This is a genomic window from Xanthomonas sp. fls2-241-TYG-148, assembly GCF_030208815.1.
GTDB classification, from domain to species: domain Bacteria; phylum Pseudomonadota; class Gammaproteobacteria; order Xanthomonadales; family Xanthomonadaceae; genus Xanthomonas; species Xanthomonas campestris.
Map to the genome: position 1 here is coordinate 114921 of NZ_JARVTE010000001.1, position 57671 is coordinate 172591.

A 57671-nucleotide genomic window follows, 5' to 3' on the forward strand; every position below is an offset into this window, starting at 1 on the left:
CGGGTCTTGCCGTTGCGGCTGTTGTATCTATTGCTCTCGCTCTCGTTGAGGACGGACTCAACGTTGAGGTTGTTGCCTGCTGCGGCGATCAGGTCGCCACCGGCTTTGACCTCGGCTTGGCGAATGGTTAGGTCGTTGCCCGCCGTCAGCTGCAGGCTGTCACCGGTGCTGATGTTGGTGCGGGTGGCGACCTTGCCGTCCAGGCCGGTAGTCGGGGTCAGCGAGAGGTTGTTGCCCGCCTGCAGCGCAGCGCTGCCGCCAGCCTTGATGGTGACGCCGTGCAGTTGCAGGTCGTTGCCTGCCGAGACGACCAGATCCTTGCCGGTGGTGACGGACACCGCATCGCCACCGCGCAGCAGCCCGCTGTCGTCGCGCAGCGCACTGGGCGTGAGGCTGAGGTTGTTGCCGGCGATCAACGCAGCACTGCCATCGGCCTGCACACGGGTGCCGGTCAAGGTCATGTCGTTGCCGGCGACCATCTGCAGCGTATTGCTGGCACTGATGCCGGACAAAATGCCAACGCCGTTGATGGCCTTGGCTGCTTCACTGATCAGGTTGTTGCCTGCCAGCAGCCCGACATCGCGGCCCTGGATCTGGCCCTGGTTGAGTAAGTCGTTGCGCGCTTCCAGCGAGACAGCGCCGGTGCCGCTGATGCGGCCCTGGTTGAGCAAATTGCCGGCGGTGATGCTGACATCGGCACCGGCAATCACGCCCTGGTTGCTCATGGAATTGGTGGCATTGAGCTCGACGTTGCCGCCGGCAATCAAGGCGCCATTGCCGCGCAACTGCAGCGAGTTGGAGGCCAGATACACCACCGGCACCAGCACCTTCTGGCCCTGGTAGTCCTGCTCGACCATCCACACGATGTCCTGCGTGAGTGCGGCAGCCTGTGCGGCGGTCAGGCCGACACCCATGCTCAGCTGCAACTGGCCGGCAGCGGACGCCCCCGATTCCAGCAACGCGCGGTACTGCGCAACGCCATCTCCGTAGTTGCCCAGATAGCGGCGGCCGGTGAGCTGGGTGATCTGATCCAGCACCAGACGCTGTTCGTAGAAGCCATCGCCCAAGCGGGTCTGGGTCCACTCCGGATCCACGCCCAGCTTGTCCAGCAGGAAATCGCTGCTGATGAAGTTGTTGTAGTTGACGAAGCGCGGGTCGGTCTCGATCAGGTAACGACGGCCAGGGCCGTTGCTGCGCCAGGCGTTGATGCCGCCTAAGCCATTGGCGGCGCGCCCCATGGCGGCCAGGTCGGTGCCGTTGCCATTGGACAGCCGATACAGGCCACCGATCGGCAGATCAATCTGGCTCAGCGAGGTCTGCCCGCCGCCCGCCACAGTGGCGACCGGGATGCTGGCCAGATCCACACGTGTCCGCCCTTCACTGCTGCCCGCTGCAACGCCAGGTGTGGCGCCCCCAGCCTGGACGTTGGCCTGGTCAACCGTACTGCGCACCAGCCCACTGTCATTGGACATGACCGGCCCGATGGACATGGCGACGATGCTGCCGGATGTGGCCAACGTGGCGTCTTGCGTATTGGCGCCAACCTGAGCGCCCGCGTTGCCGGCGGTACCGGTTGCCACGCCGATGCTGGCCGCGCCTCCGTTGGCGCGGCCGATGACGGCTTGCGTTGCGACGGCCGATGCGGCCTGGGTGTTACGGCGACTCAAGCCCGTTTGCTGACCGCCGGCTGCAAGCGAGGCGCCGCTGACACTACGCCCATCACTGCCCACTGCGCCGTTACTGATGTTGGCACCATTGATACTGACGCCTTGGCCACCGGTCATGCTGGCGCCGAGGGCGGTGTAGCTATTATCTAATGTGCCACGTCCAACAACGGTCTCTTCTTCTTCCCAGTAGCAGACGATTCTCTGCCCTGGACGCTGCATACAGTCATTGTAAATTGGGGTTGCCCTGTACTCCGTATCCGTATAGTCGACAACTTGCTTTAGCGCTAGAGATTGATTTAAGACATCATCGGTGCCGGAAAGCATCGCATCTGATAAACCACCTACTCCACGCTGATTGACCAGTAATGCTCCACCGGCAGCAATCGACGACACGTTGTTCGTTACGTAACCAGAGAGAGCGACGTTCCTACTAGCAATAATTCGACCTTCAGCACTTGCTGAATTCAGACTTTCGCGCTCACGAACGTTATAAGAGCGGTAGATACCTGGATCATGTCCTGCATAGCGAATACCTGTTCCAGACGCTCCGGGCCTTGGATCTCGCCGAATTACATCCTCTGGCATCGCTCTATTTGCAGCAAAACGTTCTTCGTCGGTTAGAGGGCCGGTTGTTGCATTGATCACCCGCCGCCGATTATTAATCTGACCAGCCGCAATCAAGATGCTCCCGTCCGCCTCGATGCTGCCCGACAAGTTGTTCACCACACCCGTGCGCGACACCAGCGTGCCCCCGGCATCCTGCGCACCACCGATGGCGATATTGCCCAGGCTGAAGATGCGTGCGTCGCGATTGAGCAGCTGGTCGCGCACGATAAGGCTCATGTTGCCGGTGGAGCCGAGCAACGCGGAGCCGTAGGCGGCGTTGTCGGTGGCGCCACCAAGATCCGCGCCATTGACCAGCGTGCCGGTGTTCACAGAGACATTGCCACCGACAATGCTGCCGGTGTTATTGATGCTGTTCGCCACCAGCGACAGTGCGCCATTGCCGGAGATGCTGCCCGCGTTATCGATGACGCCGCCCCCATTGAGGCGGGTGTCATTGGACGCGATGTTGGCACCGGCGCGATTGGCAATGCTGCCGGCAGTAATGTCCAGCCGGCGCGTCGCCTTGAGGGTGGCTTCGTTGACCAGGTTGCCACCCACGCGCAGATTGAAATCGCCATTGCTGGTGAGGTCGGCCCCGGCGCGGTGGGTGTAGTCGCTGCGCAGGGTCATGTCGAGCAGGTTCTGCGCGAGGATGCTGCCGCCACCGTCGAAGCCGACAGTATCGATCACGACATCGCCAGCGCCACCGGTCGTGCTGCCGGCGCCGATCTGCCCGCCCGCATTGCTCAGGTTCTGCACATTGAGGCGGACCGACTGCTCGGCCTTGATCTTGCCGTTGCGGTTATCCAAGGTGGCGCCGCTGCGCTCCAGGCGGAAGTTGGCGCCGGCGTAAACGTTGCCGCCCTGGTTGTTCAACGCACTGGTGTTGGCAATCAAATCGCCACCAGCGACCAGCTGGCCGCTGTTGTTGGCAACGCTGGCCGCATCGATGACCACGCTGCCACGCCCACCGAGATTGCCGCTGGTGTTGGTCAGCGCACCGCCGGTAGTGATGCGGGTCAGCCCGCCTCCGTTGTTGACGATGCTGCCCTGGGTGTTGTCGATCCGGCCCGCCGATGCAGTCAGTGCATTGCCGGCATCCAGTTGGCCACCGCTATTGAGTAGCGCACCGGTCGCCGCAACGATGAGGTCGCGCCCGGCGCTGAGTTTGCCACCCTGATGATTGTCCAGCTGACCGCGCGCAGTGACGTTGAGGTCACGCCCGGCTTGCAGGCTGCCACCGCTGCTGCTGATGTTTTCCGCCGTAATCACTGCATCGTTGCTGGCACCGATCACGCCATTGCCATTATCCAGGCTACGCGTCAGTTCGACGCGCAAGCCTCCGCCTACGCCTGCATTGGCCAGTGCGTGCACGGTACCCCCGGTATTGCTGAGGCTGTCTGCACGCAGGGTCAGTGCACCGCCGTTGGCCTGCAGCAGGCCACTACGATTATCGGCCGCGCCGGTGGTTTGCACAGTCAATCCACGCGCTGCCACCGAGCCGCCAACGTTGTTAAGGCTGGCGGCCGTAACCACTGCATCGCCCGCCGCGGCAATCACGCCGCTCTGGTTATTCAACGCGGCACTTACGCCGACAGATAGCTGACCCTGGCTGACCAGGCGTCCACCGCTGTTACCCAAGGCGCCGCGGCTGGTGACCGACAAACTGCCGGCACCGGCATGTTCAATGCGGCCTTGCGCGTTCTCCACACTGCCGGCACTGATGGTCAGATCCTGGCCATTGCTGGCCAGCGTGCCGCCGGTGTTGTCGAATGCACCGCCGATCACGACGCGGGTCGCTCCGCTGCCGCTTTGCACCAGCTGGCCGCCGGCATTGTTCAAGCTGCCGCCATCGATGCTGATCTGGTTGGCCTGCAGCTTTCCGCCAACCGATCCAAGCAGACCGTTATCGATACGGCCGCCCGCCTGCAGGCTGAGCGTACCGCCCGCAAGTAGATCGCCACCGCGATGATCCAGATCACCGCCTGTGGTCAAGCTGGCGTTGCCAGTGGCGCGCGTGCTGGCACCGGCCAACTGCAACTGGCTTCCCTGTGCGATGAGATTGCCGCCGGCTAGCAACTTGCCGGACGCAGTGAGCTGGCGGTCTGCGATCACGCTGAGCGTGCTGCCGTTGCCCAAGCTGCCATCGCCTGCAATACCGGCGCCTACGGTGCCACCAATGCTGATCTCGCCGGCGCGCAAGGTGAGATTGCCGGAGGCTGTGGTCTGGCCGGCATTTTCGATACGCGCGCCCTGCAAACCGACAGTGGTGCCGCTGACCACGCCTTGCTGGCGCAGGACCGCATCGCTGTTCAAGGTGATCTGCTGGCCGCCAAGCTGGCCAGCAACATTCAGGTCACCCTTCGCATGCAGCTCCACATTGGAGCCGGCACTCACGCTGCCGCTCTGCGCCAACGCGCCATCCGCCTGGGCCGAAAACGCCCCTGCCGCTGCGAGCGTGCCGCCAAGTTGCAGGTTGCCGCGACTGATCAGTGCGACGTCGCCGCGCTCGCTGCCCAGCTGGCCGCTGCTGCTCAGCTGCGCCGCTTCCACGCGCAACGCGTTACCGCCGATCAGATCACCACGGTTATCCACCGCGCCGCCGGCGATCAACCCCAGGCCCTGCAGACCGTAGGCCTGACCGGTCTGGCGCAGGCTGCCGACGTTCATGCTCAGCTGGTTGCCCGCACGCACGGCGCCGGCGTTATCGAACAGGCCGCCGATCGCCAGCGTGGTGCTCCCCTGGGCGAGTAGTACACCGGTCGCGGCATTGCTCGCGCCGTTTGCGGTGACGCCAAGCGCCTGGCCGGCAACGACTTGCGCCGCATTGCTAAGCGCGCCTGTGGCAGACAAGGTGACATTGCGGTCTGCCTGCGCGATGCCGGCCAGCGCAAGGTCGCCGGTGCTGCGCAACGTCAGGTCGGTCGCTGCATCCAGCGCACCGCGGCTATCGATCGCCGCACCGTCCACGGTGATGGCCCCACCGCTCTGCAGCACTGCCGCCTGACCGGTGACCACCTGCGCACCACGCAAGCTGGCATTGCCGGCGGCACTCGCCTGCCCTGTCATGCTCAGCGTGCGCTGCGCCTGCAGGTCGAGTAACGATGCCGATTGCAGCGTACCGGAGATACCCAGGTCGCGGCCGGCCTGCAGCGCAACGGACTGCGCCTTGAGCGAGCCGGCCTGTTGCAGATCGCCCACCGCAGTGGCCTGCAAGGTGGTCGCCGCGGCCACAACGCCCTGCAACTGTAGATCGCTCCGGCTGTGCAGCGTGACGCCAGCTGTCTCACTACCCAGCTGCCCGCTGCTGCGCAAGCCACCGCTGTCCAGCTGCAATGCATTTTTGGCGGTGAGACTGCCGCGGTTGTCCAGCGTACCGGTGATGTTTGCAACCAGCGTATTGCCGGCGAACGCGCTACCGCTCTGATCGAGGCTTGCTGCGGTCATGCGCAGCTCGCCGCCACTCTGCAGGGCGCCGTCGTTCTGCAACGCGCCAGCGCTGACCACGGTAAGTGCTCCACCCGCACCAAGCGCGCCGGCAGCAGTGTTGTCGACACGCCCTGCCTGCACCGACATGTCGCGACCGGCCACCACCTGGCCGCCGTTCTGCACGGTTCCCGCGGCGCTCAGCACCACGTCGCGACCTGCCTGCGCGATGCCGGCAACAGACAGGTCACCGGTGCTGCGCAATGTCAGATCGCTACCGGCATCCAACGTACCGCGGCTATCGATGGCAGCGCCGTCCAGCGTGATCGCACCGACACTCTTGACGACGGCACCAGTCCCGGTGGCCACGCTGCCGCCCTGCAAGGCGATGCTGTTTGCCTGGGCTTGGCCGCTTATGCGCAGTGCGCGCTGCGCCTGCATGTCCAAGGTGGAGGCAGACTGCAAGGTACCGGAAGCGCTGAGGTCGCGCCCGGCATTCAGCGTCACAGACTGCGCAGAGAGCGTGCCCGCCTGTAGCAGGTCCCCGCCGGCCGTGACCTGCAGGGTGGTGGCGGCAGATACCACGCCCTTCAGGTCGACATCGCCCTGGCTGGTCAGCGCCACCGCGCCATTCACCGATCCCAACTGACCATTGCTGCTGACGCGGCTTGCGGTAATGCTCAGACCATTGCCGGACACCAACTGGCCGCTATTGTCGAATGCGCCTTGCGAAGTGATCGACAGCGCATCACCGCTGTACAAACGCCCACGCTGCAGCAGCGCGCCCGTGCTCAGCGCCAGGCTGCGTTCGCCATGCAGGCTGCCGGCGTTGTCGAACACGCCAGCCGTCTCCACGTGCAGATCGCGCAATGCCCCCAATGTTCCGCCAGCTGCATTGCTGGCAGTGGCCGCCTGCAGGCGCAGATCGCGCGCCGCAACAACCTGTGCTGCGTTGTCGAAGGCGCCACCGGCGGTCAGCACCACGTCCTGCCCGGCCTGGGCCACACCGGCCAGCGCCAGTGCGCCAGTGCTGCGAATCTGCAGGTCACTGGCGGCATCGAGCGCCCCCCGGCTGTCGATGGACTGCCCGTCCAGGGTGATGCCGCTGCCGCTCTGCACGACGGCATCGACGCCGGTGGCAATCGTCCCGGCGGTGAGAGAAGTCGCTGCGCTGCTGGATGCCTGACCAGTGATGGTCAAGGCACGTTGCGCGCGCAGATCGAGCGTGGATGTGGACTGCAGGGTGCCGGCGGCAGCGAGATCGCGTCCAGCCTGGAGTGCGATCGACTGGGCCTTGAGCGCGCCGGCCTGTTGCAGGTCGGTTGCTGCAATAGCCTGCAAGGTGGTTGCCGCAGCGACCACGCCCGCCAGTTGCATTTCGCCCAGGCTGTTCAAGCTGACAGCGGCACGCTCACTACCCAACTGGCCGCTGCTGCGCAACGTGCCGGCATCAATGCGTAGCGCATCTTTGGCAATCAGGTTGCCGCTGTTTTCCAGGGCGCCTGCAATCGTTGCGGTCAGTGCAGCGCCTGCAGAGGCGCTGCCCGTCTGTTCGAAGCCGGCAGTGGTGATCTGAAGATCCCGACCGGCCTGCACGCGGCCGGCATTGACCAGCTGCGTAGTACCCTCCACTGCAACATCCCGCTCGGCGGCCAACACACCGGCGCTGGCATTTTCAATGCGCTGCGCCTGTGCGACCAAATCGCCGCCGGCAAACACTTGCGCAGCATTCTCGAGGTTTCCGCCAGCGCTCAGCGTGACATCGCGCCCGCCTTGCGCAACACCGGCAAGCCGCAGATCCGCCTGGCTGCTGGCACGCAGGTCGCCCGCAGCATCGAGCTTGCCGCGGCTGTCGATGGCCGTAGCGTCCAGGCCAATCGCACCGGCGCTCTGGAGCACCGCAGCGTTGGTGGTGGCGAGCGTCTCTGCACGCAGACGCGCATCGCCGCCGACCGCACCCTGCGCAGCAAAGGTCAGCGTACGCTGCGCCTGCAGGTCCAGCGCGTTGGTGGAGTGCAAGCTACCTGCAGTGGTGAGGTCTCGCCCGGCCTGCAGCGTCACCGATCGCCCACGCAAGGCGCCGTCTTGCTGCAGATCTCCGGCAGCCGTTGCCTGGAGTTCGGTTGCCGCAGCTACCACGCCGCCCAAGCGCATATCGCCTTGCGAATTCAATCGCACATCGGCCGACTCGCTGCCAAGCTGCCCATTGCTGCGCAACGTGCCGGCATCGATCTGCACGGCTTGCTTGGCGACCAGGCTGCCGGTGTTGTCGAGCGTTTCGCTGACCGAAGCGGTCAGTGCGTTGCCCGCAGTCGCGCTGCCCTGTTGCACCACGTTCGCTGCAGTGAGCTGCAGGTTGCCGCCGGCAGACAGGCTGCCCGCGTTATCCAGCAGGCCGACGGTACGCAAGGTGGCATCACCCTGCGACGACAACGCCGCACCTTGCGCATTCCGCAGCGCTGCGGCATCCAGGCCCAACGTGCCCACCGCAACGACTGCACCGCCGTTGTCCACCCGGCCACCAGCCTGTAGCGCAGTTGCACCTGCGCTTTGAAGGGTGCCAGCTAGCTGAATGTCGCCCTGGCTGGCAAGACGAAGGTTGCCACCACTCTCCACGGTGCCGTTGCTATCGATGGCCGCACCTGCGAGCAGCAGATTGCCGTCGCTGCGCAGCTGCCCGCGCTGCAGCAGGGACCCGTTGGCCTGCAACGCCAGCTCGCCCGTGGACCGCAGGATGCCGCTGCTGGTCAGCGTTCCAGCAGAGGCCACAGTCAGCGCACCGCTGCTGGTCTGTACCGCGCCCGCCAGCGTGGCGTTGCCGCCACTGCGCAGATCCAACTGGCCTGTACTGAGCGTGCCGGAGACATCGGCGGTGGTCGCGGCATCCAGCGTCATCGCAGCGCCTGCCACGGTATTGCCGCGCAGACTCAGGCTGCCGCGGCTCCGCACCACAGTGTCGCCCGTCTGGCTGCCCACATCGCCGCGGCTGTCCAGCTGCGCCGCATCCACACGCAAGCTCGCGCCAGCGACCAGCGTGCCGCTGTTGTCCACCGCCTGATCCACCGCCACTTGCGCAGCGCGCACAGCAGACAGGCGCCCGGCGTTGTTCAGCGCACCCGCCTGGACCTGAAGGTCGCGGCCTGCATAGGCGCTACCGGCCGTCTCCAACAACCCGACGCTACGCATGGCCAGATCGCCACCCGCCGATACCGCCGCGCCTTGCGCGATACGCACTTTGCCTGCACCCAACGAAAGCGCATTGCCAGCAACCAGCTGGCCCTGCAGCTCCAGGGGGCCGCCGGCCTGCACATCGGCATCCTGCCCCGCCTGGGCCAGCCCCGCCAGGCGCAAGCCGCCTGTGCTGTTCACCCGCAACGCGGTCGCTGCGTCCAACGTTCCCAGTGCATCGATGTCGTTCGCCTGCATGCTAATCGCAGCACCGCTCTGCAGTGTCCCCGACACGCCAAGGCGCAAGGCGCGCAGGGTCGCACCCGCACCTGCATAAGCAACCCCGCCGGTGCGCAACAGCCCATCGGCGCCAAGGTCCAGCACACCTTGCGTATGCAAGCTGCCGTCCGCGTTCAATTGAGAACCGAACAGACGGATCGAGCCCGCGCTGCTACGCCCACTGTGTGTCAGCGTGCCACTGGCCTGCGCATCCAGTGCACCTGCCGCGACCAGATCGCCCCCCAGACGCAGCTCTGCGCCGCGCAGGCTGACCGTGCCCTGTTGCGATCCAAGCACGCCGCTCTGCTCCAGATCGCCAGCCGCACGCGCGCTCAGGCCGTCACGCGCGACCGTGGTGCCACGCAAGCTCACCTGCCCTGCACCATCGATCTGCAGATCGCCACTTTGCGCGGCCAAGGTGCCGCGACTTACCACGCCGACACCGGCCTCTGTGGCGATCAGGCGAATCCGGTCCGCATACATGCCGCCCAGCTGTGCAACGTCGATACCGATCGCCGGTGCGCCACCATCGGTGCCCGGCAACACATCCAGCAGCATGCCGTCGTAGTTGATACGGCCGGTACCGGCCGTGGCCACCAGTTCCTTGGTCCAGATGGAACCGCCCACGCTCAACTGGCGCGACAGCAGGTCCAGACGGTCCACATTGAACGCATCCAGGCCATTGCTACCGATGCTCAACGCACCGCCAGTCACCGTGAAGCCGTTCAACGCGCCATCGCTGCCCAGGTTGGGCGTACCGGTCGTCAAGGTGACACGCGAGGTGTTGAGGAACCCGCAGCCATCGCACGAAATGCCATTGGGGTTGGCGATGACCAATTGCGCCTTGGCGCCGGCAATTTCGGTATAGCCCTGCAGGCGGCTGCTGGCCGAGGTCACTTCGTTGAGGATCAACGAGGCCGCGCCGCTGCGTTGCAGATTGTTGTTACCGGCCACGTAGCCGCCAAGTTCGGTCTTGGAAATCTGCGCGCTGTTATTGAGGATCAATCCATTGGGGCCAACATTGAAGTTGCTGTAGCGGTTGTGCGAGATGCCACGCGCATTCGGCGCGACGATGTCCACCACCGGCACGCCGTTGGCCGCGACCTGCTGGCCGGGCTGTTGACCGCCGGGATTGGGCGTTGGCGCAACCTGCGCCCACGCCGGAAACGATGTCCAGGTCACCGTGCAGCACAGCAGCAGCGCCAGTCCGCGCTTGCACTGTTCGGCCACGTAACCCCGCATGCCCATCGTTTGCTTGTCCATGTGTCTCTCTCGCCCGCCAATGGCGGCATCAATCCAAAAACACGCTGCCGGCCGGCAGCGTGGTCAATGTCAAAACTGGTAGATCAACCGTGCGCCGTACGCAGGCTGGGCACTGCCGAAACCATCCGGGCGATGGATCGCCCAACCGGCAAAGGCATCGATGCTGGCGCCGAACCAGCCGCCACGCAGGCCCACGGCACCGCCGACCAGGCTGCGCCCGCGCAGGCCGCTGGCACTGCTGCCATCAATGCGGCCTGCATCCAAGCCGAGGTAAGGCGTTATGCCGAGTTGCTGCACAGGCAGGCTGAGCGTGTTGCGCCAATAGGCGCCTTTCTCGGCACCCAGCGTGGCTTCGCCGTCGAACCCGCGCACGCTGTAACGGCCGCCAATGGTGACGAATTCCGACCCGAGCAAGAGCTCGCCCGCCGTCTGTGCGCGCAGGCTGCTTTCCCATGCAAATGGCAGCGCACCCAGCTTGAACGGCAGCGCGGTGCTGACGTCCAGCGTGGTGACGCCATAGCGGAACGAGGGGAAACCGATCTGCGGGTCATAGCCGGTCCATTGGCTGTCGAACCACGGCGTGCCACGCCGGTGCGCAAGCCGCACGTCGAGTTGCAGCGCCCCCAGATAGCGCCGATGGGTGAAATAGAATTCCGCACTGCTGGTATCGCGACGCTGGATGCCGATTTCCACGCCATCCAGATAACTGCGTGCGCGCCGGCGCCCCACCGTGACGCCGGCAGAGGTCTTGCTGGTGCCGTTGCGATGCAGGACACGCTGGAGATCCAGCTGTGCGTTGCTGGATTCGCCGCTGGACTGGAAAGTCTGCAGAAACCCATCCACCCGCTGGTGATAACGATACGAGGACGCAGACAGCGCCAGCGTCCACCATCCCCACGGCAGGTTGTAACTCAGGCTGTTGCCGCGCGTGCCGCGCTCTTCGTCGCGGGTGGCCAGATCGTGGCTGTAGCCGACGCTGAGCACATCGTTGAGGCCAAATGGATTGTCGAAAGACACGTCCAGACCGCCCTGCATCCGCCCCGTCGCCTCAACCCCCGAATCGTCGGCGTTGAGTACGCCGCGCCAGCGACGGCCGTGCTGCAGGGTGATGACCAGATCCGATTCGCCTGGCGCATCACCGGGTGCGATATCGATCTTGGCGTCCTGCGATGGCAGCCGTTTGAACTGCTCCACGGCCTGTTCGATCGCGCGCAGATCCAGCAAGTCGCCACGGCGCAGTGGCAACGCATTCTTCCAATAGGCGCTGCCCTGATCGGACACGATGCGCACGTCGCGCAAGCGGCCAGGCATCAATTCAAAGCGGAGTTCGCCGCGTGAGAGATCCTGCTCGGGCACGCCGATGCGCGTGGTTACCAGGCCCCGTGCAACCAGCTGGTCCAACGCGCGGCGGCGAATGACATCGATCCCTGCGCGCCCGATGCAACGGCCTTCATACCGGCGCAGGGATTTCCAAAGCCACGCAAAACGCGCCCCATCCGCCCCAGCACCGGACACACGTACACGGGTGATCGCAAAGCACAGCTCCTCCTTGGGCAGCAAAGTGCTGCGCGCATCAACCCGCTCGGCATCCTCGCGCGGGCCGGCGAACGGCGCCTGGCGCTCCTGCTCCTGCCGGCGCTGGATCTCTTCGGCCTGACGCAACTGCTCCTGCCGGTCCAGCGTGGTGGGTGCTGCCTGTTGTGCAGCCACCTGCCCGGCAACCGCCCATAGGCAAGCCGCCAGCGCAAAAGGCGCCGATCGCTTCCACATCGTGTCTTGCCCCTGTTGACAGCGTTACCGCGCTGCTGCGCGACCCCGCTGGCATCGGCGTACCTGGCCGCCAAAATGGCGATCCAACCCGTCAGCACGCAAATCCGGCGCAACTTTGCTGGAACGTGAACAGGGGGTCAACGCTGCGTGTAGGGAGCTCCCTGTAAGAAAAGTCCCACCCTTTTCGATTTGTGACGCAAATCTCATAAATAAATCTGAGTTGCGACGCAAAGAACGTGGATAACTGGGTGGCAAGTTGAGACTTGGCGCCTAACGTCCTCCAAATTCCCTTAATTACCTTTATCTAAGGGATGTTCACAAGGGCATAGAAGCCAGGTCGACGTTATCAGCAGGCAGTTTGGAATCAAGGAAAAGAAAAGTTGCCAGGCACGTTGCCGCTGCTTGAACAGAAGCCAGCGGCTGGTTAGCTGCTAGTGCCTGAGGGACGTCTCGGGCGTGTTCACCTAACAGGCGCATCTAAATAGAACTCGCCGGCCTATGCCCCATTGTTGCGAGGGCTTAAGCGATGAAGAAGTCAGGTGCTAGCGAGGGGCAGCTTGTCCAAGGGCATGTCAGGCGATGACAACCCACTGAACCTGACCATGGAAATCAGATAAAGATCAGGTTGCGAGATACATAGCGGATTCCACTTACCGCGAGCGCACTGATGAAAATTGGGACGAGCTTGAACCCATTTTTCGACTCAACGAGCTTTTCAGAATGGCCTCGGCAAGCACGCAGCACCGGGTAAGGGCAACGTGATCCCACGAGCGCCCGGATACGGGCGAATTAGTCGCTGGTGCGGAGCACTGGATGACGAACTGACCGACAGTGAAGACGCAATTGCGGCTTTGTGCCCCAAGCCAGTCAGAGCGTCAAAACCCCTGATTCCTGGTGACCCCGGCCCGATTCGAACGGGCGACCTTCCCCTTAGGAGGGGGACGCTCTATCCAGCTGAGCTACGGGGCCAAGGGCGGCATTGTCGCATGTTCGTCCGGCTTGCCAAGCCGGCGGGCGGTGCGGGGAGCCTGCTAAAATCGGCGGCTACTTGCGTTGCGTCTTGCCTGGTGCGGGGCGCGGCCGTCCCGACTTTCTTGGAGATTCCATGTCCGCTGACCTGCTCAAGGCGCTCGACCTCGCCCCGTCCAATGCCGGCACCTATCTTGGCGAGGGAACCTGGTCGCAGGCCACCGGTGCCGGGGTGCTGCAGCCGCTCAATCCGACCACCAATGCGGTGATCGCCGATGTGCAGGCCACCACGCCGGAGGACTACGAGCTGATCGTGGCGCGCGCGCAGGCCGCCTTCAAGGTATGGCGCACCACCCCGGCGCCGCGTCGTGGCGAGGCCGTGCGCTTGTGCGGCGAGGCACTGCGTGCGCACAAGGACGCGCTCGGTTCGCTGGTGGCGCTGGAAATGGGCAAGAGCAAGCCCGAAGGCGATGGCGAGGTGCAGGAGATGATCGACATCGCCGACTTCGCCGTGGGCCAGAGCCGCATGCTGTACGGCTACACCATGCATTCGGAGCGCCCGGGCCACCGCATGTACGAGCAGTACCAGCCGCTGGGCCTGGTCGGCATCATCAGTGCGTTCAACTTCCCGGTGGCCGTGTGGGCGTGGAATGGGTTCCTGGCGGCCATTTGCGGCGATATCTGCATCTGGAAACCGTCCAACAAGACCCCGCTGACCGCGATCGCAACGATGAAGATCTGTAATGCCGCGCTCAAGGAAGCCGGCTTCCCGGACATCTTCTTCCTGATCAACGATGCCAGCACCTCCTTGTCGGAGAAGCTGGTCGAAGACACCCGCATCCCGCTGATCAGCTTCACCGGCTCGACCCAGATTGGCCGCATGGTCGCCGAGAAGGTCGCCCGCCGCCTGGGCCGCTGCCTGCTGGAGCTGGGCGGCAACAATGCCATCATCCTGGACGAAACCGCCGACCTGAAGCTGGCGGTGCCAGGCATCGTGTTCGGCGCGGTGGGCACCGCCGGGCAGCGCTGCACCACCACGCGCCGGCTGATCGTGCACGAGTCGATCTACGACAACGTGCTGGCCACGCTGGTCAAGGCGTACAAGCAGCTCGACAGCAAGATCGGCGACCCCACCGACCCGGCCAACCTGATGGGCCCGCTCAACAGCCGCGGTGCGGTGGAACAGTTCCTGGAGTCCATCGCCAAGGCCAAGGCCGCCGGCGGCACGGTCGAAGTGGGCGGCACCGCCATCGATCGCCCCGGCAACTTCGTGCTGCCGGCGATCGTGACCGGGCTGAAGAACAGCGACGCGGTGGTGCAGCACGAGACCTTCGCGCCGATCCTGTACGTGATGAAGTACAGCACGCTGGATGAGGCGATCGATCTGCAGAACGGCGTGCCGCAAGGCCTGTCGTCGTCGATCTTCACCCAGAACCTGAAGGCGGCTGAGAAGTTCCTGTCGGCGGCCGGCAGCGACTGCGGCATTGCCAACGTCAATATCGGCACTTCGGGTGCGGAGATCGGCGGTGCGTTCGGTGGCGAGAAGGAAACCGGCGGCGGTCGCGAATCCGGCTCGGATGCGTGGAAGGTCTATATGCGTCGCCAGACCAACACCATCAACTACTCCGATTCGCTGCCGCTGGCGCAAGGCATCAAGTTCGACCTCTGATCACTCTGTGATCGCAGCGCCCCGGGCTCCGGGGCGCTGTCCGGTGCTGGCACCTGGCGCTCGCTGCGCCTGTTGGTACCACTGCCTGCAGCGACGCACGCGCTGCTTTCTGCGCGCTGCCCCGCCGGGGCCAACGCGAGCACATGCAACGCCAGCGCTTGCCCAACCAGTGCGCAAAAGACCGCCTCACGCCTCGGCCCCGACCCGATGCACCGCTGCAGGCCATACTGCACAACCGCCATTCCGCCGCAGACCGCACGCCATTTGCGTGCCCGCTCTGGGATAATTGTGCGGCGCCCTGCCCTCCGGCCGTGGCCACCCAAGGAGTTGTGATGAATCATGTCGTCCGACAGACCAGCACGCTGGCCATCGTCAGCCTGGTCTCAGGCATTCTCGGCTGGACCCTGCTGCCGTTCCTGGGCAGCGTCTGCGCCATCATCACCGGCCACCTGGCGCGCGGCGAGATCCGGCGAAATCCGCAAGGCCTGGAAGGCGATGGGCTGGCCGTTGGCGGCCTGCTCCTGGGCTGGATCTCGGTGGCGATGTGGATTGCGGGCGTGGCGATCTTCGTCCTGTTCTTCGGCGGCCTGGCCTGGTTTGCGGCGGCAAACGCGTGAGCATGGCCGCGCCCTCCTCCGCGCAACGGTTCAACGACCGGGTGGCCGCGTACGTGCGCTACCGGCCCAGCTACCCACCGCAGGTCTTGCGCTGGCTGCATGAGCAGCTCGGCGTGACGCCCGCCAACCACGTGGCCGACATCGGTGCCGGCACCGGGATTTCCAGTCGGTTGTTCCTGGAGGCCGGCTACCCGGTCACGGCGGTGGAACCCAATCCGGCCATGCGCGAAGCAGCGCAGCAGTGGCTGGCCAGCTATGCCAAATTCCGGGCGGTCGACGGCACTGCCGAGGCCACCGGGCTGGCCGATGCCAGCGTGGATGTGGTTTCTGCGGCGCAGGCCTTCCATTGGTTCGACATGCTCGCGGTGCGTGCCGAATGGGCGCGCATCCTCAAACCCGGCGGCCTGGCGGTGGTGTACTGGAACAGCCGCGAGCTGGACAGCACGGCGTTCCTGCGCGGCTATGAGCAGCTGTTGCTGGACTACGGCACCGACTACACCGCCGTGGCCGAGCGTTACCAGGACGATGCCACCATGCAGGCGTGGTTCGGCGAGGGTTTCGTTGCGATGGCCAAGTTTCCCAACGTGCAGCAGCTGGACTTCGAGGCCTTGCGCGGCCGCCTGCTATCGTCGTCGTACGCGCCCTTGGCGCACGATCCGCGGCATGCACCGATGCTTGCCGCGCTGCGCACCCTGTTCGATGCACATGCCCAGGATGGGCACATCGATTTCCATTACCAGACCCGCGTGTTTGCCGGGAGATTGAACTGACCCGCATGTATTCGCTCGCCCGCCCCTTCCTGTTCGCCGTCGACGCCGAGCGCGCCCACGCGCTGGCCCTGCGCGCCATCGACACCGCCTACCGCACCGGCACCACGGCGCTGGTGGCCACCCGGCCGGTGCCCCTGCCCACGCCTGCCTTCGGGCTGATGTTCCCCAACCCGGTGGGACTGGGCGCCGGGCTGGACAAGAACGGCGAGCATATCGATGCGCTGCTGGCACTGGGCTTCGGGTTTGTCGAGATCGGCACGGTGACGCCGAAGCCGCAGGAGGGTAACCCCAAGCCGCGCATGTTCCGGTTGCCCGAATACCAGGCGGTGATCAACCGCATGGGCTTCAACAACCTGGGTGTGGATGTGCTGGTGAACAACGTGCAGCGTGCGCGCCGGCGCGGTGGCCTGCTCGGCATCAACATCGGCAAGAACAAGGACACGCCCAACGAGGAAGCGACCAGCGATTACCGCTATTGCATGGAGCGCGTGTATCCGCTGGCCGACTACATCACCGTCAACATTTCCTCGCCCAATACCGCCGGTTTGCGCGAGCTGCAGGAAGAACAGGCGCTGCGCCGGCTGATCGCCGATCTGCGCGAAACCCAGGAAGCCCTGGCCGCCCAACACGGCAAGCGCGTGCCGATGCTGGTGAAGGTGGCACCGGACCTCAACGACCGCGACATCGATGCGGCCGCACGCGTGTTGGCTGACCTGGCGGTGGATGGCGTGATCGCCACCAACACCACGGTGACGCGCACCCTGGTGGCCACCCATCCGATGGCCGAGCAGGCCGGCGGCCTGTCGGGCGCACCGCTGCTGGGGCAATCCACCCTGGTGCTGCGTCGCCTGCGTGCACGCCTGCCCGAGTCTATTCCGTTGATCGGCGTGGGCGGCATCACGTCCGGCGCCGATGCGGTGGCCAAGATGGCCGCCGGTGCCAGCCTGGTGCAGTGCTACAGCGGCCTGGTCTACCGCGGGCCGCGCTTGATCGGCGAGTGCGTGGATGCAATCCGGCGCCGCCGTGAGTCGCCCAGTGGCGGCGCGGTGGGGCCGCTATGAGCGCGGCATCGCCGCTGCGCTGGCAACTCACCGAACACGCCCCGCTCCGCGCACTCAATACCTTTCATGTGGATGCCACGGCGCGCTGGCTGTTGAACATCCATGCGCCCGAGGCGCTGCCAGACGCACTGGCTGCGCCGCAGATCGCCGGGCAACCACTGCTGGTGCTGGGCAGCGGCAGCAATGTGTTGCTGGCCGGCGACCCGCCCGGCTGTGTGCTGTGTTTCGACAACCGCGAGATCACCATCATCGCCCACCATGCCGACCACGCCATCGTGCGCGCCGGCGCCGGGGTCAATTGGCACGGGCTGGTGATGTATTCGCTGCAGCAGGGGCTTTCCGGCCTGGAAAACCTGGCGCTGATTCCCGGCACCGTGGGTGCCTGCCCGATCCAGAACATCGGCGCCTACGGCGCGCAGGTCAGCGACTTCATCCATGTGGTGGAAGCCTACGACCGCGGCAGCCAGCAGTTCGTGCGGATGACGCCGGCCGAGTGCGCCTTCGGCTACCGCGACAGCGTGTTCAAACAGCAGCCGGACCGGTATTTGATCGTGGCGGTGGAATTCAATCTGCCACTGCTGCACGAATTACGGCTGGACTATGCCGGCATCCGCGAAGAACTCGCGCACATGGGCGCCGAACTCGCGGGCGCGGCCGATGTGGCGCAGGCGGTGATCAACATCCGCCAGCGCAAGCTGCCTGACCCAGAGGTGTTGGGTAACGCCGGCAGCTTCTTCAAGAACCCGCTGCTGCCGAGCGAGCAGATTGCCGCTTTGCAGGCGAGCTTTGCCGACATGCCGGTGTTCCCCGGCGAGCAGCCCGGCCAGGGGAAACTCTCGGCGGCGTGGCTGATCGAACAATGCGGCTGGAAAGGCAGGCGCGAGGGCGACGCCGGCATTTCCCAAGCGCATGCCTTGGTGCTGGTCAATCACGGTAATGCCACCGGCGCGCAGCTGCTGGCGTTCGCACGCCAGGTGGCCGAATCGGTGCGGGAGCGGTATTCGGTGATCCTGGAACCGGAGCCGCGCGTGATCGGAGCGCATTGGTGACAGCGCAGCCCGCGTCGGCGCGCGCTGCGCTGTGGATGTTAGTCAGCACATTTGCGTTCGGCCTGATGGCCATCACCATCCGGCTGGCGTCCAAGGACATCGCCACGACCGAGATTGCGTTTTTCCGTAACGCATTCGGCTTGTTGGCGCTGCTGCCGTTGATCGTGCGCCCTGGCAAACCGCTGCCGCGCACGCGCCAGTTGCCGCAATACCTGGCGCGCACGCTGATTGGCCTGGCCTCGATGCTGTGCGGCTTCTGGGCGATCGGGCATCTGCCGCTGTCGCAGGCTATTTCGTTGTCGTACTCCACGCCGTTGTTTGTCACCGTGCTGGCGGTGATCTGGCTGCACGAACAGGTGCGCCTGCGCCGCTGGCTGGCGGTGGCGGCGGGGTTTGTGGGCGTGCTGGTGATCCTGCGGCCGGGCTCGTCCACGTTTACGCCCGGGCTGCTGATTGCACTGTTGGCCGCGGTGATCAGCGCGGTGGTCGCCATCCAGATCAAGCAGCTCTCGCGTAGCGATGATTCGGACACGGTGGTGTTCTACACCTACGTGTTCTGGGTGCCGATGTCATTGATCCCCGCGTTGTTCCAATGGACCTGGCCACACGGGATCGACTGGCTGTGGCTGGTCGCCACCGGCATCTTCGGCACCGCCGGGCAACTGTTCTGGACGCGTGCGCTCAAGCTGGGCGAAGTCTCTGCGTTGCAGCCGATCAGCTTCATGCAATTGCCACTGGTGGCCTTGCTGGGCTGGTGGCTGTTCGGCGAAGCGATCGCGCGCCACACGGTGATCGGCGCGGCGATCATCATCTCTGCCAACGTGTACATCGCGCATCGCGAAACCGTGCTGGCGCGCCGCGCGGCGACGCATGCGCCGGTGGAAGGCGCCAAACCGGGCGAGTGAGCGGGTCCACGCAGCAGCTGGATGGGCTCGCTGGCCATGCATCTCCTCGGCAATGCCAACGTACACTTCCGTCGCCGCGTGCGGCGTGCCACATGCGCCGTCATTCTTCCGATTTACCATCCGCCGCACTGACGTGGAGTTCGCATGCCGGTCCCAACAAAAACCATTGGTTTGATCGGCGGAATGAGCTGGGAATCCACCCTGCCCTACTACCGCATCATCAACCAGCACGTGCGCCCTGCGTGCGGTGGCCTGCACTCGGCGAAGCTGCTGCTTTACAGCGTCAATTTTCATGACATCGAGCGGTTGCAGCATGCCGGCGATTGGGAGGGGGCCGCCCAGGCGATGGCAGCAGCAGCGCGTGCACTGCAAGCCGGAGGCGCCGACTTCATCGTGCTGTGCACCAACACGATGCACTGCGTTGCTGACGCGATCACCGCCGCCACACCCCTACCGTTGCTGCACATCGCCGATGCCACCGCCGATGCATTGGTCGCTGCGGGTACCCTCCGTGTCGGGCTGCTTGGCACGCGCTTCACCATGGAGCAGCCGTTCTATCGCGAGCGCCTGGAAGCGCGGGGCTTGGACGTGCTGGTGCCGCCGGCCGAGGCACGCGCACAGCTGCATCGGGTGATCTACGACGAGTTGTGTCAGGGCGTGATCAAACCGAGATCGCGCGACTATTTCCGTCATGTCATGGCCGACCTCGGCCAGCACGGTGCGCAAGCGATCATCCTGGGGTGCACCGAGATTTCGCTGCTGGTAGATAGCACCGATGCGCAGCTACCGTTGTTCGACACCACCGCGTTGCACGCCGAGGCGGCCGCGTTGGCAAGCGTGTCCGGCTGATTCGCGACGAAGGCGCAGCAATGGCGCCCTGACCGAAGCAACAGCATATTTGCGTGAAGTCTGATAGGTGCTATCGGCATTTCATTGCCCAAACGCCGTAGCGACGGCACTGCATGGCAGCTAGCATTAGATGCTCGGCGCGTTACCAAGCTTCAATGGCAGTGCGTCGCCACCCGCGACAGGATGCAATTGCATGACCACCGACGCCCTACCAACGCAGCTCACCCGCCGCGATTACAGAACGCTGGGCTTGTCCGCGCTGGGCGGCGCGCTGGAATTCTATGACTTCATCATCTTCATCTTTTTCGCGAAGGTGCTGGGCGAGTTGTTCTTCCCGCCCGGCATTCCGGAATGGACGCGGCAGTTGCAGACATTCGGTATTTTTGCCGCCGGCTATTTGATCCGCCCGCTGGGCGGCATTGTGATGGCCCATTTCGGCGACCTGCTCGGGCGCAAGCGCATGTTTGCGCTGAGCATCGGGTTGATGGCGCTGCCCACGCTCGCTATCGGCGTGCTGCCGACCTACGCGCAGATCGGCGTGGCGGCACCGCTGTTGCTGCTGACGATGCGTCTGCTGCAGGGAGCGGCCATTGGCGGCGAGGTTCCCAGCGCATGGGTGTTCGTCGCAGAACACGTGCCCGCGCGACGCAGAGGGCTGGCTTGCGGCACATTGACTGCTGGCCTGGCTGCCGGCGTGCTGCTTGGTTCGCTGAGCGCTGGCGCACTCAATCGCGCCTTCACCCCGCAGGAAATCGCCGAATATGCCTGGCGACTGCCATTCCTGGCCGGCGGCATCTTCGGCCTGCTGTCGGTGTATTTGCGGCGTTGGCTGCATGAAACGCCCGTGTTCGCTGAGTTGGTGGCCATGCGTGCGCTGGCACGCGAGACGCCGCTGAAAGTGGTGCTGCGCGATCACCCGCGCAGTCTCGCGTTGTCGCTGTGGCTGACCTGGGTGGTGGCCGCCGCAGTGCTGGTGGTATCGCTGATGACGCCCACGCTGCTGCAGACCGCGTATGGCTATCCGGCACCGGTCGCGCTGCAGGCCAACCTGCTGGCAGTGCTCATGCAGGCCATCGGCTCGGTGGTGGCCGGCGCGCTCTCGGACCGCTGGGGCAACGGGCGTGTTCTGCTGGCCGGCAGCGTATTCCTGGGCATCAGCGCATGGCTGTTCTATCGCCTGGCAGGCGACCCGCAACTGCTGTTCCCGCTGTATGCCCTGCTCGGTACTGCGCTGGGCGTGCTGGGTGCGATTCCCCGCGTGATGGTCGAGGCGTTTCCACCTGTGGTGCGTCTGTCCGGCGTGTCGTTCGCCTACAACCTGGGCTATGCCGTGTTCGGCGGCCTGACCCCGTTGCTCGTGGTGCTGCTGCTCAAGCAACACCCGATGGGGCCGGCGTATTACGTGATTCTGCTGGCATCCATCGGAGCCATCGTTGGCGCCCGCCTGTGGCAACGTGAGTAGGTACACCCCTCTTAGAACCGCTGCCAACACCTAGCGAGCGGTGGTCGGTGGGCGTGCACGGCGCGCAGGAGCCGCAGAGTACAAAGTTGGTATCGGCTCTGATGCTGAGCGCCGGCCGCGCCCGCCTTGCGGCTGCGCAGTCGGTTCGTGAGTCGCCTTAATCAGCGAACGGCACGCGCCCGGGCTGCTCCACCACCGCCCCGCTCGGCGTGCGCCAATGCGGGCGCCGCATACCGCGAAACATCACCAGATACAGGCCCACCACCCACACCAATGCAGCCGACCAGCCGCCGAGGATGTCGGAGGGATAATGCACGCCCAGGTAGATGCGCGAGACACCGACCAACAGCGCGAACAGGCCGGCAACAATGGTCACCGGCCAGCGCCAACGCGTACGCCACGCCAATGCAATCACCACGGCCGCCAGGGTCATCGAGCCCATCGCGTGGCCACTGGGAAAGCTGAAAGTGCTTTCCGGTGCGATCGATTCCCACAAGCTGGGCCGGTGCCGCTGAAAGAACTGCTTGGCGCCCAGGTTGAGCAACGCCGAGCCCACAAACCCCAGCGCGGCGAAGGTGCCTTCGCGCCAGCGCCGCAGCACCAGCAACACCAGCACGATCGCGATATCCAGCGGGATCACGCCGTACTGGTAACCAACTTTAGAGACGATGCTGAAGAACGCATCCAGCCCCGGCGAGGCAATGCTGCGCAGGCTCCACAGCAACGGTTCGTCGAAATAGAAGTTTTCAAGCTCATGCACTTCGTCAGCGAGATCGACGAACAGTCCCAGCGGCAGCAGCACGCCCGCAAACAGCAAGCCGAACCGCCACGCATTGCGCTGCAGCCAGGTCTTGAATCCAGCCGGCGACTCAGCCGGCCCGACGGACATAGGTGCGTTCGACGTACTGATCGATCAGGTCGATAAATTCGTAAGCGATGTTTTCGCCGCGCAGGGTGACGGTCTTTTCGCCATCCACGAACACCGGTGCCGACGGCGCTTCGCCAGTGCCCGGCAGCGAGATGCCGATGTTGGCGTGTCGCGACTCGCCCGGCCCGTTGACCACGCAGCCCATCACCGCCAGCGTCATGTTCTCCGCGCCGGGGTTGCTGATCTTCCATTCCGGCATCTTGGCGCGCACATGGTTCTGCACCACGCCGGCCAGCTCCTGGAAAAACTCCGAGGTGGTCCGGCCGCAGCCGGGGCATGCGGTGACCAGCGGCGTGAACGCGCGCTGCCCGGTGGTTTGCAGCAGCTCCTGCGCGACGATCACTTCCTGTGTGCGCGACTGCCCCGGTTCGGGCGTCAGCGAAATGCGGATGGTGTCGCCGATGCCTTCCTGCAGCAGCACGCTCAGCGCCGCAGCCGAGGCCACGATGCCCTTGCTGCCGATACCGGCCTCGGTCAGGCCCAGGTGCAGCGCGAAATCGCAGCGCGCGGCCATGTCGCGGTACACCGCGATCAATTCCTGCACGCCGGACACCTTGGCCGACAGGATGATGCGCTCGCGCGGCAAGCCCAGTTCCACGGCGCGTTCTGCCGAATCCACCGCCGAGCGGATCAGCGCTTCGCGCAGCACCCGGCCCGCATCCCACGGTGTCTCGCGCTTGGAATTCTCGTCCATCAGCTGCGCGGCCAACGCCTGGTCCAGCGAGCCCCAGTTGGCGCCGATGCGCACCGGCTTGTCGTACTGGATGGCGAATTCGATCAACTGCGCGAACTGCAGGTCCTTCTTCTTGCCGAAGCCCACGTTGCCCGGATTGATGCGGTACTTGGCCAGCGCCTCGGCGCAGGCCGGTTCGGCCGTGAGCAGCTGGTGGCCGTTGTAGTGGAAGTCGCCGATCAACGGCACTTCGATGCCCATCATGCGCAGCTTGTCGACGATGCGCGGGATGGCCGCTGCCGACTCGGCATTGTTCACGGTCAGGCGCACCATTTCCGAGCCGGCCCGCCACAACTCGGCGACCTGCTTGACGCTGCCGGCGATGTCGGCAGTGTCGGTATTGGTCATCGACTGGACGACCACCGGATAGCCTCCGCCCACAACGACGTTACCGACCTTGACGGCCTGGGTGATGCGGCGCGGCCAGGCGCTGGCATCGGCGGGGGGACTTGGGCGGGTGACGGCGTCGTACATCGCGCTATTTTAGCCTGTCCGCCGTCCGCTCACAGCTGAAGCGCTGCACGCGGCCCCTCCCCGCCCGGATGCGACGGTTTGTCGCAGGCCACCACCCCGACGAGCGCATAGCATTGCCGAGATGAATACCTCCGACGCCTCCTTCCTGCGGACCCTGTGCAGCCTGCGCTGGCTGGCCACCGCCGGCCAGGCCGCCACCATCCTGGTCGCCAGCGGGCTCATGGGCCTGACCCTGCCGCAGGAGCCGCTCTGGGCCGGGGTGGCCGCGCTGGCGGTGTTCAACCTGTATGCGCAGCTGCGGGTGGCGCACCGCGGCGCGGTGGGCCCAGCCACCGAGTTCGGCCACATCCTGGTCGATGTGACGGTGCTGACCTGGATGGTGGGCTGGAGCGGCGGCATCGCCAACCCGTTCGGTTCGCTGTTCCTGGTGCTGATCGCGCTGGCCGCACTCGCCCTTCCGCTGAGCTGGGCGATGGCGGTGGCGGCGGCCTGCGTGGCCGGCTACGTCATCAGCGCCGCATTCGGCCTGCCACTGCCGTACGGCGGCTTCGACCCGTTGACCCTGCACATGTGGGGCATGGCGGCCAACTTCCTGCTCTCCACCGTGGTGGTGCTGGTGTTCGCCACCCGGCTGGCGTTGTCGCTGCGCGAGCGCGAACGCGAGATCTCCACGCTGCGCGAGCGCTTTGCACGCAACGAAGGCATCGTGGCGCTGGCCACGCATGCCGCCTCGGTGGCGCATGAGCTCAACACCCCGCTGGCGACGATGACCCTGCTGGCCGACGACATCGCCGACCAGTGCGATCAGGTCGAGCTGCGCGAAGACCTGGAAACCCTGCGGGAACTGCTGGTGCAATGCCACGAGCGCGTGCTGGCGCTGGCCGCACCCGCCGACAACGGCCATCTCAGCCGCGAGGTAGCGGTGCGCGATGTGCTGGAACAGTGGCGCCTGGTGCGCCCGACCATCGAGCTGCGCCGCAATGAAGACGCGCCGCTGCGGCTGATGCTGCAACCCGGCGTGAGCCACCTGTTGATGGTGCTGCTCAACAACGCCGCCGATGCCGGCGAACGCGCCGGCCGGCCGCTGATCGACCTCACCCTGCGCGTCGAAGACGACCAACTGGTCGGCGAAGTGCGCGACTACGGACTGGGCTTCGACACCTCGCAGGCAATGTTGCCGGGCACCTTGTTCAACAGCGGCAAGCCCGACGGCATGGGCGTGGGACTGGCCTTGTCGCATGCCACCGTCGAGCGGCTGCAGGGTGAACTGTGGATGCTTCCCGCCGAAGGCAGCGGCGCCCGCGTCGGTTTCCGCCTGCCGCTCTCCGAACACGAGGCCCTTGCATGAGCACTCCCATCCGCACCGGCCTGCTGGTCGACGACGACACCCTGTATCTGCGCACCTTGCAACGCAGCCTCGCCCGTCGCGGCGTGGAAACGCTCACCGCCACCGATGCGGCCAGCGCCTTGTCCACCGCACGCAGCGCGCTGCCGGACTTCGCCCTGATCGATCTGAAGCTGGGCCACGACTCGGGATTGAACCTGATCCAGCCGCTGCGTGAGATCCGCCCGGACATGCGCATCCTGCTGGTTACCGGGTACGCGAGCATCGCCACCGCGGTGGAGGCGATCAAGCTCGGCGCCGACGACTACCTGCCCAAGCCGGCCAACATCCCCACCATCATGCGTGCGCTGGGCGAAGAGGACGACGACCTGCCCGAGCCGGACGAAGAAGAAACCGCGCAGGAAATGATGACCCCGCTCAGCCGCCTGCAGTGGGAGCACATCCAGCAGGCGCTGCACGAAACCGGCGGCAACGTGTCCGCCGCCGCACGCCTGCTGGGCATGCACCGCCGCTCGCTGCAGCGCAAGCTCACCAAGCGCCCGAGCCCGGGACCGCAGCGCGAGCCCGGGCGCTAAGCGCCTGGTGTGCCTGCTGCGGTTTCGGCCGGCTTTCGCAAACACGTTGAGCGGCTGCCTCTGCATGGGTGATCGTTCGCCGTGCATCATGGATGACCGCGCACCAGTCATCGTCGTTGCGCTGAAGCACAGCCGACGTTGCGTACACAGCGCAGTCGGCGAAAGCACGAACCAGGCTGCCAGCCGATCGCTTACGCGCTCTGCAACCGCCTAGAGCGCTGTAACCACGCTACAAGCGCCTCACAGAACACACTGCACAACGCACAACAGACGCAATGATCCTTGCAGGCACATCGCGCCCTGCCGCAAAACCACCGATGCATCACTCCATCGCCCGCACGCGCGCACCGAACACCCGCGCCCGGCGCGAGGTCGCTGCAATGCCGTCCGGGCCCTGGATCAGGCTGCGTCCCCAGCTACTGAGACGCGCAGGATCCCAACCGAGCACGATATCCAGCGACTGCGTGCTGCTGTCGTTGCCCGACCACGACCAGCCGAGATAGCCCACGCCGTACGCGCGCGCGCGGCGCATGATCGCCGCCTCGTCCACGGGCGCGCCGCGATGATCGGCGCCGAACTCGCCCACCACCAGCGCAAGATTGTTGCTGCGGAAGGTGCGCAGGTAGCTGTCCACCACCGCGTCGCTGCCGAACACCTCGTACATGTGCACGCTGAAAATCAGGTTGCGGCGGCTGTCGCGCGCCAGCAACGCCGCCGCGTTGTCGCGCATGTAGAACTGCCAGTCCTGGCCCCAGTTGGGCGCATCCACCATCAGCGCATGCGTGAGCCCGGCGCCACGCAGCGTGGCGATCGCATTGGCGTGGCCGGTGACCCACTCGCTGGCACTGAGCTGGTTGCCGAACGGCTCGTTGCCGATGTTGATGATCACGTAGTCTTCCTGGCCCACCAGCGCAGTGCGCACGCTGGTCCAGTAACTGGCGGCATGGGCCAGGCTGCCGGCGGCGCCGTCTTCGCCATAGCCGGTGGTGTCGTGCACCTCCAGCACCGCGATCAACCCCAGGGCCTTGCAGCGCGCGATGATGCGCGCCACCTCGGCCTCGGGCGTGCGGTTCCAGCGGTGGCCGGAACTGAGCACCACCCGCACGCTGTTGGCACCGGTGGCCGCGATCTGCGCCAGCGCGGCATCGGTGCGATCGGCAAACCAGGCATGCGGCAGGTTGATGCCGCGCAGGATCAAGGTATTGCCATTGGATTCCTTCAGCTGTGTGCCCGACACGGACAAGCCGGCGTGCGCGGACGACGCCAGCAGCAGGCCAGCAAGGATCAGGACCAGGCGTTGCGCCAGGCGAGGAATGGTGTTCATGCTCGGCTCCAGACAAGGTGGACGCCGCAGACCGGCGTCCGCGGACAGCGCGCATCAGGCGTGCGCCCAGACCGTGCCAACCCACGACGCAGGCGATCGCAGCGCGGGTCACAGAACAGACAACAGGTACAGATCAGGACAGAGCGCGCAGATCCGCATCCTGCGTGCTGGTAACGTTATCTTGTGCGTGTCCTTGCACCACGCGCTCGTTGCAAACGGCGAGCAAACCCTCGGCCCTGTAGGCACAGCGCACCCGAACCCGTCTGCGCCCTGCCGTGGTGCAGCGCAGTGATTCGGCCGCCAGTGCTGCGCGGAGCGTCGAATGCAGCGTGCCGATTGCCGCGCTGCGGCACTCGCACGCGCGGACAACTGAACGGCGCCACTCGCGCGTGATCAAGTCGCCGCGCTCGAGGCCGATACGGGCACATGCATTCCACGCCCGCTCCTGTCGCCTCCCCCCTCCCGTCTGCGCTCGATGAAGCGGCACGGCTGGCGGTCCTGCACGGTCTTTGCCTGCTGGACTCGCCGCCGGACCCGGTCTTCGACACCATCGCCGCCATGGCCGCACGCATGCTGGGGACCGAGATCGCCCTGGTCTCGCTGGTGGACGAGCACCGCCAGTGGTTCAAAGCCCGTGTCGGCCTGGAAGCGCCTGAGACCCCGCGCGAACAGGCCTTCTGTGCGCACGCGCTGCGCTCCGATGACGTTCTGGTGATTCCCGATGCCTTGCTGGACCCGCGCTTCTGCGACAACCCGCTGGTGCTGGGCGCGCCGCATATCCGCTTTTACGCTGGCGCACCGCTCAAGCTGCGCGATGGCCACACCATCGGCACGCTGTGCGTGATCGGCACCAGCCCGCGTGCCGGGCTGGATGCGGAACAACGCATCCAACTGGAAGGCCTGCGCGACCTGGCCGTGCTGCGGGTCGAGAACCTGCGCAGCAGCACCTACCGCGATGGCCCCACCGGCCTGCCCAACCGCGCGCGCTTCAGCGAAGACCTGGACGCGGTATTGCTGCAACGCACGGCTGATTCCGCCGCCACCGCGATCGCGGTGGACCTGTGCGGCAGCGATTACTTTCGCGACATGGTCAAGGCGCTGGGCTGGGATTACGCAGACGGCTATGTAGCGCTGGCCTACAAGCGTTTGATCAGCAAATTGCCGGCCGGCACCGCCTTGTACCGGCTGGATCCGACCACCTTCGCCTTCATGGTCACCACCGCCGACCCGCTACGCCTGAGCGCGCTGTGCAGCAAGATTTCCAAGGGGTTCGTGGCGCCGCTGGAGCACCAGGGCATTCCGCACACTGCGGTTGCCTCGATTGGCGCGGTGCTGCTGGAAACCAGCTACGGCGCCGCCGATACGCTGCGCTCGCTCACCACCTCGGTGGATGTCGCCCGCGAACATTGCCTGACCTGGAGCCTGTACGAGCGCAAGCACGACGTGGTCCAGCGCAATACCTTCCGCCTGCTGGCCGCCCTGCCCGCCGCACTGGCCAGCTCCAACCAGCTGCGCCTGCACTACCAGCCGCGCGTGGATCTGCACGACCACCGCTGCGTGGCGGTGGAAGCGCTGCTGCGCTGGCAGCACCCGATGATCGGCCCGGTGATGCCGTCGGACTTCATTCCGATGGCCGAAAAGACCGCGCTGATCAACCGCATCACCGCCTGGGTGATCGACCAGGGCATCGCCCAGGCCGCACGCTGGCAACAGCAGGGCCTGGACTTCAACCTGGCCTTGAACGTGTCGGCTGCCGATCTGGATCAACCCGGTTTCGTCGGGCTGCTGCGCCGCGGCCTGGACCGCCACAAGCTCGACCCGCGTCGGCTGGAGATCGAATTCACTGAAAGCGCGATGATCCGCCACCCCGAGCATCTGTCCGAGCAACTGGCGGCCGTTGCCGCGCTGGGCGTGCATATCGCCATCGACGACTTCGGCACCGGCTACAGCAATTTCAGCTACCTCAAACAACTGCCGGCCAGCTCGCTGAAGATTGATCAATCCTTCGTCCGCTCGCTGCCGGACAGCCACACCGACCGCACTTTGGTGCCGGCGATGATCCAGCTCGGCCACAGCCTGGGCCAGCGCGTGGTGGCCGAAGGAATCGAGTCGGCGCAGGCCTACGCACAGCTGCGCAGCTGGGGCTGCGACGAAGGCCAGGGCTACTGGATCGCCAAACCGATGCCTGCCGCCGCGCTGGAAGCCTGGCTGGAGACACCGTGGTACGAACGCGCCACCGACGCTGCCCCGCCAGCACCCCAACTGGAAGCCGTGCGCCTCTGAGTGACGGCGCCCAAACGCAACGCGGCGCAGAGAATGCTCTCCGCGCCGCGTTACTTACTGCCTGCGATGTGCGCTGGCGCTTACCAGAACACCGCGTACAGCGCGATCAGAATCGCAACCACGCCCACCGCACCGATCTTGAAGCCCAGCGTGGTGCCGTAGGCCACGTCCTTGGTGCGGATCAGATCGCGCGCCTGCGTGGCCGGTGTCAGGAGCGACACCACCACCGCCAGCACCAGCGCGGCGACGAACACCACGCCGATGCGGTCCATGAAGGGCAGTTCCGGCCACAGGATCTTGAGCGCGAACGACAGCACCACCGAGCCGATCGCCGCAGTCAATGCGCCAGCTTCGTTGGCACGCTTCCAGAACAGCCCCAGCATGAAGATCACCACCACACCGGGGGTAAAGAAGCCGGTGAATTCCTGGATGAACTGGAAGCCCTGGTCGAAGTTGCCCAGCAACGGCCGTGCGGTGAGGATGCCGATCAGCACCGAGACGGCGGCAACGATGCGACCCACGCGCACCAGCTGTTTCTGCTCGGTCTGCGGGCGGAACTTGGCGTAGAAATCCAGGGTAAAGATCGTCGCCACCGAATTGATCTTCGACGCCAGCGAGGCCACGATCGCGGCGACCAACGCGGCGAACACCAGGCCCAGGATGCCGGTCGGCAACAGCTGCATCATGGTGGGGTACGCCTGATCAGGCTTGGCCAGATCCGGGGCCAACACCACTGCGGCAATGCCCGGCACCACGATCACCACCGGCATCAGCAGCTTCAGGAAGGCAGCGAACACCATGCCCTTCTGCGCTTCGCCGATGTTCTTGGCGGCCAGTGCGCGCTGGATGATGTACTGGTTGAAGCCCCAGTAGCTGATGTTCATCACCCATAGCCCGCCCAGCAGCACGCTCAGGCCAGGCAGATCCTTGTAGAACGGGTTGTCCTTGCTGAGGATCATGTGGAAATGCTCCGGGTGCGCACTCCACAGCTGCTTGAAGCCGGCCAGCACGCCGGCGCCATCGCCGATGCGCGACAACGTCAGGCCGGTCACCAACAGGCCGCCCAGCACCAGCAAAGTGACCTGCACGATGTCGGTCAGGGCCACGGCCTTCAAACCGCCGTACAGCTGATACACCAGCGCGAATACGCCGATCAGGGTCAGCGCCAGGGTCTGGTCCATGCCGGTGACCTGGCTGACCGCGATCGAGCCCAGCCACAGGATCGAGGTGAGGTTGACGAACACGTACAGCAGCAGCCAGAACACCGCCATCAGCGTGCGGATCCACTTGCCGTAACGCTGCTCCAGGAACTGCGGCATGGTGTAGATGCCGTTGCGCAGGAAGATCGGCAGGAAGAACTTGCCCACGATCAGCAGCGTCAACGCCGCCATCCACTCATAGGAGGCGATGGCCAGGCCGATCGCATAGCCGGAACCGGCCATGCCGATGATCTGCTCGGCAGAAATATTCGCTGCGATCAGCGAAGCGCCGATCGCCCACCACGGCAGCGACTTGCTGGCCAGGAAGTAGTCTTCGGCACTCTTGCTGTGCCCGGCCTTCTCGCGTGACACCCACTGCGCGAGCACGAAGATGCCGGCCAGATATACCAGCACGATCACGATATCCAACGTCGCCAAACCCACTGCACTCTCCTGTCTGGCTCTGGGGTGTGCGCCGCCGATCGGGCAAGCCTGCAGCGTGCCGCCGCCACGCACTTAGGTACGTAGCGTCAGCGCGGCGAACCGCGGCTGCAGGCCATCCCGACCATTCGACGACACCGCTCCCCGCGGCGGCTGTTGACACCACCTGCAACGGTGGCCGCTGTCGTGCACCGCCACGGTGGCGGTGCACGTGTTGCTTCAGCGCAGCAGTGGGTGGCCCTGCGGCCAGCCACTGCGGCTGGACTTACTTGACCGGGCAGTCGACCGTGACTTCGGCTTCGTTGAGTGCGCCCAGCGCAATCTTGGACACCGCGATGTCCAGCGCCGCGGCGCTTTCAATGCTGGCGACCTGGGTCAGCTTGGTCACGTCGGCGCCGGCTACCGCAAAGCACTTCAGCGGGATGCCCACCACCTTCCACTGGCCCTGCGGCAACGCGGCCAGGGTCTTCTGCGCATCCACACGGCCGCCGCACTTGTCGCCGCAGCCCACACCCAGCCACACCGGCGCGGTCACCGCGCTGTCGCGGCGCAGGGTCAGCTGCAACTGCACGTCGCCGTTGCTTTCGCGCGACACATCCACCGGCTTGCCGGACACCAGCAGCACGCTGGAGGCCTTGGCACCGGACCACTGCAGGCGGCGCGCATCTTCCTGCGCCTTGTGGTCCACCGCGCTCATCTTCAGGCTGCCATCGGACAAGCCCACCGGCAGCGTGGTCGCCGGCATGTTGGCCTGGCCGGCGTTGGACAGCTGCATCGCAATGCCGAGCGCCGGCTTGCCGCGCACGAAGTACACCCCGCCCACCGACTGCTCACCGGAGACGCCCGACTCTTCCGGCAGCGCAGCCAGATCGCCCTTGTCGGCGTAGGTCAGGCCGAAGCCGAACTTGAACTGCGGGTCGTAGTCCTTCTGGCCAACATTATTGGCGAACTGCACCGCGGTCTTGGGCCAGGAGAAGCTCAGCTTGCCCTTGAAGTCGTTCTGCACGCTGCCATCGGCCTTGCGCAGCAGCACGTCGGCAATGCCCTCGCCTTCGGAGCCTGGCAACCACGCGGCGACGAACGCATCGGCCACGTTGATGTACTGGTTCATCCACAGCGGGCGGCCGCTCAGGAACACTGCCACCACCGGGATGCCTTCGGCCTTGAACTTCTTCAGCAACGCCAGCTCGCTGTCGTCGCCCGGCTTGTACAGCAGCGTGGCTATGTCGCCCTGGAATTCGGCATACGGGTTTTCGCCAAACACCACCACAGCCACATCAGGCTTGGTCTTGTAGGCGCCATCCACGGCCAGCTCAGCGCTGCCGCCGGCTGCGGTGATCTGCTTGTTCAGGCCTTCCCAGATGGTGTTGCCGTTCGGGTAGTCGCTGCGCTTGGTGCCGGTGCCCTGCCAGTTCAGCGTCCAACCACCGGACTGCTTGCCCATGTCGTTGGCGCCGTCGCCGACCACCAGCACGCGCTTTTTCGGATCCAGCGGCAGGACGCCGGCCTGGTTCTTCAGCAGCACCAGCGACTCACGCACCGCCTGGCGCGCAATGGCGCGATGCTCGGGCGCGCCGAGCAGCTCGAACTTGCCACCGAGCGGGCGCTTGGATGGCTTGCCGGCTTCGAACAGGCCCAGCCGCAGCTTGACGCGCAGGATGCGGCGCACCGCATCGTCCAGGCGCTCCATCGAAATCTGGCCGGACTTCACGGCGGCCAGCTCGGTCTCGTAGATGCCCTTCCAGCTGTCGGAGGCCATCGCCATGTCGACGCCGGCAATGAACGAGGCCGGGCAGTTCTCGTTGGTGCAGCCCTTGACCTGGCCATGGCCATTCCAGTCGCCAACCACGAAACCGCCGAAATTCATGCGGCCCTTGAGCACGTCGGTCAGCATGACCTTGTTGCCGTGCATCTTTTCGCCGTTGAAGCTGTTGAACGAGGCCATCACCGTCTGCGCACCGGCGGCAATCGCCGGCGGGTAACCGGCGGCATGGATGTCGCGCATGGTGGCTTCGGACACCTTGGTGTCGCCCTGGTCCTTGCCATCGGTGGTGCCGCCGTCGCCGACGAAATGCTTCACCGACGAAATCACATGGCTGCCATCCAGGAACTGCGGCGTGCCCGGTACGCCCTGCACGCCCTCGACCATCTTGCCGGCGAAGCTGGCCACCACGTCCGGCGACTCGGAATACCCTTCGTAGCTGCGGCCCCAGCGGTCGTCCTGCGGCACCGCCACGGTGGGCGCAAAGGTCCACTCCATGCCGGTGACGCGGGTTTCGGCCGCGGTGACTTCACCGATCTTCTTGATCAGGTCCGGGTTGCGCGTGGCACCCAGGCCGATGTTGTGCGGAAACAGCGTGGCGCCGACGATGTTGCTCTGGCCGTGCACCGCATCGATACCGAAGATGATCGGAATCGCATTGCCGCCCTTGGAGGTGTCCATCGACGCTTCATAGAACGCGTCGGCCAGCTTCAGCCACTCGGCCGGCTTGGCGTCGTACTTGCCGCCCGGGTCGGAGTTGCCACCGGCCAGCACCGAACCGATGCGGTACTTGCGCACATCGTCCGGGGTCATGCTGGCGATGTCGCCCTGGATGGTCTGTGCGACCTTTTCCTCGACGCTCATCTTGGCCATCACGTCGCTGATGCGCTGCTCCAGCGCCTGGTCCTGGGCGAACGGCCACTTCGGCGACGGCCACTGGTCCGGATGGATGGTGGTGGAGCTCTCGGCCGGCGTTGCCGCCGGGGCGGTCGTGTCGGCCGAGGCGGTGGACGTGGCCTCCTTGCCTTGGCAGGCAGCCAGCATCAGCACCGCGGCGGCGGTAGCCAGGGAGAGGGCGCGGCGCGCAACGGGCGCGGCGGTACGACGAAGCAGCATGTCCAAGATCCGGGTCTCCAGGTGGTTCTCCTGCCGCAATGCAAGCGCCGCAGGCCTTTAGGCGGCGTACGCTCACGTGATTCCCCTACCCTGTCAACCGTGCTCGCCCGTATGCCAAATCACGGGGAACTTATCGGACAGGGCTATAGCGTTGGAATACCGGCAGCCGCAGTCAAACCGCGGAAAATCGCCGAATCCGGTGCCACGCCTGCGCCGGCGCGCCCGCGCACTTTGCTGCATTGCACCACCGGCGCGCACACGCAGTGCGCAGCCCTCGCCCCGTGCTGCCCAGCCGGCACCACGTATCAGCTCGCTAATCTGAAACACACGCCAACGGGTGAGCCCGCCGTCAAACAAGTGTCATCTGGGCGACCTAGCGTGACCGGCTTGCCAATGCGCGCGACGCATTGCCATTGCCGTCATTGCCTGGAGTTTCGATGTCTGCCTCCCCCGATCCCATCCGCCGCCGCGCCCTGCAATTGCTGGCGTCGGTTCCTCTGCTGCCGCTGGGCAGCGCCAGCGCCGCAGCGCTGCAGCAACTCGGCGGTGCCGCATTGGCTGCGCGCCCGCTGCGTCCCTCGGAAAACCCCGCGCGGCTGGTTTCGGCCACCTTCCACGGCATGCCGGCGCCCACCCTGGCCAACCCGGCGGCGATGGCCACTACCACCGTCGGCTCGGCACTCACCGTGGCCCGGCATGACGGCAGCACCCAGCGCTACGCCTTGGCCTATGACCCGTTCTTCGTCACCGGCGACCAGGTGCCCGATGGTCACGGCGGCACCGTGCTGGCCGGCGGCTATTACGACATCCAGCATCGCCCCATCATCGACCGCTCCAAACCCGGTGCCGAGCGCCCGTTTTTTTCCGATTGCCCGGATGGGTCGTCGCTGCTCACCCTGCCCAATGCCAAGGTCGCAGGCGTCAAGGGCAACACGGTGTTTGCGGTGGTGCAGTTCGAATACACCACCCGCGACCAGGCCGGCAACGACACCAACCGCCACCTGCCCGCACCGATCGCCGTGCTCACGCTCGACCAGGACCCGGCGACCGGCAAGCTGTCACTGGTGAAATACCACAACGTCGACACCGCCCCCGTCCACGGCCTGTGGACCACCTGCGGCGCCAGCCTGTCGCCGTGGAATACGCATCTGTCCAGCGAAGAGTACGAACCCGACGCCACCGCGCTGGCCGGCAATACCCAGTTCCGCAGCTACAGCACGCATCTGTATGGCGACCCGGAACGCGCCAACCCGTACCACTACGGCCACCTGCCGGAGATCACCGTGCACCCGGACGGAACGGGGAGCGTGCGCAAGCACTATTGCCTGGGCCGCATCTCGCACGAGCTGGTGCAGGTGATGCCGGACAAGCGCACTGTGCTGATGGGCGACGACGCCACCAATGGCGGGCTTTTCATGTTCATCGCCGATCGCGAGGCCGACCTGTCGGCCGGCACGCTCTATGTCGGCAAGTGGCACCAGACCTCCGGCGTCGGCCCGGGCGCGGCCACGTTGAGCTGGATCAAGCTGGGACACGCCACCAGCGCCGAGATCGAAGCCCTCGCCAACCGCCTCACCGCCGCCGACATTCTCGACGTGCACCTGAGCGACCCGGGCGATGCCACGTTCACCAAGATTCCCTTCAACGGCACCTCCAACTGGATCCGCATCAAGCCGGGCATGGAGAAGGCGGCCACCTATCTGGAAACTCATCGCTATGCCGCATTGGCCGGCGGCAGCCTGGGCTTCACCAAGCTCGAAGGCACCACCGTCAACGCGCGCGACAAGATCGCCTACATGGCAATGTCCTACATCGTCACCAGCATGCTCAACGGCTCGGGCGACGTGAAGGTGGAAGGCCCGCAGTCCGGCGCGGTGTATGCGCTCAACCTGCGTGGCGGGCGCCGCGACACCAAGGGCGCACCGATCCACAGCGAATGGGTGCCGATCGACATGGCCGCGCCTGCCGCGCTGACCGGCCACGACCTGGCGCAGGCCGACGGGCTGGGCAACCTGGCCGACCCGAACCGGCTGGCGAATCCGGACAACCTCAAGTTCTCCGAGTCGCTGCGCACGCTGTTCATTGGCGAAGACAGCAGCCTGCACGTCAACAATTTCCTGTGGGCCTACAACGTCGACAGCGGCACGCTGACGCGCCTGCTCTCGGTGCCGGCCGGCGCCGAATCCACCGGCCTGCACGCGGTTGACCAGATCCATGGCTGGACCTATGTCATGAGCAACTTCCAGCATCCCGGCGACTGGGAAAGCCCGCTGCACGACACCGTCAAGGCCACGCTGGATCCGCTGGTGCGCGCCAACTACAAGGATCGCTTCGGCGCTGCAGTCGGCTATCTCACCGGTGACCCGGTGGCGGTGCAGTTGAGCAAGGCGTAAGCCCATCTGGCGTGCCGCTCGCAGCGACCGAAAGGCGTTGCGAGCGGACATGCCATCACGACACGCCGCGCGCCTCCAGTGCCGTCATCACAATGGGTTTTGCCCAGTCCGGCACCTGCGCCAGTTGCTCGGCGGTGGTCGGGTAATGCAGCCCGGCGTGATCCAGCTCCGTACCAGCAGCGGTTCCACCTGCCCGGCGGCATCGGCCGGCGCGCTGTTGTCGTACACATGCAGCACCGCCAGATGCGGCAACAACGTAATCAGGTTGGCGCGCGATGCATCAAAGCGCTCGCGGATCTTGTGCTCGGCAATCGCATGGCCCCCTGCGGCCACCCGCGCCGCGACGCGTTGCAAATGCAGCTCCACGCTCGACAAGCCGCAAAACCACACCGCGATGCGGTGCTGCGCACAGGCGTCGAGCAACAGACGCGGGATTGTCTGCGCGCCCAGCGTGGTTTCGAAGGCATAGTCGTGGCCCTCATCCATTGCACGGCGCAGCCGTCGCAGGCCTTCCTGCCAGGCCTGCGCATTGGCCTCGTCCAGCGCCCAGCCCTGCTCCACCCATTGCCGGGTGAAGGCGTCCGGCTTGAACCAGGTGGCGCCATCCTCCTGCAGCAGGCTGCCCAGCAGCGAATGGCTTAAACGCAACGGGGCCCGAAGGCCCCGTCACTCAACACGCAGGCGATTGCAGCCGCGCTTAGCCGCGCAGCTTGGCCAACAGCTCGCGCGTGACCGGGTCGGCCACATCGGCGGCCTCGCCCTTCAGGGCAGGCAGCAATTGGCTGGCCAACTGCTTGCCCAACTCGACACCGAATTGGTCGAACGCGTTGATGCCCCACATCACCGACTGCACGTACACGCTGTGCTCGTACATCGAGATCAGCGCACCCAGCGCCTGCGGAGTGAGTGCATCGAGCAGGATCACCGTGCTCGGGCGACCGCCCGGATAACTGCGGTGCGGGTCGCTGCTGTCCTGGCCATTGGCCAGCGCCTCGGTCTGCGCCAGCACGTTGGCCATCAGCGCGACATGGTTTTCTGCGTACGGGTCGTCGTTGTGCACGGTGCCGATGAAATCGGCCGGCACCACGCTGGTGCCCTGATGCAGCGCCTGGAAGAAGCTGTGCTGCACGTCGGTGCCGGCACCGCCCCACCACACCGCCACGGTATCGCTGTCCACGGCCGAGCCGTCCAGCTTGACGCGCTTGCCCAGGCTCTCCATCACCAGCTGCTGCAGATACGCCGGCAGCAAGGCCAGGCGCTGGTCGTAGGTCATCACCGCATGCGTGGCGCTACCGAGCAGGTTACGGTTCCACACTGCGGTCAGTCCGTGCAGCACTGCCACGTTTTCTTCCAGCGGCGTGTTGAGCGCATGCGCGTCGAACTGCGCGGCACCGCCGAGCAGTTGTTCAAAACGCTCAAAACCGATCGCCAGTGCAATCGGGAAACCGACCGCCGACCACAGCGAATAACGGCCGCCCACCCAGTCCCACATCGGCAGCACGCGGCCAGGTGCAATGTCGAACGCCTTGGCGGCACGTTCGGGATTGGCACTCACTGCGTACAGGCGCTCACTGCCACCCAGCCACGCATGCAGGATGCTGCCGTTGAGCAGGGTTTCCTGGGTGCCGAAAGTCTTGGAAATCAGGATGCCGGCGGTTCGTGCCGGGTCCAGCGTTGCCAGGGTGCGCTGCATGGCCGCGCCATCGACATTGGAAACGAAATGCACACGGAAACGCGCACCGGACGGTGCACGCAATGCATCGGCGACCAGACGCGGACCCAGATCCGAACCCCCGATGCCGACGCTGACAATGTCGGTGACATCGGTGCCTTCCAGCTGCTGGATCAGCGCGCCCATGCGCTGCCGGACCTCAGTAGCGGTGGCGTATGCATCGGATGCGACCGGTGCATCGGTGAGATCACCACGCAGCGCGGTGTGCAGGGCGGCGCGCTGTTCGGTGACATTGACCTGCTCGCCACGGAACAGCCGCTGGAATGCGCCTGCCAGGTCGCGCTCGCGTGCGATTGCAAACAGCGCATCGAGCGCGGCGCGGTCGTACTTCTGCCGCGCGAAGTTGAAATACAACGGACCGACTTGCCGGGCGTACTGCGTGGGCCGCTGGGGCTCTGCGGCAAGCAATGCGGGGATGGCAGCGCCGCGCAGGCGCTGGGCGTGGGCGTGAAGCGCGTCGAATCCGTTGGTATGTGTCATGCGGCCTGAGTGGGGATGCTGTGGTTGGTGTGGGAGATCGCGTTGTGCGCGTCCACATATACCAGATTGGGCTTGAAGGTCTTGGCTTCGTCTTCGCTCATGCTGGCGAAGGCGGCCACGATGATCAGATCGCCCACCTGCACGTGGCGCGCTGCGCCACCGTTGAGCGAGATGATGCCGCTGCCTTCTTCGGCACGGATGGCATAGGTGCTGAAACGCGCACCATTGGTGACGTCCCAGATATGGACCTGTTCGAATTCGCGGATGCCGGTCGCTTCCAGCAGCAGGCCGTCGATGGCGATCGAGCCCTCGTAGTTGAGCTCGGAGTGGGTGACGGTGGCGCGGTGGATCTTGGCTTTCAGCAGGGACAGGTGCATGTGGCTACAACGCAAAGGAAAGCCGGCATTTTAGCGGAAAGTGCAGGCATCGACCGGCCAGCAGCGCAGCCGGTCGTGAGGGCTTCAGGCCGGCCGCGCGCGCGGCCTCAGAATTCCAGGTTGTCGATCAGCCGGGTGCTGCCGATCCGGGCAGCGATCAGCGCCACGCGCGGGCCGGCTGCCGGGGCGCCCAAACCGTCGTCGGGCTCGCTCAGATCAGGCAGGCGCAGCGCGGTGTAGTCGACACGGAAACCCACCGCTTCCAGTGCCTGGGTTGCCGCCGCCTCGACCTGCAGGCGCGGCACGCCGGCGGCATGGCTGTCGCGCATCTGCAGCAGCACCTTGCGGATCTGTGCCGAGATCGGGCGATCGTCTGCCGACAGATACTGATTGCGCGAGCTCATCGCCAGGCCATCGGCCTCGCGCACGATGCTGCCGCCCAGGATTTCGATCGGAAACGCCAGGTCGGCCACCATCTGCCGGATCACCGCCAGCTGCTGATAATCCTTCTTGCCGAAGGCAGCCACGTCCGGCTGCACCTGATTGAACAGACGCGCCACCACCGTGCAGACGCCATCGAAGTGGCCGGGCCGGCAGACGCCTTCGAGCACGTCGCTGACACCGGGTGCATGGATCGGCGTGGCCAGCGCGGTCCCGAGCGGATACATGGTATCCACGTCCGGCAACCACAGCGCGTCGCACCCGGCATCCTCCAGGCCACGCATGTCGGCTTCGGGCGTACGCGGGTAGCGTGCGAAGTCTTCATTGGGGCCGAACTGGGTCGGATTGACGAACACGCTGGAGACCACGCGGTCGGCGTACTGGCGCGCCAGCATCACCAGCGAATAGTGCCCGGCGTGCAGGTTACCCATGGTGGGCACCAGCGCCACGCGCAGCCCCTCGCGCTTCCAGCCGGTGACCAGTGCGCGCAGCGCCGACAGATCGGTAATGGTCTGGATCATGCGGCGTACGCGTGCTCGGCGTCGGGAAAGCTGCCTTCCCGCACAGCCTGCGCGTAGGCCTGCACGGCGCCCGCCACCGACCCGCCTTCGGCCAGAAAATCCTTGACGAACTTGGGACGGCGATGGCCGCTGTCCAGGCCCAGCATGTCGTGCATCACCAGCACCTGGCCATCGCAGCCGGGGCCGGCACCGATGCCGATCGTGGGCACGTGCAACTCGGCGCTGATCTGCGCTGCGATCGGCGTCGGCACGCATTCGAGCACGATCAGGCTGGCACCGGCATCGACCGCGGCCTGGGCGTCGCGACGCAGCTGTTCGCCGGCTTCGCCACGGCCTTGCACCTTGTAGCCGCCGAAGCGCAGCACCGACTGCGGCGTGAGCCCAAGGTGCGAACACACCGGGATTTCTCGCTCAACCAGGTAGCGGATCACGTCGAGCTTGTGCCCGGCGCCTTCGATCTTGACCATCTCCGCACCCGCCTGCAGCAGCTGGGTGGCGGCATCGAGCGCACGTTCCGGCGTGGCATCGGCCTGGAACGACAAGTCGGCCACCAGCAACGCACGCTCCAGCACGCGGGCCACCGCGGCGGTGTGGTAGACCATGTCGGCCGTGGTCACTGGCAGCGTGGAATCGTGCCCCTGCACCACCATGCCCAGCGAGTCGCCCACCAGGATCAGGTCCACGCCATTGGCGTCGAAGGTGCGCGCAAACCCGGCGTCGTAGGCGGTCAACATGACCAGTTTTCGACCGTCGCGCTTGGCCTGCGCCAAGGCGGGCACGGTCCAGGGCTTGCTGTCGGTATGGCTGCTCATGAAGTCATTACGTGGGGTGATAAGCCGGCCATTATCTACCCAATCGGCTCCAGCCCGCAGACATCGATGGCCTGCAGGGCGTGTCGCACTGTTCCATGGCCCGGAATGATCGCCTCCGGGGCAAGCTCGGACAGCGGCAGCAGCGCAAAGGCGCGCGCCTGCAGATGCGGGTGCGGAACCTGCAGGCGCGGCAGGTCGATCACCTGATCGGCGTACAGCAGCAGATCCAGATCCAGCGTGCGCGGGCCCCAGCGCTCGCCGTCGCGACGGTCGCGGCCGAATGCCTGCTCGATCGCCAGCAGCCCGTCCAGCAGCGCCAGCGGCGCCAGCATAGTGCGCACGGCGGCCACGGCATTGATGAAGTCCGGCTGGTCCTCGCGGCCCCAGGCCGGCGTACGGTACAGCCGCGAAGCGGCGGTGACCGACGACTGCGGCAGCGTGCCCAGCGCGACGATGGCCGCGCGCACGGTGGCCTCGGCCTGGCCCAGGTTGGCGCCCAGGCCGACAAAGGCAGTCAGCACGCCCTACTCGCCTGCGGCGGCGCCGGTACGACGGCGGCGGCGGCGACGCTTGCGCGGTGCCGACTCATCTCCGTCGTGATCGGCCTGCGCGTTCTCGATCGCGTCCACCAGCTCCTGGCCGGACGACTGCTGCGCATCGCGCCAGAACTCGACATCTGCGGCATGGTCGGCCGAGGCGAACTGGCGCAGCACCAGGAAGTCGAACGCGGCCCGGAAGCGCGGGTGCGACAAGGTGCGGAATACGCGCTTGCGCTGGCGCGAGGAGAACCGGGTCTGCAGCAGCCAGATTTCCTGCATCGGCAGCGAGAAGCGACGCGGCAAGGCCACCCGCTCCAGCTGGTGCAAGGTCACCCGATCGGCGGCGCGACGCTGTGCGTCTTCCGGCTGCACGCCCTGCGCCTGCAGCCCCATCAGGGTGCGACAGAACGCCGGCCACAGCAGCAGCGCGAACAGGAACGCCGGCGACACCGGCTCATCGTTGGCCACGCGTGCATCGGTGTTGCGCAGGCCTTCCAGCACCATCGCGCGCAATGCGCCGCTGCGGTTGGACTTGAGCGCCGCTGCACTTTCGGGGAACAGCGCCCCAAGCAGGCCGTAACGCTCCAGGCCCTCGAAACTGGCCACGCCGTGCCCGGACAGGAACAGCTTGAGAATTTCCTCGAACAGACGCGCGGGCGCCGCTTCGGACAACAGCCCGGCCAGGCGCGGGATCGGCTCGGCGGTGCCGGCTTCGATGTCGAAGTTCAACTTGGCCGCCAGCCGCACCGCGCGCAGCATGCGCACCGGATCTTCCTGGTAGCGCAGCTCCGGGTCGCCGATCAACTTCATCAAGCGCGCCTGCACGTCTTCGAAGCCGCCGCAGTAATCGCGCACCGAGAAATCCTCGATCGCGTAATACAGCGCGTTGCAGGTGAAGTCGCGGCGGATCGCATCGTCTTCGATAGTGCCGTAGACGTTGTCGCGCACCAGGCGGCCGTTATCCAGCTCGCGGTCACCGCTGCCGTCATCGATATTGGCGCGGAAGGTAGCGACCTCGATGATCTCGCGGCCGAACACCACATGCGCCAGGCGAAAGCGGCGGCCGATCAGGCGGCAATTGCGGAACAGCGCCTTGACTTCCTCCGGCGTGGCGCTGGTGGCCACGTCGAAGTCCTTGGGGTGGCCGCCGACCAGCAGGTCGCGCACCGCACCACCAACCAGGTAGGCGCCAAAGCCGGATTCGCGCAGGCGGTACAGCACGCGCAACGCGTTGGGGCTGATGTCCTTGCGCGAGATGGTGTGCTGGTCGCGTGGGATGACGCGCAGCGTGAACGGGGATGTAACTGAAGGTTCGATGGTGGCGCTTCCGTTTCGTGTTTCAGGATTGCCCAACGGCTTTTACCTCACTATACTAGCGCGCTGCACAGCTCGCACCAAACGCTCCCTTCGTCTAGCGGTTAGGACGTGGCCCTCTCAAGGCTAAAACAGGGGTTCGAGCCCCCTAGGGAGCGCCAACTTCGTCCTCTGCAGACACGCCAAGGCCCCGCGATTGCGGGGCTTTTGCGTTGTGGGCCCGGAATGCAGGCGATCGAATCAGGGGCAGCGTGTGGGCCGCGCAGGTGTGGTCGCGGCCGTTATGCAGCGGCCGCTGCGATGGCGGCCGCTGCGCCGATTGCCGAGGCCGCCTGCGCAGCAACACGCCGCACCGTACTGCGTGAGAGGTGTTCAACCGCGCTGAGCAAGTACCACGCCGCTCCAGCGCAGCCGACGCCGATCACCGCATGCGGGCCGGCCCGCGCGCAGGTCATTCCGCCTCAGTCAGATGCAATGCGGTGTGCCTGACCAAGCGCGTGGGCAACACGCGCCTGGCACGAATTGCCGTAGATGCCTGCAGCGCACGTCAGTGGTCTTGCGACTCGGCAATCATGTGGAAGACGTCTGCATCACTGCCAGTTTCGGCAACCGCGTCGTGCGCGTGCAGGCTTTCGAAATGGCGGACCGCCACATGAAATGAGGCATAGCGCTCGGCCAACTCCTTGCGTAGCCGGCGCGCGGCATCTTCCACGTACATCAGGTTGGCACCGTTCAAGCGTGCAAATGCCTGCTCATCAATCCGCCGCACCGCTGCCTGGACCGGCGTGGCCAATGCGCTTTCGCACAAGAGCACCAACTCGCGGATGTCGAAACGCTGCACGCGCGCCACCAAGTCCACGCGCACTTGCGCCACGCTGCGCTGGCTATGTGGCGTGGCATACGAGCCGTTGCGTTGCAGCCACTGAGCGACATCTTCGACCTGCACTGCGGTCTGTCCGGCGTGCTGTTGCGCGAAGGCCTCGCTCAACAACTGACGCGATAGCGCAGCCGAACACGGGCAGGTGGAGGCATACAGCACATCGATCTGCAGACGCATCTCACTGCGCCCCGCCCTGCTCTGTGCGTCGATGCGCACTGGATAGGCACGCCAACCCGCCAGTCCCTCGCTACGCAGTGCCGGCATCCGCAACATCACTTCGAAGGCCAGACTCACCCGCGCCGCACGGCTGCCGCAATCGGCATGGCTGTCGATCATTGCCTGCAGCAACTGCGAGAGCATCGCCGGTGATAGCGGTTGCTCCAGATGCCGATCCAGCAAGCGATACAGCCGTGACATGTGGATACCCTTGAGTTCGGGCCGCGGCAGATCGACCTGCACCTGCGCGCATGCAGCCACCGTGCCACTCGGCTCGGCCTCGTCCAGGCGCACGGGAATCGCAATGTCCTGCATGCCAACCCAGCGTAAGGGCGCGTGCAGCGCGGAAGGTTCGGTGACAGCGATATCGGGAAGCGTGGCGGACATGAAAACCCATGGAAGAAGAAAGGGACGGCCGCACTCAGGCGCGACCGGGAAATGCGTGGAAGTAATCGTCGATGCCGGCGTGCAGCGTCTGCGCCAGTTCATCCTGATGCGCGTCGCCACAGAGCCGGTTGCAATCGTCGCGATTGCTCATGAAGCCGGTTTCCACCAGCAATGACGGGATATCAGGCGATTTCAGCACTGCAAACCCGGCCTGACCCGCCTGGTCCTGATGCAGTCGTGTGACGTGCTGCAGGCGATCGAGCATCAGCTTGCCGAACTGCAGGCTGCTGGCGATGGTGCCGCTGAGCGACAGGTCGGCCAGTACCTGCGACAACACCGGATTACTCGGCACCCGCAGGCGGCGCGCGCTATCGCCCATGTCATCGGCCGCGTTCTCGCTATCGGCGGTCCAGCGCGCCAATGCCGAGCTGGCGCCGCCTTGGGACAACGCAAACACCGAGGCGCCACGCGCCGCACTGCTGGGCGCGGCATCGGCATGGATCGACACGAACAGATCGGCATTGTGTCGGTGCGCGATCATGACGCGCTCATGCAAGGGCACGAAGCGATCATCACTGCGGATCATCGTCGGCCGATACCGCAGGTCGGCCGCCAGGCGCTGATGGAGCCGCCCGGCGACGGCCATCGCGACATGTTTTTCATAGCGTGCATCGGCACTCACCGCACCCGGGTCCTTGCCGCCGTGCCCGGCATCGATGGCGATCACGTAGGGATGCAGGCGTGAGCGTGTCGCGGCGATCGGTGCAGCGGCGACCTCCGCCCCTGGCGGCGATGCGCCATTGGATGAAGCGGCCAGATCGACCAGAAGCGCGGTGCCGTCCCAGCGGGCATTGGCCGCGTCGACGGGCCGGGCCAGGTCGACAACAACGCGCAAGCCATCGGCATGCGGCCCGCTGCGAATGGCGGTTACCACCGTGCCGTCCGGCAGCGGCCCGATCCGTGGCGCTTGCGTCGACACGCCCGCAAGATCGATCACCAGCCGCGCAGGATCGGCCAACGTGAAGCGGCGGTAGGTAACCTGCGTACTGATCTGGAGACGCAGCCGCAGCAGCGCACCTTCCTGCTGCAGGTCGCACGCCTGCACAACGGGCAGGCTCTGCGTATAGCCGAGGACCGGCGAGAGCAGCAGCGAGGCGCCTGCGGTGCGCAACAGATCGCGCCGCTTCATTGCGACCGCTCCGTTATGTGCAGCCCAATGAGGTGCCGCGCGGCCTGGAATCCAGGACCAGCGACACGATTTGGCCGACACAGACAAAGCGAGGAAAGGAGCAGCACTTGGATGATAACTACGCACCGGAATAAGTGTTATAAAGTAACATTTAACGGCCAGACGCAAGCCCTGCCCCGCGCTGCCGCGAACCTTCATTCATGTTCCCCCGTTTCCGGAGCTCCCGATGTCCGCCCTTCTCCCCGACAGCTATACCGCCTGGCGGCATTGCATCGAAGTCGACTGCAACCAGTTATTGACCCGTGATTTCATCGCCCAACGCCTGACCAATCTCCGTGATCCGCACGATCACCACACCCAGCAGTTCCTGCGCCGTTGGGGTCAACCGCACCATCAACAGGTGATTCAGTGGTTTGAACGCGCACGGATGGAGTCGGTGCCGCAGTGAGGAGGCGCTGGATGCACTCGGGCAAGACATGCTCAAGACGGCGCTGCGCAGCTGCGTGTCTCACGCAACCCGATAGCCACGCGCGTGCGATGCAAGCGCTGCTCTGCCTGCCGGCGTCGTATGGATGTCAGCGTAGATGCACATGCAGGACGTCCGCAGTAGGCCCCAAGAGCGGGCCGATGTCAGCCATACGGCGCACCGCCTGTGAAAAGAAGCAGCTAGCCTAGCCACCTTCGTAGGAACGGGCCTGCGGTCTAGATCGCTGCGCGCAGGATTACTGGTCTGGCTGGACCTCCGTAGAAACGATCTGGAGCGCCAGCATTCTCTAAGCAGGCAGCAAATCAGCAGATCCTTGACTTGGTCACTCACGAAAGTACCAAGAAGGATTTACCTTAGACGGGCCTGAATCGCAGGCGAAATGTTTCCCACTTTGGGATAAGGCGAAGTCATGGAAGTGAAGGCAAAACTCGCAGTCAAGGCTCTGGGTGCCCTCGCCGGCGCGTTGCTGCTCGGCATCGGGACGGCGAATGCCTGTTGCCCAGGAGACGGAACCGTCTCCACGATGGCAGCGACAGGCCTGGGTGAATCTGCTCCGAAGGCAACCAATCTTGCCGTGGATCCCACGTGGCGGATTTATGAGTTCGAGCGTGAGGGCATGCTCTACCTGCAGATCAACGACGCCACAGGGGTGGTTCGCGGCGCCGTCGGTCGCGCAGGTGAGATCCTGTGGGTCCTGCCGATGGGCAAAGATGTCGGCAGGATGGTGGTGACTTCGCTGACCGTTCCGACGAATGCGCAGCTGATTTATCAGACGCCCCGCTTCACCGTGCACCTGGTGAGCGAAGCGGCCGGTGATCGCTGGGTGGTTACACGGACGAAGTAACCGACGTCTGCTCTGCAACCAGGAAGCTCAGGACAGACGCATGGCGGCGGCGCAATCTACCGCCATGCGCTTTGAGACGCGTGCGCAGCTCGGCTTCGGCATCAGGAGAATCGTGGCGCGACGACTCCAGCACTGAGACATCCGCAAAGATCCTGATCACAACACCCTGCATCTCTCCGCTTCGCCATGCACGCGCCTGGACCAGATGTCGTTTCGCCGGAGGCAACATTTCAATCGCATTGAGCGCTGAGCGGTAGGCCGCCAATTGCAGCCCCAGCGACAGGCGGCTGCAGTTTCCACGCAGCGCGTGGTGAATCTCGGTCGCGTAGAAACGTGACAGTGCCGGCGAGCGCAACGCCTGATAGAGGCCGTGTGTCTCGATCTCCAGCGGATACAGTCCAGCAACGTATTCATGCAGCAATTGCGACTCGATCACGCCCGCCCTGGTGATCTCCATCGCCGCCGCATGGTGGCCACGCTCGCGCAGCTGGGCCACGCAGTCCTTGCGCAGGCGGTTGATGTGGACATTGATATCGGAATAGTCGACTACCCGATTGCGAAGCGTGCGCTCCGCAGCGAGATACCCCGCCTGCGCGAACTGCAACGCCTCCGACGGCGTTTGCGCAAGATTGCTGGACTGCGCATAGGCAAGCGCTAGACGCGACCCCAGCACGAACAGGCCGGTCGCGATCACCGCCAGCAGCAATTGCACGCTGAACAACTCGGCGTCGTACGCCGCGCGGCCATACACCGAGCGCGACAAGGCGGCGATGACGTTTGCCATGAGCGCGCCGGTGGCGGCACCCCGCCAGCCGTGACGCAGGGTCAGGACAATCGCCGGCGCGATCAGGGCCGCCATCAAGACCTGACGCAATAAGGGCTCCGGCACCACGTTGGCCGTGCAGAACAGGGCCGCCATGGTCAGCCCGGCAAATGCACTGTCACGCACCAGGTCATCGCGCAGGTAGGTCTCTGTACGCCGCTGCCACAGCAGGGCCGGCAGCAGGAACATCAGGATGCCCAGATACGAGCCCATCCAGGTACGCAGCAAAATCTCGATTGGCGAGCTGACTGTCGGGCCACCGAGCGCAGCGTTCAGTGCCATACCGCACAACGTATTCCACAGAGCCAAGACCAACATCATCGGCAGCAGCGACGCATTGCGGTAGATCAGGTCAGGTGTATGCCGGCGCACGGCTGAGACAGCCAGGGCCAATCCGGGCGCGAGCAAAAATGGGCTGAGGTAGGCCCAGATCGGTGCGTAATCGCGGGTGTCGAGCATCGGCACACGCAACAGCAGCACTGCGGCGGCATCGCCGGCCAGCAAGAAGGGCCATCGCCGGTACGGCATCATCAAAAGTGTCACCGCCCTTAATCCCGCGGGCAGATACCACTGGTCGACAGACAGATGCCACACGAGCAGAAAGACGATGCAATAACACAGGCTCAGCAGCAGACCTTCTCCGAGCTCCTTAGCAACTGCCATACAACCACTCCCTGGTTCGTCGACGAATTTGGCCTAGTGTGGATCGAACTGAGGTGCGGAGTATAGCTGGAGTGCACAGATTGCAAGACTGCGTACCAGACGCACGCATCCGCCGCGCGACAAGCGTGGAGCAGCTCACAGACTGCCGCATGTCATCCTTAAGTGCCGCGATTGGGGATTCCTCGCTGCTAGCGCTAGGTTGCAGTGCGCATGAGAACGGCACTAGCCGTGTGGCTCGCGCAGTTCGATTCACATACGCAAAAGGCCGCCTATGCGGCGGCCTTTTGCGTTTCTCATGCTGATATCAGCACAACGCCGTGATCAGCCCTCCATCTGCTCCAGCTCCTTGCCCTTCGTCTCGTAGACGTACTTGAGCACGAAGAACACCGAGATGAAGGCGGCAACGGTGTAGATGCCGTAGGCGCCAGCAAGACCGATGCTGCCGAGCAGGATCGGGAAGCTGACGGTGATGGCGAAGTTGGAAGTCCACTGTGCAGCGCCGGCAATGGCCAGGCCCGAACCGCGGATCTGGTTGGGAAACATCTCGCCCAGCATCACCCACATCACCGGGCCCCACGAGGCATTGAAGAACACCACGTAGACGTTGGCGGCGACCAGCGCGAGCATTCCCATGGCATCGGACATGGCGAGCTTGCCGTTGGGATCCAGCGAGGCCGTGGCGAAGGCGTAGGTCACCAGGGCCAGCGATACCGCCATACCGGCCGAGCCGATCCACAGCAACGGCTTGCGGCCGATCTTGTCGACCAGCATCACCGTGACCAGACAGGCACCGATGCTGAGGCCGCCGGAGAGCACGTTGATCAGCAGTGCGTCCTGCTCGGAGAAGCCCACCGCCTGCCACAACACCGCGCCGTAGTAGAACACCACGTTGATGCCGACCAGTTGCTGGAACACCGCCAGGCCGACGCCGATCCACACGATCGGGCGGATCTTGCCGGTGGTCTTGCTGATCAGGTCGGAGAACTTGGGCTTGTGCTGGTCGGCCGACATCGAGGCGGAGATTTCGCCCAGCTTGGTCTGCGCGGCCGCGTTACCGTACAGCCGCTTGAGCACCACCAGCGCCTGCTCGCGACGGCCCTTGACCACCAGGTAGCGCGGGCTTTCGGGGATGACCAGCAACAGCAGCAGGAACAGCAGCGACGGGATGGCCTGCATCCAGAACATCCAGCGCCAGGCGGCCTGCCCTGCCCACAACGGCTCGGTGGACGCGCCGGCGGCATTGGCCAGCAGATAGTTGCTCAAAAACGCGCAGAACAGCCCGCTGATGATAGCGATCTGCTGCATGGTGGCGAGCCGGCCGCGATAGCGTGCGGAGGCAACCTCGGCGATGTAGGCCGGCGAGATGACGCTGGCTGCGCCTACCGCAAAGCCGCCCATCACGCGGGCAAAGATGAAGAAGCCGGAGCTGTGCGAGGCACCGGCACCGATGGCCGAGAGCAGGAACAGCGCCGCAGAAATGATCAGGACCGCACGGCGGCCCCAGCGGTCGGCCAGGCGGCCGGCAAAGAAGGCGCCGATGGCGCACCCCAGCAGCATCGAGGCGACTTCGAAGCCGGTCTCGGCGGCACTGGACTGGAAGGTCTGCTTGAGCCCGTCGACGGTGCCATTGATCACGCCACTGTCGAAGCCGAACAGAAAGCCGCCGATCGTGGCCACGCAGCTGATCAGGATGATGAAACGGGTGTTCTCGCCGGCATCGGGGGCGCCGTCAATGGAGACACTGGACATGGGTTCACCTGGAAACATGCAAGGGAGCGGTCACGGGGGTGACCGCCATCGGCCGGCGACGCAGTGCGCCGCCGGCCACGGGACATCAACGCGTCAGGTACTGATTGATCAGGTTCTCGTAGGCTTCCTGGCGGCCGCTGACTTGCGTCGGCTCGCCCTTGCCGGCGGCGTACTTGGCCAGATCTGCCAGCGTGCTGGTGCCGTTGGCAAAGTCCGCGCCCGCGCCGCTGTCGAAGCTGGCGTAACGCTGCGCGCGCCAGGTTTCCAGCGGCGAAGAGGTCAGCAGTGCGTCGGCCACTTCCAGACCGCGTGCGAACGCGTCCATGCCGCCGATGTGGGCCAGGAACAGGTCCTGCGGGTCGGACGATTCACGCCGCACCTTGGCATCGAAGTTCAGCCCACCCGGTGCCAGCCCGCCCTGACGCAGCACTACCAGCATCGCGCCGACGGTGTCGTACAGGTCGGTCGGGAACTGGTCGGTATCCCAGCCGTTCTGCGGGTTGCCTCGGTTGGCATCGATGCTGCCAAGCAGGCCGGCATCGCTGGCCACCTGCAGATCGTGCTCGAAGCTGTGGCCCGACAGCGTGGCGTGGTTGGCTTCGATATTCAGCTTGAAATCCTGGGCCAGGCCGTGCTGGCGCAGGAAGCCGATCACCGTGGCGCTATCGAAGTCGTACTGGTGCTTCATCGGCTCCATTGGCTTGGGCTCGATCAGGAAGTTGCCGGTGAAGCCAATCGCACGGCCGTAGTCGCGTGCCAAGGTGAGGAAGCGCGCCATGTTGTCCTGCTCACGCTTCATCTGCGTGTTGTGCAGGCAGGCGTAGCCTTCGCGGCCGCCCCAGAATACGTAGTTCTCGCCGCCCAGCTCCACCGTGGCATCGATCGCGGCCTTGACCTGTACCGCAGCGCGCGCCACGACGTTGAAGTCCGGATTGGTGGAGGCACCATTCATGTAGCGCGGGTGCGAGAACAGATTGGCGGTGCCCCACAGCAGCTTGACGCCGGTGTCGGCCTGGCGCTGCTTGGCGATGCCCACCATGTGCTTGAGGTTGTTTTCGTACTCGCCGATGTCGTCCGCATCCGGCGCCAGGTCGATGTCGTGGAAGCAGTAGTACGGCACGCCGAGCTTGGTGAAGAATTCGAACGCGGCATCGGACTTGGCCTCGGCACGCGCCAGCGCGGTGTTGCCCACATCCCACGGATACGCGCGCGTGCCCGGGCCGAACGGATCGGCGCCATTGCCGCAGAAGCTGTGCCAGTAGGCCACTGCAAAGCGCAGGTGCTCGGCCATGGTCTTGCCGGCGACCTGCTTGTTGGCGTCGTACACCTTGAACGCGAGCGGGTTGTCCGAATCGCGGCCTTCGAAGCCGATCTTGCCGATGCCGGGGAAATATTCTTTCGCGCCGATGAAAACGGTGTTGCTCATGGGGTGAGAGGTCCTTGGTACTGGGGGAGTGATGAATCAGCCGGCGTAGAGCGGGCTGACGACGTGCAGGTGCTTGAGGAAGTTCTGGTAGTGCTGCTGGTAGGCGGCCACGCGTTGCGGATCCGGGCGCGCCGACAATGCATCGTCGATCTGCAGGTGCTCCAGCACCACCTCCGACAACGCGGCCTGGCCGCCATCGTCGCGGTCGCACGCCCACACTGCCTGCAGCGCGGCGCCGAAGGCCGCGCCTTCGGGCTGGGTCGGCACCACCACCTGCAGGTTGAACACGTCGGCCACCATCTGCCGCCACTGCGCGCTCTTGCTGCCCCCGCCGGTGAGCAGGATGGTATCGAACTGCAGGCCGGCCGCGACGAAGGCGTCGAAGCCATTGCGCAGGCTGTAGGTGGCCCCTTCCATCGCCGCGCGATAGAAATGCGCCGGCGTGGTGTTGTGCAGATCCATGCCGAACAGGCAGCCACGCGCATCCGGCAGATTGGGTGTGCGCTCGCCATTGAAGAACGGCAACAGCACCAGCCCGTCGGCACCGGGCGTGGTGTCTGCGATCATGGCCTCGGTCTGCGCGCGGGTGATGGAGAACATGCGCATCACCGCTTCGGTGGCGACAGTGCAGTTCATGGTGCAGATCAGCGGCAACCAGCCACCGCTGGACGAGCAAAACGCGGCCCAGCGTGCATCGTCGTCCACCACCGGATGATCGGCATAGGCGAACAAGGTGCCGGAGGTGCCCAGGCTCATGGTCAGGCGGCCGGGCACCACATTGCCGGTGCCGATCGCCGCCATCATGTTGTCGCCACCACCGGTGGTGACGCGCACGCCGGCCGGCAATGCGAGCGCTTCTGCAGCCGCATCGGACAGGGCGAACACCGCGCCGGTTTCCACCAGCGGCGGCAAGGCATCGCGCAGGTCGCGTTGCGCATCCATGGCGCCGAGCATGCGCTCGGACCACTGGCGGGTGCGCACATCCAGCCAACCGGTCCCGGAGGCATCACCCACTTCGGTGAAGCGCTCGCCGGTGAGCCAGAAGTTCACGTAATCATGCGGCAACATCACCGTGGTCATCGCCGCATACGCCTCGGGGCGATGCTTGCGCGTCCACGGCAATTTGGATGCCGTGTAGCCGGCCATGATCGGGTTGCCGGCGGTGGCCACGCTGCCTGCCGCGCCGCCCACAGCATCCATGATCTCGTCGCATTCCAGCGCGGTGCTGGTGTCGCACCACAGCTTCACCGGCGCGGTGACGCTGCCATCGGCGGCCACCGGCACGAAGCCATGCTGCTGCCCGGACACAGAGATGCCGCGCACGCGCGCACGCAGCTCGGCATCGAGCTGCGCGAAGCAATGCACGATGCCGTCGATCCACCACTGCGCCTGCTGCTCGCGGGTGCCATCGTCGCGGCTGATCAATTCCATCGGCGCGCCGATGGTGGCGACCACAGCGCGCTCCTGCGGATCGTAGGCCACCAGCTTGACGCTCTGTGTGCCGACATCCAGTCCTACGTACACGCTCATTGCTTCACCAATCGGTTGTTGTTGAGGCCCACCTGCTGGGTGCGCCCGGCGCCCAGTTGCAGGTCCAAGGTCTGCCCTGCATAGGACAGTTGATAGCGCCCGCCACGATCGCTGTGCACACGGGCTTGCTGCAAGCGACCTGCATCCCATTCCAGATCCACGCTGGCGCCGCCGCGCACACGCAGGCCGCGCACGCTGCCGCGCGGCCAGGCCTTGGGCAAGGCCGGCAGCAGGAACACACTGCCACCCCAGCTTTGCAGCAGCATCTCGGTAATGCCGGCGGTGCCGCCGAAGTTGCCATCGATCTGGAACGGCGGATGTGCGTCGAACAGGTTTGGATAGGTGCGTTCGGGCGAAAGCAGCAGTTGCAGGATGCGGTACGCATGCTCGCCATCGGCCAGCCGCGCCCACAGGTTCAGGCGCCAGCCGATGCCCCAGCCGGTGGCGTTGTCGCCGCGAATCTCCAGCGAACGCCGCGCGGCAGCCGCCAACTCGGGCGTGTCGCGCAGGTTGATCTGGCTGGAAGGATGCAAGGCATACAGATGCGAGACGTGGCGGTGATGGATCTCCGGCGCCTGCATGTCCCAGTCCTGCTGCCACTCCTGCAACTGCCCCGCCTTGCCGATGCGGTTGGGCGGCAAGTGCTCGCGCAGCGTGGCCAGCTGCTGTGCCAGCGCGGCATCGACGTCAAGCAACTTGCTCATCGCGATGCACTGCGCGAACAGGTCGCGCAACAGCTGCGCATCCATGGTTGGGCCGGCGCAGACCGCCGCCCCGAACGGATGCTGGTTTTCCGGCGACATCGATGTATTGGTCACCATCGCGCCGGTGCCGGGGTCGCGCACCAGGGTGGCGACGAAGAACTCTGCCGCCCCCTTGAACAAGGGATAGATCTTGGCCAGATACGCACGGTCGCGGCCGTAGTCCCAGCGGTCCCACAACTGCTGCAGCAACCACACCCCGCCCATCGGCCACAGGCTCCACTGCGCACCGTCGATCGGCCCGGCCTGGCGCCATAGATCGGTGTTGTTGTGGACCACCCAGCCGGGGGCGTCGTACATCGCACGGGCGGTGTGTGCACCGGTGCGGGCGAGATCGAACAGCATGGCTTCCAGCGGTTCCACGCACTCGTGCAGTGCATTGGCTTCGCTGGGCCAGTAATTCATCTCGGTGTTGATGTTGATGGTGTACTTGCTCTCCCACGGCGGCTGCATCAGGTCATTCCAGATGCCCTGCAGGTTGGCCGGTTGAGTGCCGGGCCGCGAACTGCAGATCAGCAGATAGCGGCCGTACTGGTGATACAGCGCTGCCAGTGCCGGGTCGTTGCCCTCGGCAAAGCGCTGCACGCGCTCGTCGGTGGGAAGCGTGGCCGCTTCGCTGCTGCCCAGATCGATCGCCACGCGCCGGAACAGGCGTTGATGATCGGCCAGATGCGTGCGCAGCAACGCGGCGTAGCTGAGCTTGCCGGCTTTTTGCAGGCTTGCCGCGGTGAGCGCGAGCGGGTCGCCTTCCACCGCATCGAAACGTTGGTAGCTGGTGGCTGCGGTCAGCAGCAACACCACTTCATCGGCACCCTGGATACGCAGACGGTCGCGCACCGCGGTGACGCTGCCACCCTTGACCTGCGGCAGCACGCGCAATGCAAAGCGCAGCTTGCCGTCGATGCCGGCGAAGCTGCCATTGCGACCACTGAACAGCAGGCTGCCCTGCTCCACCGTGACCTCGCCGCTCTGCGGGCTATCGATGCCCACCCGCAACGAAATGCCACCCGGCCGATCACAGGACAGACGCACCACGATGCACTGCGACTGCGCCGACACGAACACCTCGCGCCGGTGCACCGCGCCGCCGGAGCGGAACGTGGTGGTGGCCACTGCGGTATCCAGATCGAGCTGACGACGGTACTCACTGATGCCGTCGGCACGATCGAAATCCAGCAACAGATCGCCCAACGGCTGGTACGGCATCTGCTTGAGCGGGCGCGACAACAGCTTGGCATCGGCCAGCTGCTCGGCCTCCGCATAGCGGCCGGCAAAGATCAGCGCACGCACCTGCGGCAACGCCGCCAGCGCCTCCGGATTGGTGGCGTCGTACGGGCCACCGGCATACAGCGTGTCTTCGTTGAGTTGCAGACGCTCGTGGGCGATGCCACCCCACACCATCGCGCCCAGCCGGCCATTGCCGACCGGCAAGGCCTGTACCCATTCATTGGCCGGCTCGCGATACCACAGCTGCAAGGCATCGTCCGGGGCGACCGCAGGCAATGGCGCAACGCCAGCTGCCTGCGACAACGCCGGAGCGGCACCCAGGACCGCGACTGCGGCCCCGGTTGCCTTGCAGAGTTCTCTGCGTGTCAGCACGGTGACCACCGTGCGGCTTCACCGGAACTGCGCGCGTGTGCCTTGCGGCGCTCCGGCATCTGCACACTCATCGTGGAAAGACAGCCTGCAATCATCGACGACGCGCTTTGCCGGACGCAATCTTGCGCTGCAACACGCTGACCGGCTTGCCGTCGTACTGGATGCTGGTGTCCACCTTGGGCTCCAGCGCACCGGCGTCCTCACGCGGGCCGTCGACAAAACGCACATTGATGGTGCGCTTGGCCTGCATGCCGGTCCAGCTGCCTTCGCGCTGGCCGATGCGCAGCTCGCCCTTGGCCTGGTCCCAGCTCAGCGGAATGCGGCTGAACTCGCCCTTCTCGTAGCCATAGCCCTTGCCGTCGTCCTCATACAACGAGAACTGGCCATCGGCACCGGTGTAGACCACCACGGTGAGCGGCGCATCCGGCGTCTGGTCCACGTACTCCTGCACCGGGCCGGTGGGCACGATCGAGCCGGCACGCACGAACAGCGGCATGCGTTCGATCGGCGCAGCGGCCTCGATGGTCTGGCCACCCTCGTAGCGCTTACCAGTGGCGAAATCCAGCCAGCTGCTGCCGGCCGGCAGATACACCTGCCGCGAGGTCGCGCCGAAGCGAGTCACCGGTGCGACCAGGAATGCCGGGCCGAACAGGTACTGGTCGTTGATGTCGCGTGCCTTCGCGTCATCCGGGAAGTCCATCATCATGCCGCGCATGATCACGCCGTCACGCTGGTAGGTATCGCCGGCTAGGCTGTAGATGTACGGCAGCAGGGCGTAACGCAGGCGGTTGTAGTAGGCCATGCTCTCGTAGAACGGCGTGCCTTCCGGGGCGATGTTCCAGATCTCGCGGTACGGGAACTGGCCATGCGAGCGGAAGATCGGCACGAACGCACCGAACTGGAACCAGCGCGTGTTGAGCTCGCGCCATTCCGGCAGATGCGCCGGGTCCTGGTTTTCGTAACGCTTCTCCACCGCAAAACCGCCGATGTCGAAGGTCCAGTTCGGCAGGCCCGACAGCGCCATGTTCACGCCGGCGGAAATCTGGTCGTGCATGTCGTCCCAACGCGAGACGATGTCGCCGCTCCATACCGCCACTGCATTGCGCTGCGTGCCGGCATAGCCCTTGCGCGAGAGGATGAACACGCGCTTGTCGTCGGCCGCACGGTCACCCACGTACACGCCGTGCGTGTGCGGCAACGGATACGAATTGAAGAACTCGGTTGAAGGGCCCAACGCGGTCGGCGTGGTGCGTGCCTTGCGCTCGCCGATGTCCAGGTTGGAATGCACGTCCGGCTCGTCGGCATCCATCCACCAGGCATCGAAGCCCTTGCTGTTGAGCTTTTCGTTGATCTGGCGCCAGTAGATGGCCTGGGCCTTTTCGGAGTACGGGTCGTAGAACGAGTTCTTGTAGCCTTTGCCGATCCAGTCCAGCTCGCCGACTTCGACGTTGCGCTTGAACATGAAACCCGCCGCGTCCAGTTCCTTGTAGTTGGCGGTGGTGGGATAGAACTTGGGCCAGATCGAAATCATGATCTGCGCGTGCATGTCGTGCACAGCCTTGACCATGCCGTCCGGGTCCGGGAAATGCTGCGGATCGAAATCATGCGAGCCCCAGGCGTTTTCCGGCCAGTACGACCAGTCGAGCACGATGTTGTCCAGCGACAGCTTGCGCTTGCGGTATTCGGCCACCGCGCCTACCAGTTCGTCCTGGCTCTTGTAGCGCTCGCGGCTCTGCCAGAAGCCATACGCCCACTTCGGCAGCATCACCGACTTGCCGGTGAGTTCGCGGTAGCCGGCCACGGCCTGGTCGTAGGAGTCAGCCGAGACGAAGTAGTAGTCGATCATCTGCCCGGCTTCGGACCACAGCGAGAGATCCTTCGCTTCGGTGGCGGGCAGCGGGTCGCGGTGCAGCAGCGCGATGTAGCTGGGGTCGATCAGATCCCATTCGATCTTGACGGTGTGGCGCGTGCCGGGCTCCAGATCCAGCTTGAACTCGTGATTCCAGGGGTTCCAGTTCTGGCGCCAGCGATCGATCACCAGCTTGCCGTCCACGTACAACTTGGCGTACTCGCTCGAATACAGCGAGAAGGTGTGCTCGCCACCGGTGAGCGCTTCGATCTCGCCCTCCCAGGTGACCTGCATGCGGCTGTCCTTGTCCTTGGTGATGGCCTTCTTCGGATACTTGGTCAGGTCGCTGAGGTACTGGTAGTTCACCTCGCTCTCGCGGCGTTCGACGATCTGCTTGCCGTTGATCGCATACCGCGCGGTCAGCGCACGGGCCTTGCCCTTGGCGTCATACAACTTCAGCGACTTGGGCAGCGGCTGCAGGCCGCGCGGATCGCCCAGGCGGGTGATCGAGTTGTTGTCCCACAGCAGGCCGTAGTTGCGGCTGGACACCAGGTACGGCACGGCCATGTCGATGTTGTTCTGCTGCAGCTCGACATTGCGGCCCTTCTGGTTCATCCAGCCCTGCTGGTGCTGGCCGAAGCCGTACAAGCCTTCGTCATCGGGCGACTGAAAACGCTGACGCACGCTCAGGTACTGCTTGCCTTCCACTTTCAGCGGCGCAAAGCTGCGCCCGCCGGCCACTTCGGACAACACCGGCTTGCCATTGGCATCGGCGAAGCTGACATGGCCATCGACGGTGGACACGGTGGCGGTGACCTTGCCGGTCTTCAGCTGCACGCTGTCGCCCTGCTCGGCCACCTGGAAGGCGGTATCGCCCTGCACCGGCACGCGCATCAGGCTGGGCGTGCGCGCGAAGTCGCCATCGGGATCGGCACTGACGCGGATGATG

The 57671-nt window shown here is 65.3% G+C and carries 35 protein-coding genes, 2 tRNA genes and 1 pseudogene (2 of these 38 cut by a window edge); 15 read left to right on the plus strand and 23 right to left on the minus strand.

The window, feature by feature from the left end:
• The 3 genes from QRM60_RS00440 to QRM60_RS00460 all read right to left on the minus strand — a co-directional run.
• Window positions 1-10409: the 5' portion of a hemagglutinin repeat-containing protein gene (locus QRM60_RS00440; protein WP_343237641.1), read on the minus strand. 3988 nt of this gene lie to the left of the window's left edge; 10409 of the gene's 14397 nt are visible here — the first part of the coding sequence; its start codon is at window positions 10407-10409; the stop codon falls past the left edge of the window.
• Between the two features lie 69 nt (window positions 10410-10478).
• On the minus strand, window positions 10479-12179 hold the full coding sequence (locus QRM60_RS00455; RefSeq protein ID WP_285445363.1) for a ShlB/FhaC/HecB family hemolysin secretion/activation protein: 1701 nt from the start codon (window positions 12177-12179) through the stop codon (window positions 10479-10481).
• Window positions 12180-13071: 892 nt separating this feature from the next.
• Window positions 13072-13148 (minus strand) — tRNA-Arg (locus QRM60_RS00460).
• Window positions 13149-13284: 136 nt separating this feature from the next.
• Here QRM60_RS00460 and QRM60_RS00465 point away from each other — a divergent pair.
• From QRM60_RS00465 to QRM60_RS00500, 8 genes are all read left to right on the plus strand, one after another.
• Window positions 13285-14817, plus strand: a complete 1533-nt coding sequence (locus tag QRM60_RS00465; protein ID WP_285445364.1) for an aldehyde dehydrogenase family protein — start codon at window positions 13285-13287, stop codon at window positions 14815-14817.
• Between the two features lie 332 nt (window positions 14818-15149).
• A complete protein-coding gene (locus QRM60_RS00470) occupies window positions 15150-15434 on the plus strand; it encodes a DUF4190 domain-containing protein (RefSeq protein WP_011036963.1) in 285 nt (94 codons plus the stop codon).
• A gap of 2 nt (window positions 15435-15436) precedes the next feature.
• Entirely contained in the window at window positions 15437-16204 is a 768-nt protein-coding gene (locus QRM60_RS00475) for a class I SAM-dependent methyltransferase (RefSeq protein WP_043921735.1), read from the plus strand.
• Window positions 16205-16209: 5 nt separating this feature from the next.
• Window positions 16210-17265 (plus strand): quinone-dependent dihydroorotate dehydrogenase, encoded by a 1056-nt coding sequence (locus QRM60_RS00480; RefSeq protein ID WP_285445365.1) that lies wholly within the window; start codon window positions 16210-16212, stop codon window positions 17263-17265.
• Complete coding sequence (murB, locus tag QRM60_RS00485) at window positions 17262-18314, plus strand: UDP-N-acetylmuramate dehydrogenase (RefSeq protein ID WP_285445366.1); 1053 nt, start codon at window positions 17262-17264, stop codon at window positions 18312-18314. Before QRM60_RS00480 ends, murB begins: the two co-directional genes overlap by 4 nt.
• Window positions 18308-19219, plus strand: coding sequence for a DMT family transporter (locus tag QRM60_RS00490; protein WP_042598948.1), 912 nt, complete (start codon window positions 18308-18310; stop codon window positions 19217-19219). The genes murB and QRM60_RS00490 overlap by 7 nt, the downstream gene beginning before the upstream one ends.
• 144 nt (window positions 19220-19363) lie before the next feature.
• Window positions 19364-20068 (plus strand): aspartate/glutamate racemase family protein, encoded by a 705-nt coding sequence (locus QRM60_RS00495; protein ID WP_285445367.1) that lies wholly within the window; start codon window positions 19364-19366, stop codon window positions 20066-20068.
• Between the two features lie 193 nt (window positions 20069-20261).
• Window positions 20262-21530 (plus strand): MFS transporter, encoded by a 1269-nt coding sequence (locus tag QRM60_RS00500; protein ID WP_285445368.1) that lies wholly within the window; start codon window positions 20262-20264, stop codon window positions 21528-21530.
• Window positions 21531-21687: 157 nt separating this feature from the next.
• On the opposite strand, the gene QRM60_RS00505 is transcribed toward QRM60_RS00500, so the two are convergent.
• On the minus strand, window positions 21688-22419 hold the full coding sequence (locus QRM60_RS00505) for a phosphatase PAP2 family protein (RefSeq protein WP_076039120.1): 732 nt from the start codon (window positions 22417-22419) through the stop codon (window positions 21688-21690).
• Window positions 22400-23665 carry a flavodoxin-dependent (E)-4-hydroxy-3-methylbut-2-enyl-diphosphate synthase gene (gene ispG / locus QRM60_RS00510; protein ID WP_285445369.1) on the minus strand — a complete coding sequence of 422 codons (1266 nt, stop codon included), beginning with the start codon at window positions 23663-23665 and terminating at the stop codon, window positions 22400-22402. Before ispG ends, QRM60_RS00505 begins: the two co-directional genes overlap by 20 nt.
• Before the next feature lie 121 nt (window positions 23666-23786).
• Here ispG and QRM60_RS00515 point away from each other — a divergent pair, with 121 nt between their 5' ends.
• Together QRM60_RS00515 and QRM60_RS00520 are read left to right on the plus strand one after the other, a co-directional pair.
• Entirely contained in the window at window positions 23787-25013 is a 1227-nt protein-coding gene (locus QRM60_RS00515) for an ATP-binding protein (protein ID WP_042598944.1), read from the plus strand.
• On the plus strand, window positions 25010-25585 hold the full coding sequence (locus tag QRM60_RS00520) for a response regulator transcription factor (RefSeq protein ID WP_042598943.1): 576 nt from the start codon (window positions 25010-25012) through the stop codon (window positions 25583-25585). The genes QRM60_RS00515 and QRM60_RS00520 overlap by 4 nt, the downstream gene beginning before the upstream one ends.
• A gap of 322 nt (window positions 25586-25907) precedes the next feature.
• Here QRM60_RS00520 and QRM60_RS00525 read toward each other — a convergent pair whose 3' ends face one another.
• Window positions 25908-26909, minus strand: coding sequence for a glycoside hydrolase family 5 protein (locus tag QRM60_RS00525; protein ID WP_285445370.1), 1002 nt, complete (start codon window positions 26907-26909; stop codon window positions 25908-25910).
• A 426-nt stretch (window positions 26910-27335) separates the two neighbouring features.
• Here QRM60_RS00525 and QRM60_RS00530 point away from each other — a divergent pair, with 426 nt between their 5' ends.
• Entirely contained in the window at window positions 27336-29192 is a 1857-nt protein-coding gene (locus QRM60_RS00530; protein ID WP_285445371.1) for an EAL domain-containing protein, read from the plus strand.
• A gap of 80 nt (window positions 29193-29272) precedes the next feature.
• Here the strand turns inward: QRM60_RS00530 and QRM60_RS00535 are convergent, their stop codons facing one another.
• On the minus strand, window positions 29273-30835 hold the full coding sequence (locus QRM60_RS00535) for a sodium/sugar symporter (RefSeq protein WP_042598940.1): 1563 nt from the start codon (window positions 30833-30835) through the stop codon (window positions 29273-29275).
• Window positions 30836-31097: 262 nt separating this feature from the next.
• Entirely contained in the window at window positions 31098-33716 is a 2619-nt protein-coding gene (locus tag QRM60_RS00540) for an exo 1,3/1,4-beta-D-glucan glucohydrolase (protein ID WP_285445372.1), read from the minus strand.
• Between the two features lie 431 nt (window positions 33717-34147).
• On the opposite strand from QRM60_RS00540, the gene QRM60_RS00545 reads away from it, so the two are divergent.
• On the plus strand, window positions 34148-36103 hold the full coding sequence (locus QRM60_RS00545) for an alkaline phosphatase PhoX (protein WP_285445373.1): 1956 nt from the start codon (window positions 34148-34150) through the stop codon (window positions 36101-36103).
• A 55-nt stretch (window positions 36104-36158) separates the two neighbouring features.
• Here QRM60_RS00545 and QRM60_RS00550 read toward each other — a convergent pair.
• The 7 genes and pseudogenes from QRM60_RS00550 to pcnB all read right to left on the minus strand — a co-directional run bounded on the left by QRM60_RS00550 (window position 36159) and on the right by pcnB (window position 42358).
• Window positions 36159-36751: pseudogene (locus QRM60_RS00550) on the minus strand (hypothetical protein).
• 49 nt (window positions 36752-36800) lie between these two features.
• Window positions 36801-38315 (minus strand): glucose-6-phosphate isomerase, encoded by a 1515-nt coding sequence (pgi, locus tag QRM60_RS00555; protein ID WP_285445374.1) that lies wholly within the window; start codon window positions 38313-38315, stop codon window positions 36801-36803.
• A complete protein-coding gene (gene panD / locus QRM60_RS00560; RefSeq protein WP_042598937.1) occupies window positions 38312-38692 on the minus strand; it encodes an aspartate 1-decarboxylase in 381 nt (126 codons plus the stop codon). The genes pgi and panD overlap by 4 nt, the downstream gene beginning before the upstream one ends.
• A 107-nt stretch (window positions 38693-38799) precedes the next feature.
• Entirely contained in the window at window positions 38800-39654 is an 855-nt protein-coding gene (panC, locus tag QRM60_RS00565) for a pantoate--beta-alanine ligase (protein WP_115004519.1), read from the minus strand.
• Window positions 39651-40466, minus strand: coding sequence for a 3-methyl-2-oxobutanoate hydroxymethyltransferase (gene panB / locus QRM60_RS00570; RefSeq protein ID WP_285445375.1), 816 nt, complete (start codon window positions 40464-40466; stop codon window positions 39651-39653). The genes panC and panB overlap by 4 nt, the downstream gene beginning before the upstream one ends.
• A 35-nt stretch (window positions 40467-40501) precedes the next feature.
• Window positions 40502-40987, minus strand: coding sequence for a 2-amino-4-hydroxy-6-hydroxymethyldihydropteridine diphosphokinase (gene folK, locus QRM60_RS00575; RefSeq protein ID WP_285445376.1), 486 nt, complete (start codon window positions 40985-40987; stop codon window positions 40502-40504).
• A gap of 3 nt (window positions 40988-40990) precedes the next feature.
• On the minus strand, window positions 40991-42358 hold the full coding sequence (gene pcnB, locus QRM60_RS00580; protein WP_011036939.1) for a polynucleotide adenylyltransferase PcnB: 1368 nt from the start codon (window positions 42356-42358) through the stop codon (window positions 40991-40993).
• Window positions 42359-42405: 47 nt separating this feature from the next.
• Here pcnB and QRM60_RS00585 point away from each other — a divergent pair.
• Window positions 42406-42480: transfer RNA gene (locus tag QRM60_RS00585), tRNA-Glu, on the plus strand.
• 386 nt (window positions 42481-42866) lie between these two features.
• Here QRM60_RS00585 and folE2 read toward each other — a convergent pair.
• The gene (gene folE2, locus QRM60_RS00590; RefSeq protein WP_285445377.1) at window positions 42867-43802 is read right to left on the minus strand and encodes a GTP cyclohydrolase FolE2; all 936 of its coding nucleotides are present in this window, start codon (window positions 43800-43802) and stop codon (window positions 42867-42869) included.
• 34 nt (window positions 43803-43836) lie between these two features.
• Window positions 43837-44991 (minus strand): N-acetylmuramoyl-L-alanine amidase, encoded by a 1155-nt coding sequence (locus tag QRM60_RS00595; protein ID WP_285445378.1) that lies wholly within the window; start codon window positions 44989-44991, stop codon window positions 43837-43839.
• Between the two features lie 226 nt (window positions 44992-45217).
• On the opposite strand from QRM60_RS00595, the gene QRM60_RS00600 reads away from it, so the two are divergent.
• Together QRM60_RS00600 and QRM60_RS00605 are read left to right on the plus strand one after the other, a co-directional pair.
• Window positions 45218-45439: a hypothetical protein gene (locus QRM60_RS00600; protein WP_115576918.1), complete on the plus strand. Its 222-nt coding sequence runs from the start codon at window positions 45218-45220 to the stop codon at window positions 45437-45439.
• A gap of 448 nt (window positions 45440-45887) precedes the next feature.
• Window positions 45888-46322: a hypothetical protein gene (locus QRM60_RS00605; RefSeq protein WP_103701295.1), complete on the plus strand. Its 435-nt coding sequence runs from the start codon at window positions 45888-45890 to the stop codon at window positions 46320-46322.
• Here the strand turns inward: QRM60_RS00605 and QRM60_RS00610 are convergent.
• The 6 genes from QRM60_RS00610 to QRM60_RS00635 form a co-directional block, all read right to left on the minus strand.
• Entirely contained in the window at window positions 46306-47808 is a 1503-nt protein-coding gene (locus QRM60_RS00610; protein WP_103701294.1) for an MASE1 domain-containing protein, read from the minus strand. The two genes, QRM60_RS00605 and QRM60_RS00610, sit on opposite strands and share 17 nt — an antisense overlap.
• Before the next feature lie 321 nt (window positions 47809-48129).
• Complete coding sequence (locus tag QRM60_RS00615) at window positions 48130-49557, minus strand: sugar porter family MFS transporter (protein WP_014507521.1); 1428 nt, start codon at window positions 49555-49557, stop codon at window positions 48130-48132.
• 85 nt (window positions 49558-49642) lie between these two features.
• Window positions 49643-50983, minus strand: a complete 1341-nt coding sequence (xylA, locus tag QRM60_RS00620) for a xylose isomerase (RefSeq protein ID WP_119959784.1) — start codon at window positions 50981-50983, stop codon at window positions 49643-49645.
• Between the two features lie 36 nt (window positions 50984-51019).
• On the minus strand, window positions 51020-52513 hold the full coding sequence (gene xylB / locus QRM60_RS00625) for a xylulokinase (protein WP_011036931.1): 1494 nt from the start codon (window positions 52511-52513) through the stop codon (window positions 51020-51022).
• The gene (locus QRM60_RS00630) at window positions 52510-54873 is read right to left on the minus strand and encodes a glycoside hydrolase family 95 protein (RefSeq protein WP_285445379.1); all 2364 of its coding nucleotides are present in this window, start codon (window positions 54871-54873) and stop codon (window positions 52510-52512) included. The genes xylB and QRM60_RS00630 overlap by 4 nt, the downstream gene beginning before the upstream one ends.
• A 91-nt stretch (window positions 54874-54964) precedes the next feature.
• Window positions 54965-57671, minus strand: partial view of a TIM-barrel domain-containing protein gene (locus QRM60_RS00635; RefSeq protein WP_285445380.1) — the 3' portion only. The gene runs 197 nt beyond the window's last position; only the last 2707 of its 2904 coding nucleotides appear in the window; its start codon lies off the right edge, out of view; the stop codon is at window positions 54965-54967.

What these genes read in the sequence shown, in the direction of transcription:
- QRM60_RS00455 (WP_285445363.1), bottom strand. Translation starts at nt 12,179, where the DNA reads ATGTGGAAGCGATCGGCGCCTTTTGCGCTGGCGGCTTGCCTATGGGCG.
- QRM60_RS00465 (WP_285445364.1), top strand. Translation starts at nt 13,285, where the DNA reads ATGTCCGCTGACCTGCTCAAGGCGCTCGACCTCGCCCCGTCCAATGCC.
- QRM60_RS00470 (WP_011036963.1), top strand. Translation starts at nt 15,150, where the DNA reads ATGAATCATGTCGTCCGACAGACCAGCACGCTGGCCATCGTCAGCCTG.
- QRM60_RS00475 (WP_043921735.1), top strand. Translation starts at nt 15,437, where the DNA reads ATGGCCGCGCCCTCCTCCGCGCAACGGTTCAACGACCGGGTGGCCGCG.
- QRM60_RS00480 (WP_285445365.1), top strand. Translation starts at nt 16,210, where the DNA reads ATGTATTCGCTCGCCCGCCCCTTCCTGTTCGCCGTCGACGCCGAGCGC.
- murB (WP_285445366.1), top strand. Translation starts at nt 17,262, where the DNA reads ATGAGCGCGGCATCGCCGCTGCGCTGGCAACTCACCGAACACGCCCCG.
- QRM60_RS00495 (WP_285445367.1), top strand. Translation starts at nt 19,364, where the DNA reads ATGCCGGTCCCAACAAAAACCATTGGTTTGATCGGCGGAATGAGCTGG.
- QRM60_RS00500 (WP_285445368.1), top strand. Translation starts at nt 20,262, where the DNA reads ATGACCACCGACGCCCTACCAACGCAGCTCACCCGCCGCGATTACAGA.
- QRM60_RS00505 (WP_076039120.1), bottom strand. Translation starts at nt 22,419, where the DNA reads ATGTCCGTCGGGCCGGCTGAGTCGCCGGCTGGATTCAAGACCTGGCTG.
- ispG (WP_285445369.1), bottom strand. Translation starts at nt 23,665, where the DNA reads ATGTACGACGCCGTCACCCGCCCAAGTCCCCCCGCCGATGCCAGCGCC.
- QRM60_RS00515 (WP_042598944.1), top strand. Translation starts at nt 23,787, where the DNA reads ATGAATACCTCCGACGCCTCCTTCCTGCGGACCCTGTGCAGCCTGCGC.
- QRM60_RS00520 (WP_042598943.1), top strand. Translation starts at nt 25,010, where the DNA reads ATGAGCACTCCCATCCGCACCGGCCTGCTGGTCGACGACGACACCCTG.
- QRM60_RS00525 (WP_285445370.1), bottom strand. Translation starts at nt 26,909, where the DNA reads ATGAACACCATTCCTCGCCTGGCGCAACGCCTGGTCCTGATCCTTGCT.
- QRM60_RS00530 (WP_285445371.1), top strand. Translation starts at nt 27,336, where the DNA reads ATGCATTCCACGCCCGCTCCTGTCGCCTCCCCCCTCCCGTCTGCGCTC.
- QRM60_RS00545 (WP_285445373.1), top strand. Translation starts at nt 34,148, where the DNA reads ATGTCTGCCTCCCCCGATCCCATCCGCCGCCGCGCCCTGCAATTGCTG.
- pgi (WP_285445374.1), bottom strand. Translation starts at nt 38,315, where the DNA reads ATGACACATACCAACGGATTCGACGCGCTTCACGCCCACGCCCAGCGC.
- panD (WP_042598937.1), bottom strand. Translation starts at nt 38,692, where the DNA reads ATGCACCTGTCCCTGCTGAAAGCCAAGATCCACCGCGCCACCGTCACC.
- panC (WP_115004519.1), bottom strand. Translation starts at nt 39,654, where the DNA reads ATGATCCAGACCATTACCGATCTGTCGGCGCTGCGCGCACTGGTCACC.
- panB (WP_285445375.1), bottom strand. Translation starts at nt 40,466, where the DNA reads ATGAGCAGCCATACCGACAGCAAGCCCTGGACCGTGCCCGCCTTGGCG.
- folE2 (WP_285445377.1), bottom strand. Translation starts at nt 43,802, where the DNA reads ATGTCCGCCACGCTTCCCGATATCGCTGTCACCGAACCTTCCGCGCTG.
- QRM60_RS00595 (WP_285445378.1), bottom strand. Translation starts at nt 44,991, where the DNA reads ATGAAGCGGCGCGATCTGTTGCGCACCGCAGGCGCCTCGCTGCTGCTC.
- QRM60_RS00600 (WP_115576918.1), top strand. Translation starts at nt 45,218, where the DNA reads ATGTCCGCCCTTCTCCCCGACAGCTATACCGCCTGGCGGCATTGCATC.
- QRM60_RS00605 (WP_103701295.1), top strand. Translation starts at nt 45,888, where the DNA reads ATGGAAGTGAAGGCAAAACTCGCAGTCAAGGCTCTGGGTGCCCTCGCC.
- QRM60_RS00610 (WP_103701294.1), bottom strand. Translation starts at nt 47,808, where the DNA reads ATGGCAGTTGCTAAGGAGCTCGGAGAAGGTCTGCTGCTGAGCCTGTGT.
- QRM60_RS00615 (WP_014507521.1), bottom strand. Translation starts at nt 49,557, where the DNA reads ATGTCCAGTGTCTCCATTGACGGCGCCCCCGATGCCGGCGAGAACACC.
- xylA (WP_119959784.1), bottom strand. Translation starts at nt 50,983, where the DNA reads ATGAGCAACACCGTTTTCATCGGCGCGAAAGAATATTTCCCCGGCATC.
- xylB (WP_011036931.1), bottom strand. Translation starts at nt 52,513, where the DNA reads ATGAGCGTGTACGTAGGACTGGATGTCGGCACACAGAGCGTCAAGCTG.